This window comes from Pseudomonas sp. B10(2017) (assembly GCF_002113295.1).
Classification (GTDB): domain Bacteria; phylum Pseudomonadota; class Gammaproteobacteria; order Pseudomonadales; family Pseudomonadaceae; genus Aquipseudomonas; species Aquipseudomonas pudica.
Genome location: NZ_NEJU01000011.1, coordinates 1 through 57,078, shown reverse-complemented (window position 1 = coordinate 57,078; position 57,078 = coordinate 1). Strand labels below are relative to the sequence as shown.

Here is a 57,078-nt window from a genome sequence, read left to right as displayed (position 1 = left end):
AAAAGGCGAGTTCCTGTTCCGCCAGGGCGACAATTTCGGCTCGGTCTACGCGGTACGTTCCGGCGCGCTGAAAACCTTCAGCCTCAGCGACAGCGGCGAAGAGCAGATCACCGGCTTCCACCTGCCCAGTGAGCTGGTCGGCCTGTCGGGCATGGACACCGAAGCCTACCCGGTTTCGGCCCAGGCCCAGGAGACGACTTCGGTGTGTGAAATCCCGTTCGAACGCCTCGACGAGCTGTCGGTGCAGCTGCCGCAGCTACGCCGCCAGCTGATGCGGGTAATGAGCCGGGAAATCCGCGACGATCAGCAGATGATGCTGCTGCTGTCGAAAAAGACCGCTGACGAGCGCATTGCCACCTTCCTGGTCAACCTGTCGGCACGCTTCCGCGCCCGCGGCTATTCGGCCAACCAGTTCCGCCTGAGCATGTCGCGCAACGAAATCGGCAACTACCTGGGCCTGGCAGTGGAAACCGTGTCGCGGGTGTTCACCCGCTTCCAGCAGAATGGCCTGATCCGTGCCGAAGGCAAGGAAGTGCACATTCTCGACCCGATCCAGCTGTGCGCGCTGGCCGGTGGCGCAATGGAGGCCTGAGGCCGGCGTTTAGCGGGTATACTTGGGCATTCGTTTTCCCAGGATACCCGCAACAATGCACAGCGACGCCTTCGACCTCAAAGCCCTGATCCGCCCGGTAGTGGACTTCCCCAAACCGGGCGTGATCTTCCGCGATATCACCCCGCTGTTCCAGTCGCCGCGCGGGCTGCGCTATGTGGCCGACCAGTTCATCGAACGCTATGTCGAAGCCGAGTTCAGCCACATCGGCGCCATGGACGCCCGAGGCTTCCTGATCGGCTCGATCATCGCCCACCAGCTGAACAAGCCCCTGATCCTGTTCCGCAAGCAGGGCAAGCTGCCGGCTGACGTGCTGAGCGAGGGTTACCAGACCGAGTACGGCGAAGCCTTCCTGGAAGTGCATGCCGACAGCCTGTGCGAAGGGGATTCGGTGTTGATCTTCGATGACCTGATTGCTACTGGCGGTACGCTGCTGGCAGCGGCCAACCTGGTGCGCCGGACCGGTGCGCAGGTGTTCGAGGCGGCGGCGATCATCGATCTGCCGGAGCTGGACGGATCGCGCCGACTGCAGGCGGCCGGGGTACCGACTTTCTGCCTGACCGAGTTTTCGCTCAGCGAATATTGAGTTGGGTTTTGGGGCTGCTTTGCAGCCCCACCAATTCTCGATCAGAGCGAAATCGGCCGACGCCCCGCAAACGCATGGGCCAAGGTCCCACCATCCACCAGCTCCAGCTCGCCACCCAGCGGCACGCCATGGGCAATCCGCGACGCCACCAGGCCCTTCTCGCTCAGCAACTGGGCAATGTAATGCGCCGTCGCCTCCCCTTCCACCGTCGGGTTGGTCGCCAGGATCACCTCGGTGAAGGTGCCCTGCTCCTCGATCCGCGCCATCAGCTGCGGAATCCCGATCGCCTCCGGCCCCAGCCCGTCCAGCGGCGACAAGTGGCCCTTGAGCACGAAGTAGCGGCCACGATAGCCGGTCTGCTCCACTGCATACACATCGGTCGGCCCTTCGACCACACACAACTGGGTATCGTCACGGCGCGTGTCGGCGCATTGCGGGCACAGCTCCTGCTCGGTCAGGGTGCGGCACTGACGGCAATGCCCAACCCCCTCCATGGCCTGGGTCAAGGCCTGGGCCAGGCGCAGGCCGCCGCTGCGGTCACGTTCGAGCAGTTGCAGGGCCATGCGCTGGGCGGTTTTCTGGCCGACACCCGGCAGAATACGCAGGGCATCGATCAGTTGGCGGATGAGAGGGCTGAAGCTCATGGGAAAGGCCTGACAAACAAATAAGAGGCGGTTTATACCCAGCGGGGGCAGTGGCGTCAAATCAGCCATGCGACCTGCGCGGTCCGCTTTTTTGTGGGAGCGGCCTTGTGTCGCGAAAGGGGCGCGAAGCGGCCCCGGGATTTCAGCTTCGCAGCGTGAATTGCCGGGGCTGCTGCGCAGCCCTTTCGCGACACAAGGCCGCTCCCACAAAAAACAGACCGCGCCTGGGTTGAAATCTCTGTAAAAAAAACCGCCGCTGTCATCAGCGGCGGTTTTCGGTAACGCAAATGCCCTTAGAACGGCATCTTGAAGCCCGGCGGCAGCTGCATGCCGGCGGTCATGCTGCCCATCTTGTCCTGGCTGTTCTGCTCGACCTTGCGCACGGCGTCGTTCAGCGCGGCGGCGATCAGGTCTTCCAGCACTTCCTTGTCGTCTTCATCAGTCGACATCAGGCTCTGGTCGATGCTGACACGCTTGACGTCGTGACGACCGGTCATCACCACGCTAACCAGGCCACCACCGGACTGGCCGGTGACTTCGGCGTTGGCCAGCTCTTCCTGCATCTTCTGCATCTTTTCCTGCATCTGCTGGGCCTGCTTCATCAGGCCGGCCATGCCACCTTTCATCATGGGGGTATACCTCGATTGGGTCATGTGATGCGGCCCGGCACCGGGCCGGCCGCATGGTTATCCGTTACTGGCCCTGGTCAACCAGGGCTTCTACAGGCTCAATAGTATCCTGCCGCACCTTGGCGCCGAACAACTTGATCATCTGCTGGATCAACGGATCCTGCTCGATCGAGGTGACTGCGTCCTGCTGGCGCTCGGCGCGTTTGCGCGCCGCTGCCTGGGCCGGGGTTTCCTGCTCGGGCAGGATCAGTTCGATGCGCAGGTTCAGCGTGCGCCCCAGGTGCTGGTTGAGCGCTTCGTTAAGGCGCCGCTGCTGGGTGGCGTTGAACAGCGCACCCTGGCCAGGGTCCAGGTGCAGCAGCCAGTCGTCACCATCGGCTGCAATCAACGTACAGTTCGCCGCGATGTTGCCTGTCATACCGGACACAGGCAACTGTGGGAATAATTCCAGCCATTGCAGGGCCAGGCCGGTAGCCGGCTTGGCTGCGGGCAGCGGTTCGGCTGCCGGCTTGGGTGCTTCTTCCTGGACGTGTTCGGCCAGTTCGTCCAGGTAGCTGAAGCCGACCGGGTCGCTTTCGCCGCCGTAATAGTCTTCGTCCAGGGGCGGTTCATCGTCGCGGTCCATGCCCACGGCGGCATAGGCGGACGGGTCGAAGGGCGGCTCGTCGTCGTGTGCCGGGGCGGCAGGTGCCGGCGTGGGTGCAGCGGGCGGAGCTGGAGCAGGAACCGGCGCAGGTTTGGCCACTACCGGTGCAGGCGCTGGCGCGGGCTCTTCCCACGGCAGGTCAACCACCTCTGCCACGGGATCTGGCTCTGGTTCTGGTTCGGTGACCGGTGCAAGTGCAGCCGCCACCACTGGCTCGACAACCGGCTGCGGCGCTGGCTCGACCGCTGCGGGCGCCTGCACTTGTTGCGCGGCAACCGGTGCAACAGGCTCCACGACAGCAGTGGCCGGCGGCGCCACGGCAACCGCCGGCGCTGCCACCGGTGTTGCAGGATCAGCTGTGGCCTGGCTGATCCCCACTGGCTTTAGTACCGGTTTCGGCGCGTCGTCGGTGTCGGCCGGGCGGAACGCCAGCATGCGCAGCAGGACCATTTCGAAACCACCGCGCGGGTCCGGCGCCAAGGGCAGGTCACGGCGGCCGATCAGGCCCATCTGGTAATAGAACTGCACGTCCTCGGCTGGCAATGCCGAGGCCAGCGCCAGCACCCGCTCGCGGTCGCCCTGGCCGTTGTCCACCGCCTCCGGCAGCGCCTGGGCAATGGCCACGCGGTGCAGCACATTGAGCATCTCGGCCAGCACGCCAGCCCAGTCCGGCCCCTGCTCGGCCAGGTTGCGCACGGCCTCGAGCAAGGCCCGGGCATCGCCTTCGAGCAACGCCTGCAGCACCCCGTAGACCTGACCATGATCGAGGCTGCCGAGCATGGCCCGCACATCGGCGGCCAGCACCTTGCCTTCGCCAAAGGCGATGGCCTGGTCAGTCAGGCTCATGGCGTCGCGCATCGAACCATCGGCCGCGCGCCCCAGCAGCCACAGGGCATCCGGCTCGAATGGCACGTTTTCGGCGGACAGAACATGGCTGAGGTGCTCGACCACCCGCTCCGGGCTCATGTTCTTCAGCGAGAACTGCAGGCAGCGTGACAGGATGGTGGCCGGCAGTTTCTGCGGGTCGGTGGTGGCGAGGATGAACTTGACGTAGGGCGGCGGCTCTTCCAGCGTCTTGAGCAAGGCGTTGAACGAGTGGGTCGAGAGCATGTGCACTTCGTCGATCAGGTAGACCTTGAAGCGCCCACGGCTCGGGGCGTACTGCACGTTATCGAGCAGTTCGCGGGTGTCCTCGACCTTGGTGCGGCTGGCGGCGTCGATCTCGATCAGGTCGACGAAACGGCCTTCGTCGATCTCCCGGCATACCGAACAGGTGCCGCAGGGCGTGGAGGTGATGCCGGTTTCGCAGTTCAGGCACTTGGCGATGATACGGGCAATGGTGGTCTTGCCCACGCCCCGGGTACCGGTGAACAGATAGGCGTGGTGCAGGCGCTGGTTGTCCAAGGCATTGATCAAGGCCTTGAGCACATGGGTCTGGCCGACCATTTCGCGGAACGAGCGCGGACGCCATTTACGTGCAAGAACCTGATAACTCATCGAAAAACCATCGTAGCCTGATCGAGCGGAAGATCGCTAATGCTAGCGGAGCGGGGGCAAAATTGCACCCTGCGCAAGTCGGCTAAGCTTTGAAACTGGCGCGCCATCCAGGGAGGATTGCCTTTGCGAAGACTGCTGGCCCTGTTGCTGCTGTGGAACACCTACAGCCAGGCTGAACAGCCCGTGTTGCGTTTTTCTGTCGCCGAGAGCTGGAGCATGCCGCTGGTGCGCATCGAAAGCGACCAGCCGGTGGAAGGTTTGCTGTACGACCTGATGCAGGCCTTGGCCAAGGAGGTGGGCGTACGCCCCGAATACCATGTCATGGCCCGCCTGCGCCTGCAGGAGGCGATGAATAACGGTGACATAGATGTGCGCTGCTATGTCAGCACCCAGTGGTTCAACGACCGGCCGGGGAATTTTGTCTGGAGCATCCCGCTGCTGCACCAGCGAGACCTGCTGGTAGGCCGCGCGGGTGACAGTACCCCGCTGCCGCCGGAACAACTGCCTGCCCAGGCCATCGGCACAGTGCTTGGCTATACCTATTCGACCTTGCAACCGCTGCTGGACCAGGGCCGCCTGCACCGCGAGGACAGCCGCAGCCAGTTGCTGGTGCTGCAGAAGCTGCAAGCCGGGCGCTATCGGCATGCGGTAAGCAACCAGCTGTCGTTGCAGTGGTTCAATCAGGGGCTACCCGCCGAGCAGCAATTGCAGGCGCTGGCGGTGCTGGAGGACCAGGACCTGGGGTGCATGGTACGCAATGACCCGGCGATACCGACCCAAGGGCTGCTGCGGGCACTGGTGAAGATGAAGCAGTCGGGGGAGATCGAGCGGATTGTGCAGCGGTATGGGGGGATGGGCAACCAAGAACCCATGTCTGTGGCTCGCCCCTGAGCCACGCATACCTGATGAAAGGCCCCCCCCGCCCCTTGTACGCCCGCTGTGGGAGCGGGTTCACCCGCGAACACCGGCAAAGCCGGTGCCATCCACCGAGTTGCCCTCTTCGCGGGCATGCCCGCTCCCACAGGATTGTGCGGCGCATTCACAATCTATATTGCAAGCTCAAGCCTGGTGGTGCTGTCGGCAAGCATGCCGATTGTGCGCTCGCGTTAACCAAGCACCCTGCCCTCACGCCAAAGCCAGCAAACCCGCACTAAAGAACATCCCCACGCCAAACACAGAATGCGTGGCCAGGCTCTTCAGGCAGTTGCGCGCAGGCGTCGGCGTCCTCGACGCAAAGAACCCCGCGCCCATCGCCGGCTGCATGAAGCACAAAGGCGCCACGACCGTCACCACACCAACAACCAGCGCAGGCAACAATGTAGGTGCCAGCAACCAGCCCTCCCCCACGATCACGACCAGCAGCATCGCGAACAGCACGCCGATGGCGTAATGAATCCCCCACCCCAACGCCAGCTCATGCCGCACCGGTTCCGCCTTGGCAATCGCCTGGTGCCGCACACGCCCGTGCAGCAAATGCCCCGCCCAACGCCCGACCATGGCGAAGTTCAGCGTGGCGACACCCATTCGCCTGAGCAGCAGCCCCCACAAGTCCATCACCATCGTGGCCCCGATACCAATTGGCAAGGCGGCGGAAAACATCGCAGTAAACGTCATTGAACAAGCCCTCGAAGATTGACGGTCATCACCATGCCGCGCAGCATAGAAGTTGAAGTCAACTTCAAGTCAAGAGCCCGAAATGGACATTGCCGACGTCGCCAAACACACAGGCGTACCCGCCTCGACGCTGCGCTACTACGAGAAGAAAGGCCTGCTCAAGTCACTCGCCGGGCCTGGCAAGCGGCGGCAGTTCGCAGCCGATGTTGCAGACCGGCTGGCGCTGATCGCCCTGGGCCAGGCTGCGGGGTTTTCGCTGGAGGAAGTGGGGGCGATGCTGGTGGACCTGCAGGTCGACCGCCAGATGCTGATCGCCAAGGCCGACGAACTGGATGCACGAATCAGGCGCTTGCAGGCGATGAGCAAAGGCTTGCGGCATGCGGCGCAGTGCCCTGAGGAAGATCACCTGGCATGCCCGAAATTCCAGCGGCTGATGAAGCTGTCGGCGGCGGGGCATGGGAAAAAGAAGGGCAGTTCAACAGTTGCCTTTAAGTGACCAGGATAAAACCACCACCTGAATGCATCATCGCCTGAATAGAGTAGTGGCAATACGATATCAATAAGCCACTACTCAGTGTAGAGTTACGCGCCTCCGCGCCCAACCGTGCGCCGAGAACAGTACTCACACTCAGGAAATGTTGCATGTCCACAATTCGAAATCTCACCGGTGCCGCACTGATAGCGCTGACCACTGGTTGTGCTACCGGCCTAAATTCGGCCCAAGAGTCGGAACTTGCCAGCTATCGCGCCAGAAACCTCGCGGTTGAAGAGAAAAGCCCAGGGCTTGCTGCCGGCCTTGGCCTGCTTCCAGGTGGCGGTTCGTTCTACGGTCGCGCATATGGCTTTGGTGTGGTGAACCTGCTGTTCTGGCCGCTTTCCATTCTGTGGGACCCGGTGAGTGGGCATGACGCTGCAGAGATGATCAACTACCAAGCCACCAAAGCCCATGTTGCAACGCTGAAAAAGCACGACATGGACGAACTCGATGCCAAGCTGGAATCCGACTCGATCGATCTCAAGCGCTACACGCTCGACAAACGCAGAATCGATGAGAAGTACAACCTGTAAAGGCATCTGCCGCACAGCGCAACGATCGGCCTGAGGTCTGTACGTTCCCAACGATAACGCGGCGCGCCTTTCAATAGTTGAAGCCATACACGATGTAAGGCTTTCGTCTTGCTTTACCGGCATATCACTCAAGGATTATTCAAGTGACCTACTTCCGTGTGCTTCTAGTCTCGGTATTTATTGCCCTTTGCACAGGGTGCGCTTCGCCTGCTCAAATTTCCGGAATGTCCGTGGCATCCGACCAGACCGATGCGCAGTTTTATGATCAACGGCTGCATCGCAACATTCAGGTAACCGAAGTAAATGGCGGAGACGCCACCAACCCGCTCTGGACTTCGGAAATCGACGGCCCTGACTTCGGTGCCGCACTCAAACAATCACTTGCCAGTGCTGACCTGCTTGGCGAAGCACCTGCTGCCTACACTCTGCGCGCCAACCTGCTGCGCGTCGACCAACCCATTTTTGGCTTGGATTTCGAAGTTACCTGCGAGGCTGAATATACGTTGACCGAGTCTGCTTCAAATACCGTTATTTTCCGAGAGATCATTCGGACGCCCTTTACCGCTGGCGTTGGCGACTCCGTTATCGCGATCAAGCGCCTGCGGCTGGCCAATGAAGGTTCGGCACGCACAAATATCAGCACGCTGCTGAAGCGCCTCAAGGCGCTCAAACTTGAGGCCGGACAGGTTTCTCTAAAGTAACGGATACCTGATGATACCGGGCTTTCGATGCGGGTAGGACAACAGCGCCTACTCCGCTGCATCGGCGCGGTCGCGGCAGGAATGGAAGTCAGATGGCACCTACCGGCGCCGGGCACATGCCTGCGTCTTGCAGCCCCCGAAGGATTGCTTCCTGGAAGGTGCCGAGCCTGTTGCCCGTAGATCGAACACCAACACCTGCGACTCACCTTGTGAGAAGTTGCCCGCATAGATTTTCGTATCCTGGAGGATTTTCAGCGATCCGGCTTGCCCCGTTTTCGAGGCGATCAGCTGGAGCTTTCCATGCCGCTCTACCGCCAGAAAGTGCTTCTGTTGGTATGAAGGCTTGGTGGGAGACGAATGGGGGGGCAGCCAGAATGTAGCAGGTGCTCGGACGCTCGTTACTCATCAAGATCGATGATAGATAACATCGATATTTACTTGTTTTCTATCAACCGAATGAAATGGAGAATGGCGCCTGAACTCAAATCTGGAACTGTCTGATGCACTTTATGCCTCTTGCTGCTGCCTCCTTCACTCTCACGCTGCTGGTGGGGTGCGCATCCGCGCCTAGCCAGCCGACAAAGGAGCTGGTGACCGCTAAATCTCCGGAAGTTTTTTCCGCCTGCGTCATGCAGAAGCTGCAAGAGAATCAGCAATCGCCGAACGTTACCCATACGAGCCGAAGCTATCGCGTGATCCTGAGCAGCCCTGTTGCCGCGGACAATGTGATCGAGACGTTCAAAGGGGACACGGGCGGGAAAGTCTACGTTTATCAGCGAGGGCTCTTTTCTGAAAACCTCGTTCGCGTAGCTTCCCAATGCGCTTGAGGAGAGGGAGGCTCTCACCAGGCCGAAGTTGTCGAGCTGGGTAAAGCGAGAAATCCTCGAGAATTCAAGGACCTGAAATGGAGGCGGCCCCACCAGCCACACCCCGGCACTCGATGTTCCCGCTATGGCTGCTCCCTTCCGGGCCTGACCAGGTTAACGGGTAATCAATGCGGGGGGACCGATGGGGCCACCACTACAAGGCTCGCTGAACAGCGAGTGGCGCCATTGTACCGGTCTTGGGGGCAGATACAACCTCTGGAGGAGAAAAAGTCATCATTTCTCAATGACTTGTCCGGGCCGGGGTGGCCTGGAGCTGCCAATTCGCGGGTGAACCCGCTGCTACAGCGGTAGTGCTGACAGCAAGACCATCGCAGGACCTGTGGGAGCGGGCGTGCCCGCGAAGCAGGCGCCGCGGTGGATGGCACGGGCTTCGCCCGTGTTCGCGGGCATGCCCGCTCCCACAAGGACCGTGCAAGCAGCAAGATATGCCATTGGCCTGCTAGACAGCGATGCCCTGCTCACCCAGGAAGGTGACGAAGGCATCTTCATCAAGTACCTTCACGCCCAACTCGCTGGCCTTGGCCAGCTTGGACCCCGCCCCCGGCCCCGCCACCACGCAGTGGGTCTTGCCAGAAACCGAACCCGCCACCTTGGCCCCCAGGCTTTCCAGCTTTTCCTTGGCGATATCACGGCTCATGCGCTCCAAGGTGCCAGTCAGCACCCAGGTCTGGCCGGCCAGCGGCAGGCCTTCGGCGACTTTCTTCTCGCTGCTCCAGTGCATGCCGAACGCCAGCAACTGTGCCTCGATGTCCCGGGCCAGCTTCTGGTTGACTTCATCCTTGAAAAACTCGCGCACAGCTTCGGCCTGCTTGGCCGCCAGGGCCTGGCGCAGGTCGATGCCGTCGGCGGCGATGATCTTGTCCAGGCTGTCGAGCTTGGCCACCAGCTTCTCGGCACCGGTCGGGCCAACCGAGGCGATGTCGAGCTTGGCGATCATGCCGGCCAGGGTGGTGCTGGCGGCGAATTCGGCAGCCAGCTCGCCTTCGTCCTGCAGTTGCATGCCACTGTCGAGCAACTGTTTGATGACCTTGCGGTTATGCTCGTCCTCGAAGAAGTTGTGAATCTCGTAGGCCACCTCCAAGCCGATGTCCGGCAAGTAGGTGAGCACTTGCGGCAGCGCTTGCTGCACGCGCGCCAGGCTGCCCAGCGAGCGGGCCAGCACCTTGGCGGTCTCCTCGCCTACGTCCGGTATGCCCAGGGCGTAGATGAAGCGCGCCAGGCTCGGGCGCTTGCTGGCTTCGATGGCATCCAGCAGCTTCTTGCTGGACACTTCGGCAAAACCTTCCAGGCCAACGATCTGGTCAAATTCCAGCTTGTACAGGTCGGCCGGCGAGCCGATCAGGCCTTCGTCCACCAGTTGCTCGACGCTCTTCTCGCCCAGGCCGTCGATGTCCATGGCGCGGCGCGACACGTAGTGGATGATTGCCTGCTTGAGCTGGGCACCACAGGCCAGGCGACCGACGCAGCGGTACACCGCGCCCTCGCTGGTGGTTTCCTTGCCTTTGCTACGCTTGACCAGCTGGGTACGCTCGACCTGCGAGCCGCATACCGGGCATTCGCTCGGCACCTGCACCGGGCGCGCATCTTCCGGGCGACGCTCCAGTACCACCTGCATTACCTGAGGGATCACGTCACCGGCGCGGCGGATGATCACCGTGTCGCCAATGCGCAGGCCCAAGCGGGCGATTTCGTCCATGTTGTGCAGGGTGGCGTTGGATACGGTCACACCTGCGACCTTGACCGGCCTCAAGCGTGCCACGGGCGTTACCGCGCCGGTGCGGCCGACCTGGAACTCGACATCCAGCACCTCGGTCAGCTCTTCCATGGCCGGGAACTTGTGGGCAATCGCCCAGCGCGGCTCACGGGCGCGGAAGCCCAGTTCGCGCTGGGCGGCCAGGCTGTTGACCTTGAACACCACGCCGTCGATTTCGTATGGCAGGCTGTTGCGTCGCTCGCCGATGTCGCGGTAGTAGGCCAGGCATTCTTCGATGCCGGCGGCATGCTTGAGTTCGCGGCTGATCGGCAGCCCCCAGGCCTTGAGCTGCTCGAGGATACCGATGTGGCTGTCGCCAATGCTCGCGGACACCTGGCCGACGCCATAGCAGCAGAATTCCAGCGGGCGGCTGGCGGTGATTTTCGAATCCAGCTGACGCAGGCTGCCGGCGGCGGCGTTGCGCGGGTTGGCGAAGGTCTTGCCACCGGCTTCGGCCTGGGCGGCGTTGAGCCGATCGAAACCGGCCTTGCTCATGTACACCTCGCCGCGCACCTCCAGCACCGCCGGCCATCCCTCGCCTTGCAGCTTGAGCGGGATGTTGCGCACGGTACGCACGTTGGCACTGATGTCTTCGCCAGTGGTGCCGTCGCCACGGGTGGCGCCCTGCACCAGCTGGCCGTCGCGGTACAACAAGCTTACGGCCAGGCCGTCGAGCTTGGGCTCGCAGCTGTAGTCGACCGCACCGGGCTGGTCGAGGCCGTCTACCACGCGACGGCCGAACTCACGCAAGTCGGCTTCTTCGAAGGCGTTGCCCAGGCTGAGCATGGGCACTTCGTGGCGCACCTGGCTGAACGCGGCCAGGGCTTCGCCCCCAACGCGCTGGGTGGGCGAGTCGGGGGTTACCAGGTGCGGGTGTTCGGCTTCAAGCGCCTTGAGCTCGTTGAACAGGCGGTCGTATTCGGCATCGGGCACGCTTGGCTCATCGAGCACGTAGTAGCGGTAGTTGTGCTGGTCGAGCTCGGCACGCAGTTCGTGGATACGGGTTTCGGCGGTCATGGGATTTGTCTTCTCTTGCAAAGCAAAAGAGCAGCCTGAGGTGGTGCATGGGGCCTGGATTGGTGTTGCCTGCCCCGGCCCTATCGCCGGCAAGCCAGCTCCCACAGGTAAACCACAGGCCTGGAGGGCAGTGATACACCTGTGGGAGCTGGCTTGCCGGCGATAGGGCCAGTGCAGGCAACAGCATTACCCGAACCGACCAGCACGCCCTCAGGCTGCTCTTTCGTCTGGATCTGTCAGCGCTTCTGGGTCAGCGCACGGCGCTCGAACTCGACGATGCGCTGGCGATAGTGCTCGATGGTCTGGGCGGTCAGCACGCTGCGCTGGTCGTCCTTGAGCTCACCGTTCAGTTCGTGCGCCAGCTTGCGCGCCGCAGCCACCATCACATCGAAGGCCTGCTTCGGATGACGCGGGCCCGGCAGGCCGAGGAAGAAGCTCACCGCGCGGGTGCTGAAGTGGTCGATGTCGTCCAGGTCGAACACACCGGGCTTGACGGCGTTGGCCATGGAGAACAGCACCTCGCCGTGACCGGCCATGCTCTCGTGACGGTGGAATATGTCCATTTCGCCGAAGCGCAGGCCGCTTTCCAGAATGTTCTGCAGCAACGCCGGGCCCTTGAAGCCACCCTCGTCGCGGGAGATGACGCTGATCACCAGCACTTCCTCGGCCGGCGGCAGCTCCTTGACGCTGCTGCTGGCAGGTGCGGCACCGTTGCTGCGGGTATTTTCCGCGGCAAAGTCATCATCGCTGTCGGCAAACAGGTCAGGCTCGCGCGGCTCGGCGCTCAGGTTCAGGTCGCCCTGCTGCGCATCCGCAGCAGCGGTGGCGCGCTTGCCGCGCTTGGCAGCCTTGGCCGGCTTGGGTTCGCGCTCGCGATCACGCGCAGAAGCGCTGAGCGACGGCAGGTCGCTTTCGTCCAGCTCAGGCTCCTTGTGGGTATCCAGCACCCGCGACGGGCCAAGCACTTCGGCATTGCCCTCTTCGTCCGGCAGGTTGGAATAACTGCGATCCAGACGGAATTTCAACTTGCCTTTCCCGCCGCGCATGCGGCGCCAGCCGTCGAAAAGAATCCCGGCAATGACAATGATGCCGATGACGATCAGCCACTCGCGCAGACCGATTTCCATGTAATCCCGTGCCTCTATAAAAATATGCTTGAAAACAAAGGGTTCAAAGCCCTTTAACACGTGGCGCCAACTCTATGTTCTGACAGGCGTTTTACCCACGCAAAAAACGAGTGACATTAAGCTAGCACGACCAAAGACAACTTTACACCGTCTGTCGCACATGGCGGGGGCATTTCGCCACAGAATATGCCCTTATCGTCGAGCATCAGGCGTCGACCATGGCCATGGCCTCCTCCACATCGACGGCAACCAGACGTGAACAGCCCGGTTCATGCATGGTCACCCCCATCAATTGATCCGCCATCTCCATGGCAATCTTGTTATGGGTGATGTAGATGAACTGCACGCTTTCACTCATTTCCTTGACCAGGCGGGCGTAACGCCCGACGTTGGCATCGTCCAGCGGCGCATCGACTTCGTCGAGCATGCAGAACGGTGCGGGGTTCAACTTGAAGATGGCAAACACCAGCGCCAATGCGGTCAGTGCCTTCTCGCCCCCGGACAGCAGATGGATGGTGCTGTTCTTCTTGCCCGGTGGTCGCGCCATGATCGTTACCCCTGTATCGAGTAGATCTTCGCCCGTCAGTTCCAGATAAGCGCTGCCACCACCGAAAACTTTTGGGAAAAGTGCCTGTAATCCGGCATTTATCTGATCAAAGGTATCCTTGAAGCGGTTGCGGGTTTCCTTGTCGATCTTGCGGATGACGTTTTCCAAGGTCTCCAGGGCTTCGACCAGGTCGGCGTCCTGGGCGTCCAGGTAACGCTTGCGCTCGGACTGCTGCTCGTACTCTTCGATGGCCGCCAGGTTGATCGCCCCCAGGCGCTGGATACGCGCCTCGAGCTGCTCCAGCTCCTGTTCGGTGCCCTGCTCGCTGGCCTCGGCCTCCAGGGTGGCGAGCACGCCTTGCAGGTCGTAGCCATCGGCCAGCAACTGCTCCTGCAGGGTCTTGCGTCGCACATCCAGGCCCTGGCACTCCAGGCGCAACTGCTCCAGCTGGCCACGCAGCAACTGGGCCTGCTGCTCGGCCTGGGTACGGCGCTTTTCGGCGTCGCGCAGTTCGCGGTCGGCTTCGTCCATGTGCAGGCGGGCCTGGCGCATTTCTTCGTCGACGCTCATGCGCCGCTCCAGCAGCTCCTCCAGCTTCAGGCGCAGCTCTTCCTGTGGGGCCTCGCCCTCTTCCAGGTTCAGGCTCAGTTGCTCCTGGCGCTCGATCAGGCGGGCGGCCTGCTGCTCCAGGCGCTCCAGAGCCTGCCGGGTGGAATCATGCTGTGCGCGCAGCGAGCCCAGGCGGACAGCCAGCTGGTGGGCGTGATCCTTGTGCTGGCGGGCCTCCTGGCGCACGCGATCGAGGCTTTCGCGCAAAGTGTCGCGGCGGGCCATCAACTGCTCGCGCTGCTCGGTGTCCTGGGCCATCAGCTCCAGGGCCTCCTGCAGCAGCAGGCGGGCTTCGCCCAGCTGCTCATGTTCCAGGGCGCGCTGTTCTTCCAGCTCGGTCAGCTCGTCGTGCAGGCGCCGGCGGCGCAGCTCGACCTGCTCGGCACGTGCGCGGCCAGCCGACAGGTTGGCTTTCAGCTCGCCATGCAGGCGGTTTTCTTCCTGGGTGCGGCGGCGCAGTTGTTCACGCTGCTCTTCAAGGCCCAGCTGCTGCTCGCGCAGGGCCTGCAGTTGCTGCTCCAACTGCTCCAGCGCCGCTTCCTGCTCCAGTTGCTCCTGGCCCAGGCGCTCGATCTCCTGGCCGCGTGCCAGCACGCCGCCTTCGGCTTCGCCGCCACGGCGCACCCGCAGGAAGTGTCGGCCAACCCAGTAGCCATCGCGGCTGACCAGGCTCTGGCCTTCGCCGAGCGAGGCGCGCTGCGCCAGTGCCTGAGCAAGGTCTTCCACGGGCTTGACGTGGCCCAGCCAGGGCGCCAGGTCGACACAGCCTTCGACCTTTTCCAGCAGGCTGCCGGGCAGCGACGAGCCGGTACCGCTGGCCAGCAGCAAGCGTAACTCGCCCTGTTCCAGGCCGGCAAAATCCAGGTTACCGAGGTCGTCCACCAGCACAGCTTGCAGGTCGGCGCCGAGCACGGTCTCTACCGCAAGCTCCCAGCCCGATTCGACCCGCAACCCTTCAGCCAGCCGCGGTTGTTGCTCCAGGCCTTGGCCCTGCAGCCAGTCCGCAGCACCTGCACCCGGCTCCAGGGCGGCCTGTTGCAAGGCTTCGAGCGAGGCCAGGCGCCCGCCCAGGCGTTGCAGGTCGCCCTGCGCCTGCTGCTGGGCCTGGATGGCCTGTTGCAGCTGCTCACGTGCGCCTTCCAGCCGTTCGACCACCTGCTCTTCCGACAACTGCAACTCTTCCAGCAACATCTCGCTACTGGCCAGTTGCTCGGCCAGTTCGAGCAGGGCTGCATCCTGTGGGTCGCTGCCCAGCAGCTCGCGCTCTTCGCCCAACTTGCGCTGGCGCTCGGCGTGGCGTTCCAGGCTGGCTTCCAGCTGCTGCAGGCGGGCCTGCTGCACTTCGGCCTGGCGGCGCGGCTCAGCGGAACGGTTGTTGAAGCTGTCCCACTGTTCCTGCCAGCCGTGCATGCCCAGTTCGGCTTCTTCAAGGGCAGCGGCAGCTTGTTCGGCAGCGGCCAGGGTAATCTCCTGCTCGGGCTCGAGCATGGCCAGCTCTTCGCCCAAGGTCGCCAGCAGGGTGCGGTCGTGGCCCAGGTGCGACTCGGTCTCCAGGCGCGTACGCTCGGCCTCCTTGAAGTCATCCTGCAACTGGCGCAGGCGCTGCTGGCCGTGCTGGATGCTCTGCTCGACCCGGGCTATGTCACCAGCGACCGAGTAAAAGCGGCCCTGCACCTGGTTGAAGCGCTCGGACAATTCGTGATGGCCATCACGCAGGCGCTCGATGCTGGCATCGGCATTGCGCTGCTCGGCCACCAGCGCCTCATGGGACACATCCTGGTCGCCGATCACCGCCTCGCGCTGGCGCACCCGTTCGTCCAGGTCACGCCAGCGCAAGGCCGACAGGCGCGCCTTCAGCTGGCGTTCCTGGGCCTTGTATTCGCGGTACTTCTCGGCTGCCTGAGCCTGGCGGTGCAGGCGCTCCAGCTGGCGCTCCAGCTCTTCGCGCAGGTCGGTCAGACGCGCCAGGTTTTCCTGGGTGCGGCGGATGCGGCTCTCGGTTTCCCGGCGGCGTTCCTTGTACTTGGAAATGCCGGCGGCTTCCTCGATGAAGTTACGCAGCTCCTCGGGCTTGGCCTCGATCAGCTTGGAGATCATGCCCTGTTCGATGATCGAGTAGCTGCGTGGCCCCAGGCCGGTACCGAGAAAGATGTCGGTGATATCGCGCCGACGGCACTTGGTACCGTTGAGGTAGTAGCTGTTCTGCCCGTCGCGGGTGACCTTGCGGCGGATCGAGATCTCGGCATAGGCGGCATATTCGCCGACCAGGGTGGTTTCGCTGTTGTCGAACACCAGCTCGATGCTGGCCTGGCTGACCGGCTTGCGGCCACTGGAGCCGTTGAAGATGACATCGGTCATCGACTCGCCGCGCAGGTTCTTCGCCGAACTCTCGCCCATCACCCAGCGCACGGCGTCGATGATGTTGGACTTGCCACAGCCGTTCGGGCCGACCACGGCCGCCATGTTGCTGGGGAAGTTGACCGTGGTCGGGTCGACAAACGACTTGAACCCGGCCAGGCGAATGCACTTCAGGCGCATCGGTCAGCCTCGGGCCAACGCCGCCAGCACCAGTTCGCAACTGCGCTGGCCATAGGCGGTGAGTACCTCGCGAATGCGCGGCAGGTCACGGGCGATCACGGCGTCGAGCAGGCGGGCGAACAGGTCCAGGTAATCGATCATGTTGGCCTGGCGCTGGTCCAGCGACAGGTAGTACGCACGGCTCATCGCCGGCTGCAGGTTTTCCACGGTTTCCTGCAGGAACGGGTTGTCGGCGAACGGATAGGCCGCCCGCATGACCGCGAAGCTGTCGGCGACGAAGGTCTTGATGTCCAGCTGGTCATGGGCCCGCTGCAGGCGCTGCTGGATCTCCAGGAACGGGCGCAGGTCGGCATCGGTGCGCCATTTTTGCGCAACCGCGTTACCCAGCAGGATGTAGAACTCGCCCATCAGTGCGCACAGGCTGCGCACGCTGCGCTCGTCGAGCTCGGTCACGTGGGCACCCCGGCGCGGCAGGATCGCCACCAGGTGGCGACGTTCAAGGATCAGCAGCGCCTCGCGCACCGAGCCGCGGCTGACGTTGAGTGCCTGGGTGACCTTCTGCTCCTGGATACGCTCGCCTGGCGCCAGCTCGCCACGGATGATGCGTTCGGCCAGGTAATCGGCAATCTGCTCGGAGAGGCTGTCCGGGGCCTTGAACGTCATGGTTTTCCTTCAAAATCATTGAACTGGGCACAAGGAACCGATTGTAGCGTAATTGGCCGGTAATCGCGCAGAGGGGCCTGGCGGTTTATTTGAGCTGCAAGGCAACCCGATGCCCGGCGCGATCTATGCTTGGGATATGGGCAATGTGTGCGGCCGGGCCTGGACATGAGCAATTTCTTGACCTTTGAGTCAGAAAAATATTGACCAGCTGGACAGCTCTTGCTTAGAGTCCGCCCAACAACAATAAAACCATTGCGAGGCCATCCCCGTGATCCAGTTTCTCGTCAACCAGGAGCTGCGTAGTGAGCATGCCCTGGACCCAAACATGACGGTGCTGCAGTACCTGCGCGAGCACCTGGGCAAACCTGGCACCAAGGAGGGCTGCGCCAGTGGTGACTGCGGCGCCTGCACCGTGGTGGTAGGCGAACTGACCCAGGACGACCAGGGCAACGACAGCCTGCGCTACCGCAGCCTGAACTCGTGCCTGACCTTCGTTTCGTCGCTGCACGGCAAGCAACTGATCAGCGTCGAGGGTCTCAAGCACCAGGGCCAGCTGCACAGCGTGCAACAGGCAATGGCCGATTGCCATGGCTCGCAGTGCGGCTTCTGCACACCCGGCTTCGTCATGTCGCTGTTCGCCCTGCAGAAGAACAGCAGCGGCCCCGACCTGCACCAGGCCCAGGAGGCCCTGGCCGGCAACCTGTGCCGCTGCACCGGCTACCGGCCGATCCTCGATGCTGCCGAGCAGAGTTGCCGCCAACCCTGCCGCGACCAGTTCGATGCCCAGCAAGCGCAGACAATCAGCCGCCTCAAGGCCATCGCGCCAACCCAGACTGGCGAGCTGAACAGCGGCGACAAACGCTGCCTGGTGCCGCTGACCGTCGCCGACCTGGCCGACCTGTACAGCTCGCACCCCGAGGCGCGGCTGCTGGCCGGCGGTACCGACCTGGCCCTGGAAGTCACCCAGTTCCACAAGACCTTGCCGGTGATGATCTACGTCGGCCATGTGGCCGAGCTCAAGCGCATCGAGAAGACCGCCAGCCACCTGGAAATCGGCGCCGCCACCCCGCTCACCGACTGCTACGGCGCGCTGAACGAGGAATACCCGGACTTCGGCGCCCTGCTGCACCGGTTCGCTTCGCTGCAGATCCGCAACCAGGGCACCCTGGGCGGCAATATCGGCAACGCTTCGCCAATCGGCGACTCGCCACCCCTGCTGATTGCCCTGGATGCACAGATCGTCCTGCGCCAGGGCGAGCGCCAGCGGGTGATGCCACTGGAGGACTACTTCATCGACTACCGCATCACTGCCCGCCAGGACAGCGAGTTCATCGAGAAGATCATCGTGCCGCGCGCCACCACCGACTGGGCATTCCGCGCCTATAAAGTGTCCAAGCGCCTGGACGATGACATTTCCGCCGTGTGCGGCGCCTTCAACCTGAGCATCGAAGACGGCGTGGTCAGCGGTGTGCGCATCGCCTTCGGCGGCATGGCGGCGATCCCCAAACGGGCCCGTGCCTGCGAAGCGGCGCTACGTGGCAAGCCGTGGAACCAGGCCGCCATCGAGCGTGCGTGCCAGGCCCTGGCGGAAGATTTCACCCCGCTCAGCGACTTCCGCGCCAGCAAGGAATACCGCTTGCTGACCGCGCAGAACCTGCTGCGCAAGTACTTCATCGAACAGCAAACGCCGTACATCGAAACCCGGGTGACCGCTTATGTCTAACCATCACGTAGCCAAGAGCCAGGCCGAGATGGCCGAACTGTTCAGCCAGGACCTGACCACCGGGGTCGGCCGCAGCGTCAAGCATGACAGCGCCGACAAGCATGTGTCCGGCGAGGCGGTATATATCGACGACCGCCTGGAATTCCCCAACCAGTTGCACGTCTATGCACGCACCGCCGACCGCGCCCACGCGCGCATCCTGCGCATCGACACCACGCCGTGCTATGCCTTCGAGGGCGTGCGCATCGCCATCACCCACGAAGACATCCCCGGCCTCAAGGACATCGGCCCGGTGGTGGCCGGCGACCCGCTGCTGGCCATCGACAAGGTCGAGTTCTTCGGCCAGCCGGTGCTCGCCGTGGCCGCCCGCGACCTTGACACCGCACGCCGTGCGGCCATGGCCGCCATCGTCGAGTATGAAGACCTGGAGCCGGTGCTGGATGTGGTCGAAGCATTGCGCAAGAAACATTTCGTGCTCGACAGCCACACCCACCAGCGTGGCGATTCCGCTGCTGCCCTGGCCAGTGCCCCGCACCGCATCCAGGGCACCCTGCACATCGGTGGCCAGGAACACTTCTACCTGGAAACACAGATTTCCTCGGTGATGCCCACCGAAGACGGCGGCATGATCGTCTACTGCTCCACGCAAAACCCCACCGAAGTGCAAAAGCTGGTCGCCGAAGTACTCGACGTGCCAATGAACAAGGTGGTGCTGGACATGCGCCGCATGGGTGGCGGTTTTGGTGGCAAGGAAACCCAGGCCGCCAGCCCGGCGTGCCTGTGCGCCGTGGTGGCGCGCCTGACCGGCCAGCCGACCAAGATGCGCCTGCCACGGGTCGAAGACATGACCATGACCGGCAAACGCCACCCGTTCTACGTCGAGTATGACGTGGGCTTCGACGACGACGGGCGCCTGCACGGCATCAACTTCGACCTGGCCGGCAACTGCGGCTACTCGCCCGACCTGTCCGGTTCGATCGTCGATCGCGCCATGTTCCACTCCGACAACGCCTACTACCTGGGCGATGCCACCGTGCACGGCCACCGCTGCAAGACCAACACCGCCTCCAACACTGCTTACCGCGGCTTCGGCGGCCCGCAGGGGATGGTCGCCATCGAGCAGGTGATGGACCACATCGCCCGCCACCTGGGCCGTGACCCGCTGGCGGTGCGCAAGGCCAACTACTACGGCAAGACCGAGCGCAACGTCACCCACTACTACCAGACCGTCGAGCACAACATGCTCGAAGAGATGACCGCCGAACTGGAAGCCAGCAGTGACTACGCCGAGCGCCGCGAGTCTATCCGCCGCTTCAACGCCAACAGCCCGGTCCTGAAGAAGGGCCTGGCGCTGACCCCGGTCAAGTTCGGTATTTCGTTCACCGCCACCTTCCTCAACCAGGCCGGTGCGCTGATCCATATCTACACCGACGGCAGCATTCACCTGAACCACGGTGGCACCGAGATGGGCCAAGGCCTGAACACCAAGGTGGCACAGGTGGTGGCTCAGATCTTCCAGGTCGACTTCAGCCGCATCCAGATCACCGCCACCAATACCGACAAGGTGCCCAACACCTCGCCGACCGCTGCCTCCAGTGGTGCCGACCTGAACGGCAAGGCGGCGCAGAACGCTGCCGAAATCCTCAAGAAGCGCCTGACCGAGTTCGCCGCGCGGCACTACCAGGTGACCGAAGAAGACGTCGAGTTCCGCAACGGCCATGTACGCGTGCGTGACCAGATCGTCAGCTTCGAGCAACTGGTGCAGCAGGCCTACTTCGCCCAGGTGTCGCTGTCCAGCACCGGCTTCTACCGCACGCCGAAAATCTACTACGACCGCAGCCAGGCACGTGGCCGGCCGTTCTACTACTTCGCCTTCGGCGCCGCCTGCGTGGAGGTGGTGGTCGACACCCTGACCGGCGAATACAAGATGCTGCGCGCCGACATCCTGCACGATGTGGGTGACTCGCTGAACCCGGCCATCGACATCGGCCAGGTGGAAGGCGGCTTCATTCAGGGCATGGGCTGGCTGACCACCGAAGAACTGGTGTGGAACGCCAAGGGCAAGCTGATGACCAACGGCCCGGCCAGCTACAAGATCCCTGCAGTGGCCGACATGCCGCTGGATTTGCGGGTGAAGCTGGTGGAGAACCGCAAGAACCCGGAAGACACCGTGTTCCACTCCAAGGCCGTGGGCGAGCCGCCGTTCATGCTCGGCATCGCCGCCTGGTGCGCGATCAAGGACGCCGTGGCCAGCATCGCCGATTACCGCGTGCAGCCACAGGTGGATGCACCGGCGACGCCGGAGCGGGTGTTGTGGGGGTGCGAGCAGATGCGCAAGGCGGTGGCTGCAGCGCAACCTGCCGAGCCGGAGCTGGAAACCGTCACTCACTGAGGTTGGGTGGGCGCCTGTTCGGGCCCTATCGCCGGCAAGCCGGCTCCCACAGGTACTGCGCCGCTGGCAAGCCCTGTGTTGTACCTGTGGGAGCCCGGCTTGCCGGCGATAGGGCCAGTACAGGCCACCTGAAATGAGGATCTGCATCATGCACCAATGGATCAACGCCCTCGCCGACCACCAGTCCCGTGGCGAAGCCTGCGTGCTGGTCACCATCATCGAGGAGCGCGGCTCGACCCCGCGCAATGCCGGCTCGAAAATGGTCGTCAGCGCCAGCGCCCTGTTCGACACCATCGGCGGCGGCCACCTGGAATACAAAGCCCTGCACATCGCCCGGCAAATGCTCGAAGAGCACCGCACCACCCCGCACCTGGAGCGCTTCAGCCTCGGTGCCAGCCTTGGCCAGTGCTGCGGCGGCGTCACTGTGCTGCTGTTCGAACCCATGGCCGCGGTGCAGGCGCAGATCGCGGTGTTCGGCGCGGGCCATGTCGGCCGGGCTCTGGTACCCTTGCTCGCCGCGCTGCCCTGCCGGGTGCGCTGGATCGATTCGCGCGAGCAGGAATTCCCTGCCCTGATCCCCGACGGGGTGACCAAGGTGGTCAGCGAGGAGCCGGTCGACGAGGTAGCAGAGCTGCCGCCAGGCTGCTATTGCATCGTCATGACTCACAACCACCAGCTCGACCTGGAACTGACCGCCGCCATTCTCAAGCGCAACGACTTCACCTGGTTCGGCCTGATCGGCTCGAAGACCAAACGGGTCAAGTTCGAGCACCGCCTGCGCGAACGCGGCTACGACGATGCCGTGATGGCGCGCATGCGCTGCCCGATGGGCCTGGCCGAGGTCAAGGGCAAGCTGCCCATCGAGATCGCCGTGTCCATCGCCGGTGAAATCATCGCCACCTACAACGCCTGCTTCGGCCAGCACGATGCTGCCGCCAATGCCGGCCCCATTGCCCAGTTGCTGCCGCCTTCCCGGCGCAGCCAAGCCATTTGACGAGTGTGTTATGACCGTTACCCGCAAAGCCTACCGTGCCGCCATCCTGCACAGCATCGCCGACCCGGCCGAGGTGGGCCTGGAGGCTTCCCATGAATACTTCGAGGACGGCCTGCTGGTGGTCGACGATGGCCGTATCCGTGCCGTTGGCCACGCCGCCGAACTGCTGCCGACCCTGGATGCCGATATCCCGGTCGAGCACTACCAGGACGCGCTGATCACCCCGGGGTTCATCGACACCCATATCCACTTCCCGCAGACCGGCATGATCGGCTCCTACGGCGAACAGCTGCTGGACTGGCTGAACACCTACACCTTCCCTTGCGAAAAGCAGTTCGCCGACAAGGGCCACGCCGACCAGGTGGCGAAGATTTTCCTCAAGGAACTGCTGCGCAACGGCACCACCACCGCCCTGGTGTTCGGCAGCGTGCACCCGGAATCGGTCAATGCTTTGTTCGAGGAAGCCGAGCGCCTGGACCTGCGCCTGATTGCCGGCAAGGTGATGATGGACCGCAACGCTCCGGACTACCTGACCGACACCGCCGAGTCCGGCTATGCCGAAAGCAAGGCACTGATCGAGCGCTGGCACGGCAAGGGCCGCCTGCACTATGCAGTCACCCCGCGCTTCGCCCCGACCAGTACGCCTGAACAGCTGGCGCTGGCCGGCCAATTGCTGAAGGAGCACCCGGGCGTGTACATGCACACGCACCTGTCGGAAAACCTCAAGGAGATCGATTGGGTCAAGTCGCTGTTCCCCGAGCAGAAGGGTTATCTCGACGTATACGACCACTTCGAGCTGCTGGGCGAACGCTCGGTATTCGCCCATGGCGTGCACCTGTGCGATGACGAATGCCAGCGCCTGGCCGAAACCGGCTCGGCCGTGGCCTTCTGCCCCACCTCCAACCTGTTCCTGGGCAGCGGCCTGTTCAACCTGCCCCAGGCCGAGCGTTTCAAGGTCAATGTAGGCTTGGGCACCGACGTTGGCGCCGGCACCAGCTTCTCGCTGCTCAACACCCTGAACGAAGCGTACAAGGTGATGCAGCTGCAGGGCGCGCGCCTGCACCCCTACAAGTCACTGTACCTGGCCACCCTTGGCGGCGCCCGCGCGCTGCGCCTGGACGACCGCATCGGCAGCCTGCGCCCGGGCAACGATGCCGACTTTGTGGTACTGGACTACAAGGCCACGCCACTGCTGGACTACCGCATCCAACAGTCCAACAGCATCGAGGAAACCCTGTTCGTGCTAACCACCCTCGGCGACGACCGCACTGTGCGTGAAACCTACGCCGCCGGGCGTTGCGTGCACCAGCGCTAAGGTTCTTTTGCCAAGCCCCGGTACAGTGCGCCGCCGATCGCAGCACCGATCAGCGGCGCCACCCAGAACAGCCAAAGCTGTTGCAGGGCCCAGCCACCGACGAACAAGGCCGGCCCCGTGCTACGCGCGGGGTTGACCGAGGTATTGGTCACCGGGATCGAGATCAGGTGGATCAGGGTCAGGGCCAGGCCAATGGCGATCGGTGCAAAACCCGCAGGCGCCCGGGCATCGGTGGCACCCATGATCACCACCAGGAACATCGCCGTCATAACCACCTCACTAGCAAAGCCCGCCCCGAGCGTGTAGCCGCCGGGCGAGTGGTCGGCGTAGCCGTTCGAAGCCAATCCCGCAGACAGCTCGAAACCTGCCTTGCCGCTGGCGATGAGGTAGATCACACCTGCCGCCAGGGTGGCGCCGATCACCTGGGCGATCACGTAGGGCAACAGCTCTTTGGCCGGGAAGCGCCCGCCCACCACCAGCCCGAACGACACGGCGGGGTTGAGGTGACAGCCGGAGATATGACCGATGGCAAAGGCCATGGTCAGCACGGTAAGGCCGAAGGCGAAGGCGACGCCAAGTACACCGATGCCGATGGGGGAACTGGCGGCGAGTACCGCACTGCCACAGCCGCCAAGCACCAGCCAGAAGGTGCCGACCAGCTCGGCACCCATGCGTTTACCGAGGGACATGCTCATGAATCCTTTCCTCAAGAAGTTGAACGCAACGGACGCGCAAGCCCAACTGCTTGATGAAGGTTTGCTCACAAGAATTTAGCAGACGTTTGGTCAACTGCGAGAGATGGCCGTACTGCTTGTGGGAGCGGGTTTACCCGCGAACAAGGCGACACGGTGTATGGCACCGGCTGCGCCGGTGTTCGCGGGTGAACCCGCTCCCACAACGGCGCACTAATTTCACTTCAGCAAACGATCAACCCTTGGCAGAAACCTTGGGCTTTTTCAGCAGATGCGAGAACACCGCATGCAGATCGTCCGAGGCACTCTCCTCGTCCAGGTTCAGCTTGCTGTCGATGTGGTCCATGTGGTGCATCATCAGGCTCACCGCCTGCTCGGCATCGCGCGCCTCGATGGCATCGATCAGCTGCATGTGTTCGTCATACGAGCAATGCGAACGGTTGCCGCTTTCGTACTGGGCAATGATCAGCGAAGTCTGCGACACCAGGCTGCGCTGGAAGCTGACCAGCGGCGCATTACCCGCGGCCTCGGCCAGCTTGAGGTGGAATTCGCCGGAAAGACGAATGCCGGCACCGCGGTCACCACGGGAAAAGCTGTCGCGCTCCTCACGCACCATCTGCCGCAGCTCGTTGAGCTGCTCGAGGGTAGCGTGCTGCACGGCCAGTTCGGTAATGGCCCTTTCGACCATGCGCCGGGAGAAGAACACCTGGCGGGCCTCTTCCACCGTAGGGCTGGCAACCACCGCGCCGCGGTTCGGCCGCAACAGCACCACGCTTTCGTGGGCCAGACGCGACAAGGCGCGGCGGATGATGGTGCGGCTGACGCCGAATATCTCGCCCAGCGCTTCCTCGCTCAACTTGGTGCCCGGTGCCAGACGCTGCTCGAGGATCGCCTCGAAAATATGCGCGTAGACGATGTCGTCCTGGGTACCACTGCGGCCGGCCTTGCCGGTACGCGCAGGTTTCTTCAGAGGTTGCAGCTGTTCGTTCATGGGCTCTCGAGGCACGAAGGAAAGTATGGCGCCATTGTACACAGGCTGAGCCGTTTCTGCAGGTGGCCTTTTACCTATATAGCCGTTGTACGACGCATTGCGCACACAAAAGATAAAACATTATTTGCATTCTTTGTACACAAAAGGATAATCCACCGAGCAACTTCTTGACCCTAAAGTCAATAAACCGGTCAGACGTCTGCCTTCCCTCGCGGAGCCGCCAAGTGCATTGCGCAGGCCCCTGGCTCCATAACAACAAGAAAGACTTGAGGAGTACTCGCTGTGGAAAGCCGCAAATCCGAAGCCCCTACGCTGGATCTTGCCCCACCGCTCGAAACGAGCTGGCTGGAGCGGATTTTCAAACTCAAGCAACACGGCAGCACCGTCAGAACCGAAATGATCGCCGGGGTGACCACCTTCATCACCATGGCCTACATCATCTTCGTCAACCCCAACATCATGGCCGACGCCGGCATCGACCACGGTGCCGCTTTCGTCGCCACTTGCATCGCCGCCGCGCTGGGCTGCCTGCTGATGGGCCTGTACGCCAACTGGCCGGTAGGCCTGGCACCAGGCATGGGGCTTAACGCCTTCTTCACCTACACCGTGGTCGGCACCATGGGCTACAACTGGGAAACGGCACTGGGGGCGGTGTTCGTCTCGGGCGTGCTGTTCATGTTCCTGACCTTGTCGAAAGTGCGCGAATGGTTGCTCAACAGCATCCCGGTCAGCCTGCGCCATGCCATGGGGGCCGGCGTCGGATTGTTTCTCGGGCTGATCGGCCTGAAGACGGCAGGCATCATCGTCGACAGCCCCGCTACCCTGATCAAGCTGGGTTCGCTGCATGAGCCAGGGCCACTGCTGGCAGCCGTGTGCTTCCTGCTGATTGCCATCCTCAGCTACAAGCGGGTGTTTGGGGCGATCCTGATCAGCATCATTGGTGTCACCCTGGCGGGTTGGGGGCTGGGCCTGGTCAAGTTCGGCGGGGTAATGTCGATGCCGCCGAGCCTGGCACCGACCTGGATGGCGATGGATGTGGCTGGCGTGTTCAACGTCAGCATGATCAGCGTGGTGCTGGCGTTTCTGTTCGTGCATATGTTCGACACCGCCGGCACGCTGATGGGCGTGGCGCAGCGCGCCAACCTGGTGGCGCCGGACGGGCGCATCGAGAACCTGTCCAAAGCGCTGAAGGCAGACAGTGCTTCGAGCGTGTTCGGCGCCGTGGTCGGTGTGCCGCCGGTGACCAGCTATGTGGAGAGTGCTGCGGGTGTCGCAGCGGGTGGCCGCACTGGCCTGACCGCCGTGGTGGTCGGCCTGCTGTTCATTGCCGCAATGTTCTTCGCGCCGCTGGCCGGGATGATTCCCGCCTATGCCACTGCCGGCGCACTGATCTACGTGGCGATGCTGATGATGGGCAGCATGGCGCATATCCACTGGGACGAAGCTACCGACAGCATTCCAGCGATCGTCACGGTCATCATGATGCCGCTGACCTTCTCGGTCGCCGATGGTATTGCGTTGGGCTTCATCAGCTACGTCGCGTTGAAGGCGGGTACCGGCAAGTACAAGGAAATCTCGGCCAGCCTGTGGGTGCTGTGCGCAATCTTCATTGCCAAGTTCGTGTTCCTCTGAGCCCTGCTGCACCAACCAAGGGCGCCTCGGCGCCCTTTCTTTATTGCTACAGCCTGTACCGACCTCTTCGCGGGCTTGCCCGCTCCCACAGGATCACCACAGCCTTAAAACCCGGCTCCGTACCTGTGGGAGCGGGCAAGCCCGCGAAGAGGTCGGTGCAGGCGATACAAAAACAGCAGACGAAAAAAAGCCCGCCAGTGTGAGAGCGGGCCAAAGGACCTACGAAGATTCTTCTAGCGACCAACTAGCTTCCACGATAGGTCGAATAGCTGTACGGCGAGATCAGCAGCGGCACGTGGTAGTGCTCCTGCTGCTCGTCGATGCCAAAGCGCAGCACGACAACATCCAGGAACGCCTGGGCTGGCAGCTGTACACCGCGAGCGCGGTAGTAGTCGCCAGCGCTGAACTGCAGCTGGTAGACGCCGGTACGGTAGTCGTCACCCTGCAGCAGCGGCGCGTCGACGCGGCCATCGCTGTTGGTCAGGGCAGTGTTCACCAGCTCCAGCTGCTGGCCTTCGACACGGTAAAGCTCGACCTTGATCGAGCTGCCCGGGCAGCCATGCGCGGCATCCAGTACGTGTGTGGTCAAACGTCCCATTGCTTGTCGCCTCTTGTTCAATCTGTGGGCAAAAAATACACGGCCATCATCACGCCAAAGGGCCTGCGATGTGCGGGAATGACGCCATTAAGACATTCCATCGCAAAATTGTACACAATTTTTTGAGCCCATGCGTCGCACCCGCCGTTTCTTGCCCATTAACGACCCATCGGTCGCAAATACAGGCACGACAAAGTCGCCAACGTCATTAGCTGACCAATCAGGCAGGTTTCTTGCACTGTTTTTCCAGGTCGCTTCGAGGCGACAAAAGGGAAGAAATGCGGAAAAACAGGCTTACAAAAGATTTCAGAAGTTGTATACAATCAGCCCATCCGGTGGTGCGACATACCGACGCGGCCCGCCCACCACCCGCACTAACGCACAAGAAGGAAGACTGCAGTGAGCGCTGACTACCCTCGCGACCTGATCGGTTACGGCAACAACCCTCCTCACCCGCAATGGCCGGGCAACGCTCGCATCGCGCTGTCTTTCGTCCTCAACTACGAGGAAGGTGGCGAACGCAACATCCTGCACGGTGACAAGGAGTCCGAAGCTTTCCTCTCGGAAATGGTCGCCGCCCAGCCATTGCAGGGCGTGCGCAACATGAGCATGGAATCGCTGTACGAGTACGGCAGCCGTGCCGGCGTGTGGCGCCTGCTGAAACTGTTCAAGGACAGTGGCGTGCCGCTGACCATCTTCGCCGTGGCCATGGCCGCCCAGCGCCACCCCGACGTGATCCGCGCCATGGCCGAGGCCGGCCATGAAATCTGCAGCCACGGCTACCGCTGGATCGACTACCAGTACATGGACGAGGCCCAGGAGCGCGAGCACATGCTCGAAGCGATCCGCATCCTCACCGAAATCACCGGCGAGCGCCCGCTGGGCTGGTACACCGGCCGCACCGGCCCGAACACCCGCCGCCTGGTGATGGAAGAAGGTGGCTTCCTGTACGACAGCGACACCTATGACGACGACCTGCCCTACTGGGAGCCGAACAACCCTACCGGCAAGCCGCACCTGGTGATCCCCTACACCCTCGACACCAACGACATGCGCTTTACCCAGGTACAGGGCTTCAACTGCGGCGAGCAGTTCTTCCAGTACCTGAAGGACGCATTCGATGTGCTGTACGCCGAAGGCGCCGAGGCCCCGAAGATGCTGTCCATCGGCCTGCACTGCCGCCTGGTCGGCCGTCCGGCACGCCTGGCCGCACTGAAGCGCTTCGTCGATTACGCAAAAAGCCATGACCAGGTCTGGTTCGCCCGTCGCGTGGACATCGCCCGCCACTGGCACGCCACCCACCCGTACAAGAAAGAGAACGCCTGATGACAGCCTTCAAAACCCTCAAGCCATCCGCCCTGAGCCGTGACGCCTTCGTCGAGGCATTCGCCGACATCTACGAGCACTCGCCGTGGGTAGCCGAAAAAGCCTATGACCTGGGCCAACTGGGCGAGCTGGACGAGATCGAGGCGCTGCACCAGCGCATGAGCGACATCCTGCTCAGCGCCAACCACGCCGACCAGCTGGCGCTGATCAACGCTCACCCGGACCTGGCCGGCAAGGCCGCCATCCAGGGCGAGCTGACCGAATCGAGCACCAACGAGCAGGCCGGCGCCGGTATTCACCAGTGCACCGCCGAAGAGTTCGCCCGTTTCACCGAGCTGAACGACGCCTACAAGGCCAAGTTCCAGTTCCCGTTCATCATGGCGGTAAAAGGCAGCAACCGGCACCAGATCCTCGCCTCCTTCGAAAAACGCATTCACAACGATGCCGATGCCGAATTCAAGGAAGCCCTGGCGCAGATCAACCTGATCGCCCTGTTCCGCCTGCTGCAGCTGTAAAGCCGCCGCAACGCTTGAGCCTTATCCAGAACAACGAACATAGAAGAGATATCCGCATGCGCACCCTGATGATCGAGCCCCTGACCAAAGAAGCCTTCGCCCCCTTCGGAGACGTGATCGAAACCGACGGCAGCGACCACTTCATGATCAACAACGGCTCGACCATGCGCTTCCACAAGCTCGCCACGGTCGAAACCGCCGAGCCTGAAGACAAGGCGATCATCAGCATCTTCCGCGCCGACGCGCTGGACATGCCGCTGACCGTGCGCATGCTGGAACGCCATCCGCTGGGCAGCCAGGCTTTCATTCCGCTGCTCGGCAACCCCTTTCTGATCGTGGTCGCGCCAGTTGGCGATGCACCTGTATCAGGCTTGGTCCGAGCCTTCCGCAGTAATGGCAGGCAGGGCGTTAATTACCATCGCGGCGTCTGGCACCACCCGGTGCTGACGATCGAAAAGCGGGATGACTTCCTGGTGGTTGATCGCAGTGGTTCCGGCAACAACTGCGACGAGCATTACTTCACCGAGGAACAGATGCTGGTCCTCAATCCCCACCAATAAGAAAAGGTCGGTCATTCAAGGGCTTTGCCCGAGCGGGTGACCGGCAAGAGGTACATACTGTGGAAGCACACCTTCACGAATGGCTGAACCTGAGCATTCGCTGGGTTCACATGATCACCGGTGTCGCCTGGATCGGTGCATCGTTCTACTTCGTCTGGCTGGAGAACCACCTGAACCGAAGCAACCCGCGCGATGGGTTGTCGGGTGATCTCTGGGCAATTCACGGCGGTGGTATCTACCACCTGGAGAAATACAAGCTCGCCCCCCCGAAAATGCCCGAGAACCTGCACTGGTTCAAATGGGAAGCCTATTTCACCTGGATGTCCGGTATCGCCCTGTTGTGCGTGGTGTTCTACTGGAACCCGGCCCTGTACCTGCTGGCCCCTGGCAGCACCCTCAGCGGTGCCGAAGGCGTGGCCATCGGTATCGGCTCGCTGATCGCCGGCTGGTTCATCTACGACTTCCTGTGCGATTCGCCCCTGGGCAAGAAACCAGCGCTACTCGGTGCCGTACTGTTCGTGCTGATCATCGCCGCGTGCTGGGGCTTCAGCCTGGTGTTCAGCGGGCGTGGTGCATACCTGCACACCGGCGCGATCATCGGCACCATCATGGTCGGCAACGTGTTCCGCATCATCATGCCGGCCCAGCGCCAGCTGGTGGCTGCGATCGAGAACAACCAGACCCCGGACCCGGTACTGCCGGCCAAGGGCCTGCTGCGCTCGCGCCACAACAACTACTTCACCTTGCCGGTGCTGTTCATCATGATCAGCAACCACTTCCCGAGCACCTACGGTAGCCAGTACAACTGGCTGATCCTGGCCGGTATCGCAGTAGCCGCGGTCCTGATCCGCCACTACTTCAACACCCGCCACGACAGCAACAAGTACGCCTGGACCCTGCCGGTCGGCGCCCTGGCGATGATCTGCCTGGCCTACGTCACCGGTCCGAAACCGATGGCCGTCAGCCCTGAGCAAGCCGCGGCGAAGGTCGAGTACCAGCCACTGCCCGCGACCGCTGTAGGTGGCAAGACCGCTGCCGAGCAACGCGCCGAGGAGGCCGCCAAGGCTGCCGCAGCGCCTGCCGCACCGGCAGAAGCCCCTGCCCAGGCCACGGCCCAGGCTGGCGGCGAGAGCTTCGACAAGATCCACAATGTCATCCAGGAACGCTGCACCGTGTGCCACTCGTCCAAGCCGACCAGCCCACTGTTCAGCGCCGCCCCTGCCGGCGTGATGTTCGACACCCCGCAGCAGATCCAGGCCCAGGCCGCGCGCATCCAGGCGCAAGCGGTCGCCAGCCAGATCATGCCGCTGGGCAACATCACCCAGATGACCACCGAAGAGCGCAAGCTGGTCGGTGACTGGATCGCCAAAGGCGCCCCGGTCAACTGAAACACAATTGTCGGGATAACACCGCCCCTGTAGGAGCGGGTTCACCCGCGAAGAGGCCGGCACTCCCGGCCTCTGTTTCAAGACATACGCAACAAGCAAGCATCGAGCGTTCAGCCTCAAGCGGGAACCTCAGGCTTTCTTAACCGGAAGCCTGCCGCCTGAGGCCGGCGCTTGGATCCGAGAATAAAAACAAAACTCGAGGTGCTGCATGTCCGAGTCACGCAAGGCGTATATCCCTGTTGCGCCGCCGCGCGAGCCCTTGCCCCTGTTCCAACTGATCCTGGTTGGCCTGCAACACGTTCTGCTGATGTACGGCGGCGCCATCGCCGTGCCATTGATCATCGGCCAGGCCGCCGGGCTGTCCCGTGAAGAAGTCGCTTTTCTGATCAACGCCGACCTGCTGGTCGCTGGCGTCGCCACCATCATCCAGTCCTTCGGTATCGGCCCGGTGGGCATCCGCATGCCGGTGATGATGGGTGCCAGTTTCGCTGCCGTCGGCAGCATGGTGGCCATGGCCGGCATGCCCGGCGTAGGCCTGCAGGGGATCTTCGGTGCCACCATCGCCGCCGGGTTCTTCGGCATGCTGATCGCGCCGTTCATGTCCAAGGTCGTACGCTTCTTCCCGCCACTGGTCACCGGCACGGTGATCACCTCGATTGGCCTGTCGCTGTTCCCGGTGGCAGTCAACTGGGCCGGTGGCGGTCAGGAAGCAGGGACCTTCGGTTCGCCGATCTACCTGCTGGTGGCCGGCCTGGTGCTGGCGGTAATCCTGCTGATCAACCGTTTCATGCGCGGTTTCTGGGTCAACGTGTCGGTGCTGGTGGGAATGGGCCTGGGCTACATCCTGGCCGGCTCCATCGGCATGGTCGACCTGTCGGGCCTGAACGACGCACCGTGGCTGCAAGTGGTGACCCCACTGCACTTCGGCATGCCGACCTTCAGCCTGGCGCCGATCCTGTCGATGTGCCTGGTGGTGGTGATCATCTTCGTCGAGTCCACGGGCATGTTCCTGGCCCTGGGCAAGGTGACCGATCGTGAAGTTACCCCGGGGATGCTGCGCCGCGGCTTGCTGTGCGATGCTGGCGCGTCGTTCATCGCCGGCTTCTTCAACACCTTTACCCACTCCTCGTTCGCCCAGAACATCGGCCTGGTGCAGATGACCGGGGTGCGCTGCCGCTATGTCACCATCGTGGCCGGTGCCCTGCTGATCCTGCTCAGCCTGCTGCCCAAGGCGGCCTTCCTGATTGCCTCGATCCCGCCTGCAGTACTGGGCGGCGCGTCCATCGCCATGTTCGGCATGGTCACCGCCACCGGGATCAAGATTCTCCAGGAGGCGGACATCGGCGACCGTCGCAACCAGTTGCTGGTCGCGGTGAGCGTCGGCTTCGGGTTGATCCCCGTGGTACGTCCGGAGTTCTTCGCCCAGATGCCCCAGTGGATGGAACCCATCACCCACAGTGGTATCGCCATGGCCACGGTCAGTGCCCTGGTGTTGAACGTGCTGTTCAACATCCTGGGTGGTGCCGACCGTGCGGTGCAAAACGACGCCTGTCACCAGCATTGAGCACAGGGGGGCGGCGCACTGCCGCCCCACCTCGAATTCGCCGTAAACGCTACACCGTCGGCCCGCCGGAATGGGCCGTCCGGGGCGCCTGCGCGCCAAAAAAACCAAACAAAAACAATAAGTCCGGGAACCACAACATGAAACGCATCACCTCGTCCCTCTTGCTGGGCAGCAGCCTGCTGGCCACCGTCCCCGCCCACGCTGGCGAATGGCTGCAGTGGCATGGCGAAAGCCTGACCTACCTGTACGGCAAGGATTTCAAGGTCAACCCACGCATCCAGCAGACAGTGACCTTCGAGCACGCCAACAAATGGAAGTACGGCGATACCTTCATGTTCGTCGACAAGATCTTCTACAACGGCAAGCCCGACCCGGGCAAAGGCGTGACCACCTACTACGGTGAGTTCAGCCCGCGCCTGTCGTTCGGCAAGATCTTCGACCAGAAGCTGGCGTTCGGCCCGATCAAGGATGTACTGCTGGCCATGACCTACGAGCGTGGCGAGGGCGACAACGAGGCCTACCTGATCGGCCCCGGCTTCGACCTGGACATACCCGGCTTCAACTACTTCACCCTCAACTTCTACCTGCGCAACACCGAAGGTAGCCGCCCCGGTGACAATGTCTGGCAGATCACCCCAGCCTTCTCGTACACCATTCCGGTGGGCAAATCCGACATTCTGATCGACGGTTACATGGACTGGGTGGTCGACAACGACCAGACCCGCCGCGGTACCTACCATGCCAACCTGCAGTTCAACCCACAGGTCAAGTACGACCTGGGCAAAGCCCTGAACCTGGGCGCCAAGCAGCTGTACGTGGGCATCGAGTACAGCTACTGGAAGGACAAGTACGGCATCGACAGCCAAGGCAACATCGACAGCAACCAGAGCGTCACCAGTGCCCTGATCAAGGTGCACTTCTAGAAAACTGACCGAACGCACAAGTTTGATCCACCCTGCTCCAGGACGGAGCACTTGAGGCAAGGCGCGCAAGCCAGTAATCTGCGCGCCCCCTCGATCAGGGCAGAAGGGATTCTGTCTGCGTTTACTGACCGCTCAGTCAATGAATACGGGCGGTTGGCCAACGTGTTGCCAGCCTGAAAGACCCTTTTCATCCGTTCAGAACGAAGTCGAGCAGGAAGGTTTTGCCAGCCCAGGAAAGTTGGCTCAACCCTTGCCAAACAGCTGTGGCCTATCGAAAAAAGCTGACTCGCAAGACAAAAAAGCGCCAACAACAAGCGCTGACAATAGATCAATCAAGGGAGCGACACTCGCAATGCGTACCATCAACAGCCTGATCCTCGCCGGCGGCCTGCTGGCCTGTGGCACCACCTTCGGCGGCGACCTGCTGCAGTGGCAGAACAACAGCCTGACCTACCTGTGGGGCAAGAACTTCAAGGTCAACCCGTCGATCCAGCAAACCGTGACCTTCGAGCACGCTGATGGCTGGAAGTACGGCGACAACTTCATCTTTGTCGACAAGATCTTCTACCAGGGCCAGAAAGATGAGGGCAATGGCCCGAACACCTACTACGGCGAAATCAGCCCGCGCCTGTCGTTCGGCAAGATCTTCGACCAGAAGCTGGCCTTCGGCCCGGTCAAGGACGTGCTGCTGGCGATGACCTACGAGTTCGGCGAAGGTGATACCGAGTCGTACCTGATCGGCCCGGGCTTCGACCTGGACATCCCTGGCTTCGACTACTTCCAGTTGAACTTCTACAACCGCACCACCGACGGCAGCCGCGCTGGCGACAACGTATGGCAGATCACCCCGGTATGGTCGTACACCATTCCGGTCGGTTCGTCCGATGTGCTGATCGACGGTTTCATGGACTGGGTGGTGGACAACGACGAGAACCGCCGCGGCACCTATCAGGCCAACCTGCACTTCAATCCGCAGATCAAGTATGACCTGGGCAAGGCCCTGCACCTGGGCGAGAAGCAGCTGTATGTGGGTGTGGAATACGACTACTGGAAGAACAAGTACGGCATCAAGGACAGCGATGCCTTCACCACTGATCAGAACACCATGAGCTTCCTGGTCAAGGTTCACTTCTGATCTGAGTAAAGGGGCCGCCTTGCGGCCCATTCGCGGGTAAACCCGCTCCCACAGGGTCCGCACCGGGTTCATGGCAGACGTTATACATGTGGGAGCGGGTTCATCCGCGAACCGGGGCGAAGCCGCGGCCAGGCAGCATCAACTGGCCGGCCGAACCGCCCGCCACAGTTTCCCCGCAATGCCCACCACGGCCAGCACCACGGCACCGGCCACAACCCCGACACCGCCGTTCAGCAGCGCCACGGTAAACGCCCCACCACGTCCTTCACTGAATGCCTCGATGGCATGATGCAGAGGCTCGATGCCATGCACCAGGATCCCGCCACCGACCAGGAACATGGCCGCCGTGCCGATCACCGACAGGCTCTTCATCATGTACGGCGCGGCCCGCAGAATACCGCTCCCCACCGCCCTGGCCAGGCGTGAAGCCTTCTGGGTCATCCACAGCCCCAGGTCATCGAGCTTGACGATACCACCCACCAGCCCGTACACGCCGATGGTCATGACCACCGCGATGCCCGACAGCACGACGATCTGCTGGGTCAACGGCGAGTCGGCAACAATGCCCAGAGTGATGGCGATGATTTCCGCCGAAAGGATGAAGTCGGTACGTACCGCCCCCTTGATCTTGGCTTTCTCGAACGCCACCAGGTCGACGTTGGCATCGGCCACCGCCACCTTGCGCGCTTCATGCTCGGCGTCATCCTCGGCCTTGCTGTGCAGGAACTTGTGCGCCAGTTTCTCGAAGCCTTCGAAGCACAGGTATGCACCGCCCAGCATCAACAATGGCGTCACCGCCCACGGGATGAACGCACTGATCAGCAGCGCCGCCGGCACCAGGATGGCCTTGTTCACCAGCGACCCTTTGGCCACCGCCCACACCACAGGCAGCTCGCGCTCGGCACGCACCCCGGTGACCTGCTGGGCATTGAGCGCCAGGTCATCGCCCAGCACGCCTGCGGTCTTTTTCGCCGCCACCTTGGTCATCACCGAGACGTCATCGAGTACCGTGGCGATGTCGTCGATCAGTACCAGTAGACTGCTTCCTGCCATGTTTGCCTGCATCCAGAAGAATAAGTGTCGAGGATTCTAGCCCAAAGCCGCTGCCTTGAGCGCCCGTCGAGCCCGGTGCTACCATGCCCGATCCCTCTTAGAGGTGGCCAGACACGAGGAAGATCCCTGACCATGAGCACCATTCGCGAGCGCAACAAGGAACTGATCCTGCGCGCGGCCAGCGAGGAATTCGCCGACAAGGGCTTCGCCGCCACCAAGACCAGCGATATCGCGGCCAAGGCCGGCCTGCCCAAGCCGAACGTGTATTACTACTTCAAATCCAAGGACAACCTCTACCGCGAGGTCCTGGAAAGCATCATCGCGCCGATCATGCAGGCGTCGACCCCGTTCAATGCCGACGGTGACCCCAAGGAAGTGCTGAGCGCGTACATCCGTTCGAAGATCCGCATTTCCCGCGACCTGCCGCATGCGTCCAAGGTGTTCGCCAGCGAGATCATGCACGGCGCCCCGCACCTGTCGCCGAACCAGGTAGCGCAGCTGAACGAGCAGGCGCGGCATAACATCGAGTGCATCCAGCGCTGGATCGACCGCGGGCAGATCGCCCATGTGGATGCGCATCACCTGATGTTCAGCATCTGGGCTGCGACCCAGACCTACGCCGATTTCGACTGGCAGATCTCTGCGGTGACCGGCAAGGCCAAGCTGGCCGACAGCGATTATGACGCCGCGGCGGAGACCATCATCCGCATGGTGCTCAAGGGGTGTGAGCCTGAGCTAGCCTGACAGGGCCAGTGGGGCTGCCTTGCAGCCCTATCGCCGGCAAGCCAGCTCCCACAGGTACACCACAGTTTTCAAGGTCTGTGGCGGCTCTGTGGGAGCTGGCTTGCCGGCGATAGGGCCGGAACAGGCAATAGAGAATCAGGCTGCTACACCCGCATCCGCCTTCAACCCCACCTCCTCGATCGCACTGATCGCGCACTGCTCGTCGATATCCGACGTATCCCCGCTGATCCCTACCGCACCCAGCACCTTGCCGTCCTGATCACGCACCAGCACACCACCCGGCGCTGGCACAACCGGCCGCTCGCCCAACCCGTTCAGCGCAGCAAAAAACGCCGGCCGTTGCTGCGCGTCCAGCGCCAACAGGCGCGAGCCCTTGCCCAGGGCAATCGCACCCCAGGCCTTGCCAGTGGCCACCTCCGGCCGGATCAGGCTGGCGCCATCCTCGCGCTGCAGCGCCAGCAAGTGGCCGCCGGCATCCAGCACTGCCACGGTCAGTGGCGCGGCGTTGATCTTGCGGCCCGCCGCCAGCGCGGCATTCACCAGGCTGACCGCGACTTTCAGGTTCAAAGCGTTCATGGAAAGGTCCTCTTCTTGTTGTAGAAGCCCTGAGGGCAGGTGAAAAACCGGTAAGCCAATAGAACACAACTGAATCTATTTTTGTATACAATAAATTGAAACGATCGTATGCGAGATTGCAAACACCCGTTTTCACGGGCGCTTGAACGAAAGCGACCTTGTCCGACGAAAACCCGTTGACCTGAGCGGCCAGCCGTGAATACACTCTGGCACAAAGCAAGTTGTATACAATTACAAAATCGATGAGGCACAAACCATGAGCAAAATGAGAGCAATCGATGCAGCCGTTCTGGTCATGCGCCGTGAAGGTGTAGATACCGCGTTCGGCATCCCGGGGGCTGCCATCAACCCGTTGTACTCGGCCCTGAAGAAAGTCGGTGGCATCGATCACGTCCTCGCTCGTCACGTCGAAGGCGCCTCGCACATGGCCGAGGGTTACACCCGCGCCAACCCGGGCAACATCGGCGTGTGCATCGGCACCTCCGGCCCAGCCGGCACCGACATGGTCACCGGCCTGTACAGTGCCTCCGCCGACTCCATCCCGATTCTCTGCATCACCGGCCAGGCACCACGTGCCCGCCTGCACAAGGAAGACTTCCAGGCTGTCGACATCACCAACATCGTCAAGCCGGTCACCAAGTGGGCCACCACCGTCCTGGAACCAGGCCAGGTGCCTTACGCCTTCCAGAAGGCCTTCTATGAAATGCGCACCGGCCGCCCAGGCCCGGTACTGATCGACCTGCCGTTCGACGTGCAGATGGCGGAAATCGAATTCGACATCGACGCCTACGAACCGCTGCCAGTACACAAGCCATCCGCCACCCGCGTACAGGCCGAAAAAGCCCTGGCCCTGCTCAATGACGCCGAGCGCCCGCTGCTGGTAGCCGGTGGCGGCATCATCAACGCCGACGCCAGCGACAAACTGGTCGAGTTCGCCGAACTGACCGGTGTACCGGTAATCCCGACCCTGATGGGCTGGGGCACCATCCCGGATGACCACGCACAGATGGTCGGCATGGTCGGCCTGCAGACTTCGCACCGCTATGGCAACGCCACCCTGCTGAAATCCGACCTGGTGTTCGGTATCGGTAACCGCTGGGCCAACCGCCACACCGGCTCCGTCGACGTCTACACCGAAGGCCGCAAGTTCGTGCACGTGGACATCGAGCCGACCCAGATCGGCCGCGTGTTCACCCCGGACCTGGGTATCGTTTCCGACGCCGGCAAGGCACTGGACGTGTTCCTCGAAGTGGCCCGCGAGTGGAAAGCCGCCGGCAAGCTGAAATGCCGCAAGGCCTGGCTGCAAGACTGCCAGGAGCGCAAGGCCACCCTGCAGCGCAAGACCCACTTCGACAACGTGCCGGTCAAGCCGCAGCGCGTCTACGAAGAAATGAACCAGGTATTCGGCAAGGACACCTGCTACGTCAGCACCATCGGTCTGTCGCAGATCGCCGGCGCGCAGTTCCTGCACGTGTACAAGCCACGCCACTGGATCAACTGCGGCCAGGCCGGCCCGCTGGGCTGGACCATCCCTGCCGCCCTCGGTGTGGTCAAGGCCGATCCGAAGCGCAAGGTGGTCGCGCTGTCAGGTGACTACGACTTCCAGTTCATGATCGAAGAGCTGGCGGTGGGCGCACAGTTCAACCTGCCATACGTGCACGTACTGGTGAACAACGCCTACCTGGGCCTGATCCGTCAGGCGCAACGTGGCTTCGACATGGATTACTGTGTTCAACTGGCGTTCGAGAACATCAACTCGACCGACGCCGCCACGTACGGTGTCGACCATGTCGCCGTGGTCGAAGGCCTGGGCTGCAAGGCCATTCGTGTGTTCGAGCCGGCCGAGATCGCCCCTGCCCTGCTCAAGGCACAGAAGATGGCCGAAGAGTTCCGCGTACCGGTGGTGGTCGAAGTGATTCTCGAACGTGTGACCAACATTTCCATGGGCACCGAGATCAACGCGGTCAACGAGTTCGAAGACCTGGCCCTGGTCGGCAACGACGCGCCAACCGCCATCTCGCTGCTGGACTGATCGCCTGACGCCCCCGTGCCGGCCCCTACCTGAGGGCGCCGGGGGCCTTCATCGCAAGGAGACACAACATGCCTCGCTTCGCTGCCAACCTGTCCATGCTGTTCACCGAACAGGACTTCCTGGCCCGCTTCAAGGCTGCTGCCGATGCTGGTTTCAGCGGCGTCGAATACCTCTTCCCTTACGACTTCAGCGCTGCCGAGATCAAGCAGCAGCTGGACGCCAACGGCCTGACCCAGGTGCTGTTCAACCTGCCGGCGGGCGATTGGGCCAAGGGTGAGCGCGGTATCACCTGCCACCCTGACCGTGTCGAGGAATTCCGCGCCGGTGTCGACAAGGCCATCGAATACGCCAAGGTGCTGGGTAACACCCAGGTCAACGCCTTGGCCGGCATTCGCCCACAAGGCCCGGACTGCGCCACCGTGCGCAAGACCTTCGTGGAAAACCTGCGCTACGCCGCGGACAAGCTGAAAGCCGCCGGGATCCGTCTGGTCATGGAAATGATCAACACCCGCGACATCCCCGGCTTCTACCTGAACACCACCAAACAGGCCCTGGAAATCCAGGCCGAGGTTGGCAGCGACAACCTGTTCCTGCAGTACGACATCTACCACATGCAGATCATGGAAGGTGACCTGGCTCGTACCATGGAAGCCAACCTGAAACTGATCAACCACATCCAGCTGGCCGACAACCCCGGCCGCAACGAGCCAGGCACCGGCGAGATCAACTACCGCTTCCTGTTCGAGCACCTGGACCGCATCGGCTACCAGGGCTGGGTGGGCGCGGAGTACAAGCCGCTGACCACCACCGAAGCGGGCCTGGGCTGGCTGAAGACCCATAACGCAATCTGAACGGCTGAACGCTAGCCCCCTGTGAAACACGAAACCCTGTGGGAGCGGGCACGCCCGCGAACACCGGCATAGCCGGTGCCATCCACCGAGTCGCCTGTTTCGCGGGCATGCCCGCTCCCACAGGGATTGCGGTCTGCTTGAGACATCACAAATATAAAGAGGCACATTGTCATGGCTAAAATCGGTTTCATCGGCACCGGCATCATGGGCAAGCCCATGGCTCAGAACCTGCAGAAAGCAGGTCACAGCATCTTCGTTTCCACTCACCACGACGCTGCCCCGGCCGACCTGATCGCCGCCGGTGCCGTGGCCCTGGCCAACCCGAAGGAAGTTGCCCAGGAAGCCGAGTTCATCATTGTCATGGTCCCCGACACCCCGCAGGTCGAAAGCGTCCTGTTCGGTGACAACGGCGTGGCCGAAGGCGTGGGCCCGAACAAGGTCGTGATCGACATGAGCTCGATCTCCCCTACCGCTACCAAAGCCTTCGCCGAGAAGATCAAGGCCACTGGCGCTGCCTACCTGGACGCCCCGGTGTCCGGCGGCGAAGTCGGTGCCAAGGCCGCGACCCTGAGCATCATGGTCGGCGGCTGCCCGAAAGCCTTCGAACGCACCCTGCCGCTGTTCGAAGCCATGGGCAAGAACATCACCCGCGTCGGTGGCAATGGCGACGGCCAGACCGCCAAGGTGGCCAACCAGATCATCGTTGCCCTGAACATCCAGGCCGTTGCCGAAGCCCTGCTGTTCGCCGCAAAGAACGGCGCCGACCCGGCCAAGGTACGTGAAGCACTGATGGGCGGCTTCGCCTCGTCGAAGATCCTCGAAGTACACGCCGAGCGCATGATCAAGGGCACCTTCGACCCAGGCTTCCGCATCAACCTGCACCAGAAGGACCTGAACCTGGCCCTGCAGGGTGCCAAGGAACTGGGCATCAACCTGCCCAACACCTCCAATGCCCAGCAAGTGTTCAACACCTGCCAGGCCCTGGGCGGCGGCAACTGGGACCACTCGGCGCTGATCAAAGGCCTGGAGCACATGGCCAACTTCTCGATCCGCGACGACAAGTAATTCGAATTCGGGGGCTGCTGCGCAGCCCAATCGCCGGCAAGCCAGCTCCCACAGGGACCGCACAATCCCTCAATCCTGTGGTGTACCTGTGGGAGCTGGCTTGCCGGCGATGAATTCAACACCGCTGAACCTGCGACCACAGGTTCAAAGGTGGCACCGAGCAACACCCGCCCCTGGTTCAGCCTGCACGGAGGCAGTTCCAGGGGCGTTTTTGATTTTGCAGAACAACAATAATTGGGAGCCTGCCATGTCGGTCGATCCGCAAAAACTTCTCCGCGAGCTGTTCGACACAGCCATCGCCGCCGCCCACCCCCGTCAAGTCCTCGAACCCTACCTGCCCGCCGACCGCAGCGGCCGGGTCATCGTCATCGGTGCCGGCAAGGCCGCAGCCGCCATGGCCGAAGTGGTCGAGAAAAGCTGGCAGGGCGAAGTCTCCGGGCTTGTTGTCACACGGTACGGTCACGGCGCCAACTGCCAGAAGATCGAGGTGGTCGAAGCCGCCCACCCGGTCCCCGATGCCGCCGGCCTGGCCGTGGCCAAGCGCGTGCTGGAACTGGTCAGCAACCTCACTGAAGACGACCGCGTCATCTTCCTGTTGTCCGGCGGTGGCTCGGCGCTGCTGGCCCTGCCTGCCGAAGGCCTGACCCTGGCCGACAAGCAACAGATCAACAAGGCGCTGCTAAAATCCGGCGCCACCATCGGCGAGATGAACTGCGTGCGCAAGCACCTCTCGGCGATCAAGGGCGGCCGCCTGGCCAAGGCCTGCTGGCCGGCCACGGTGTACACCTATGCCATTTCCGATGTACCGGGCGACCTCGCCACGGTGATCGCCTCCGGCCCTACCGTGGCCGACCCAAGCACCTCGGCCGATGCCCTGGCCATCCTCAAGCGCTACGACATCGAAGCGCCCAAGGCCGTCATCGACTGGCTCAACAACCCAGCCTCGGAAACCGTCAAGGCCGATGACCCGGCCCTGGCCCGCAGCCATTTCCAGCTGATCGCCAAGCCCCAGCAGTCGCTCGAAGCCGCCGCGGTCAAAGCCCGCCAGGCCGGGTTCAGCCCGCTGATCCTCGGCGACCTGGAAGGCGAATCACGCGAAGTGGCCAAGGTGCACGCCGGTATCGCCCGGCAGATCGTCCTGCACGGCCAGCCGCTGAAGGCACCCTGCGTGATCCTGTCCGGCGGCGAAACCACAGTGACCGTGCGCGGCAATGGCCGCGGCGGGCGCAACGCCGAGTTTCTGCTCAGCCTCACCGAAAGCCTGAAAGGCCTGCCGGGCGTGTACGCCCTGGCCGGTGACACCGACGGTATCGATGGCTCGGAAGAAAACGCCGGCGCCTTCATGACCCCGGCCAGCTACGCCCGCGCCGAAGCCTTGGGCCTGTCGGCCAGCGACGAGCTGGACAACAACAACGGCTACGGCTATTTCGCCGCCCTGGATGCGCTGATCGTCACCGAGCCGACCCGCACCAACGTCAACGACTTCCGCGCCATCCTGATCCTCGAGACTGCCCAATCATGACGCCTGATAAAAAAGTAAAGATCCTCGCCACCCTCGGCCCTGCGATCAAAGGCATCGACGACATCCGCCAACTGGTAGAAGCCGGGGTGAACATCTTCCGCCTCAACTTCAGCCACGGCGAGCACGCCGATCACGCCCTGCGCTACCAGTGGATCCGCGAAGTCGAGCAGCAACTGAACTACCCGCTGGGTATCCTCATGGACCTGCAGGGGCCGAAGCTGCGCGTCGGCCGCTTTGCCGAAGGCAAGGTGCAGCTGCAACGCGGCCAGGCCCTGCGCCTGGACCTGGACAACACCCCGGGCGACAGCCGCCGGGTCAACCTGCCGCACCCCGAGATCATCGCCGCCCTCGAGCCGGGCATGGACCTGCTGCTGGACGACGGCAAGCTGCGCCTGCGCGTCACCGCCAAGCACAGCGACGCCATCGACACCGAAGTACTGGCCGGTGGCGAGCTGTCCGATCGCAAGGGTGTCAACGTGCCGCAAGCGGTGCTCGACCTCTCCCCGCTCACCGAGAAAGACCGCCGCGACCTGGCCTTCGGCCTTGAACTGGGCGTGGACTGGGTTGCCCTTTCGTTCGTGCAGCGCCCCGAAGACATCACCGAAGCACGCCAGCTGATCGGTGACCGTGCCTACCTGATGGCGAAGATCGAAAAACCATCGGCAGTCGAACAGCTGCAAGCCATCGCGCAGCTTGCGGATGCGATCATGGTGGCCCGCGGCGACCTGGGCGTGGAAGTACCGGCCGAAAGCGTGCCGCAGATTCAGAAACGCATCATCGGCACCTGCCGCCAACTGGGCAAGCCGGTGGTGGTGGCTACGCAGATGCTCGAATCCATGCGTTTCTCGCCAGCGCCGACCCGCGCCGAAGTCACCGACGTGGCCAACGCCGTGGCCGAAGGTGCCGATGCGGTGATGCTGTCGGCCGAGACTGCCTCGGGTGAGTACCCGCTGGAAGCCGTGCAGATGATGAGCAAGATCATCCGCCAGGTGGAGAACGGCCCGGATTACCAGGCCCAGCTCGACGTTGGCCGGCCGAAGGCCGAGGCCACCGTGTCGGACGCCATCAGCTGCGCCATCCGCCGTATCAGCGGCATTCTGCCGGTGGCGGTGCTGGTCAACTACAGCGAGTCGGGCGCCTCGACCCTGCGCGCGGCACGCGAGCGGCCACGGGCTCCGATCCTCAACCTGACCCCGAACCTGACCACTGCGCGCCGCCTGAGCGTGGCGTGGGGCGTGCACTCGGTGGTAAACGACCGCCTGCGCCAGGTGGACGAGGTGGTTTCCACTGCGCTGGAGATTGCCCAGGCACAAGGCATGGCCAGCCGTGGCGACACGTTGCTGATCACTGCCGGTGTGCCTTTCGGCAAGCCAGGGTCGACTAACACGCTGCGGATCGAGACCTTGATCTGACCGCATCGCCGGCAAGCCGGCTCCCACAGGGATCGCACCACTTCAAAGGCCTTTGCAATCCCTGTGGGAGCTGGCTTGCCGGCGATTGGAGGGCAAAGCCCTCCTTGTACACAGAAACACCAGAGCTGCGGAAAACCCGAGGCCCAAAGAGGCCCACCGCGCCCCATCAACCTCACTGACTGCCCCGATGTACACCAAAAATTTCGTCAACCCGTGCCCCGACTGGGCCACGGCGTTACTCAACGGCTTCAGCCAGGTGCTGCTGCTGCGTGCCCCCCTGTGCGGCCTGTGCTGCCTGCTGGCCATCCTGCTGACCGCCCCCGGCCTGGTCGGTGGTGCCCTGCTCGGCGCCCTGGCCGGCCTGCTCACCGCCCAGGCACGCGGCTACGACCGTGCCGACCGCCAAGCCGGGCTGTACAGCTACAACGGCGTCCTGATCGGCATCCTGATCAGCGTCGTACTGCCCTGGTCGGCCATCCTGCCGCCATTGATCATCGCCGCTGGCGGCCTGTCCAGCATCATCACCCGCCAATGGCGCAAGCGCGGTGGCAAGCTGTTGATCGCCTACACCGCCCCCTTCGTGCTGCTTGGCTGGGCAGTATTGCTGATAGCCACCCCCTCGCCCAGCGGCTTCGTCGAGGCCGACCCGCTTTACGCGTTGGCGCGTGGCGTGGGCCAGATCTTCCTGCTCGACCAGCCCCTGGCCGGTCTGCTGATCATCATCGGCATGTTCATCGCCAACCCTTATGCCGCAATGTGGGCAGTGATCGGTTCGGCCATCGGCGGCGGCGCGGCACTGCTCACCGACCAGGCGCAAGCCGCCTGGCTGGGCCTGTATGGTTTCAACGCTGCGCTGGCGGCACTGGCGTTCAGCAGGCAGGGTGAAAAGCCGTGGGTGACACTGCTGGCCATTGCCCTGGCCCTGCTGCTGCAACCACTGTTCAAGCTGCTACCGGTGCCCGGCCTGACCGCGCCCTTCGTCGCCGCCTGCTGGCTGATGCACCTGGGCAACCACCTGGCCCAGCCTCGGCAGCGTGACGCCAGCCGCTTGCACAGCTGAAATGCAGCCCCTAGGCTCAGCCCATCGCTTTTGTGGAACGAGCCAATGAACAATCCTGCGAGCCTGCGCGAGCAGCTCTACATCATCGTCTTCCAGACCGATACCGTGGCTGGAAGACGCTTCGACAAGATCCTCCTGCTGATCATCCTGGCCAGCCTGGTTACCGTCATCCTCGACAGCATCGACGAAGTACACCAGGGCTACGCCGGCCTGCTGGCCGGCATCGAGTGGGGCTTTACCGCGATCTTCCTGGCCGAGTACCTCACCCGCCTGTACTGCTCGCCCAAGCCTTTGCGCTATGCCTTCAGCTTCTATGGCCTGGTCGATCTGCTGGCGATCGTGCCGGGGATCATCGCGCTGTACTACAGCGACGCCCAGTACCTGCTGATCATCCGGGTGATCCGGATGCTGCGGATTTTCCGCGTGCTCAAGCTCAGCCCCTATCTGAAGCAAGCCCATTACCTGATGGAGGCGCTGCGCGGCAGCAAGCAGAAGATCATCGTGTTCCTGGTGACGGTATCGACCCTGGTGACGGTGTTCGGCACCTTGATGTATGTGATCGAAGGGCCTGAGCATGGCTTTACCAGCATTCCCAAGGGCATCTACTGGGCCATCGTTACCCTTACCACGGTAGGCTTTGGCGATATCGTGCCGAAAACCCCGCTTGGGCAGGTGCTGTCCTCGCTGGTGATGATTACCGGTTATTCGATCATCGCCGTACCGACCGGGATCTTTACCGCCGAGCTGGCCAATGCCATGCGCGGGGAACAGTTGCAGCACGACTGCCCGACCTGCAGCAAGAAGAGCCATGAGCATGGCGCGGCGTTCTGTTCGCGTTGCGGGAATGTGCTGTTTCCCAAGCAATGATGTCGCCTGTTCCGGCCCTATCGCCGGCAAGCCAGCTCCCACAGGTACTGCACAATGCCCAAGACCTGTGCAGTACCTGTGGGAGCTGGCTTGCCGGCGATAGGGCCAGTACAGTCAGCAGCATAACCAAAGTCGTTTTAGTTCTTTAGCCGTTACAAACCCACCCGCTATAGTCGCAGGCAAACTGCCAACACCTTCTCGATAACAAGGAAGCAACGTGAAAAAACTCTTCACCGCCTCGCTGCTCGCCGCAGGCCTTGCCTTGGGCAATTTCGCCCAGGCCGCCCCCACCCTGCTCAACGTTTCCTACGACGTGATGCGCGACTTCTACAAGGACTACAACCCGGCCTTCCAGAAGCACTGGGAAGCCGAGCACAACGAAAAGGTCAACGTGCAGATGTCCTTCGGCGGCTCGAGCAAGCAGGCGCGAGCGGTGATCGATGGCCTGCCGGCCGATGTCATCACCATGAACATGGCCACCGACATCAACGCCCTGGCCGACAATGGCAAGCTGGTGCCGGACAACTGGGTCAGCCGCCTGCCGAACAACAGCGCGCCGTTCACCTCGGCCACTGTGTTCATCGTGCGCAAGGGTAACCCCAAGGCGCTGAAAGACTGGCCCGACCTGCTCAAGGATGGCGTGCAGGTGATCGTGCCCAACCCCAAGACCTCGGGTAACGGCCGCTACACCTACCTGTCGGCCTGGGGCTATGTGCTCAAGCAAGGCGGTGATGAAAACAAGGCCAAGGACTTTGTCGGCAAGCTGTTCAAGCAGGCGCCGGTATTGGACACCGGTGGCCGTGCCGCCACCACCACCTTCATGACCAACCAGATCGGCGACGTGCTGGTAACTTTCGAGAACGAAGCCGAAATGATCGCCCGCGAGTTCGGCCGCGACCAGTTCGAAGTGGTCTACCCGAGCGTGTCGGCCGAAGCCGAGCCGCCGGTCAGCGTGGTCGACAAGGTAGTGGCGAAGAAAGGCACCCAGGCTGCGGCCGAGGAATACCTGAAGTACCTGTGGTCGCCTGCCGCTCAGGAAATTGCCGCACAGAACTACCTGCGCCCGCGTGATGCGACGGTACTGGCCAAGTACACCGACCGCTTCCCGAAAGTGGACTTCCTGTCGGTGGAGAAGACCTTCGGTGACTGGCGCACCGTGCAGAAGACCCACTTCAATGATGGTGGGGTGTTCGACCAGATCTACACCAACAATCAGTAATTGATGCAGGCAGGTCCGGCCCTGTCGCCGGCAAGCCAGCTCCCACAGGTACTGCACAGGTCTTGAGTACTGTGGAGTCCCTGTGGGAGCTGGCTTGCCGGCGATAGGGCCGGTACAGGCGACATCAGACCTGGCGGAATACCAGGGCCTTCAAGCCCCCCGCCGGGTCCACGTCAGGAAACTCCGGTGGGTTCTCCAGCCGTTCGACGAAATTCAGCGACGGCGCATGCTCCGCCATCCCCTCGATCAGGAACTCCGGCCCGATGCCCGGGTCGTTCACGCACGCCAGCACCGTCCCGCCCTCGCTCAACAACTCCGGCAAGCGCCGCAGGATCTTCGCGTAATCCTGGGTCAGTACAAAACTGCCACGCTGGAAGGTGGGCGGGTCGATGATGATCAGGTCGTACGGCCCGTACTTGCGCACCTTGCCCCACGACTTGAACAGCTCGTGCCCCAGGTACGCCACCCGCGACGCATCGTGACCATTGAGGCGGTGGTTGTCACGGCCCCGGGACAACGCCGACTTGGCCATGTCCAGGTTCACCACCTGCTCGGCGCCACCGGCAATCGCCGCCACCGAGAAACCGCAGGTGTAAGCGAACAGGTTCAGCACACGCTTGCCCGCCGCCTGCTCGCGAACCCAACGCCGACCATAGCGCATGTCGAGGAACAGGCCATTGTTCTGCCGCACGCCCAGGTCCAGCAGGTAGGTCAGCCCATCCTCGACCACCTCGCGCTGCTGGCACGGTTCGCCCAGCAGCCACTGGCCCGGGCTGTCGGGCAGGTAGCGATGCTGGAGAAGGATGGCCTGGCCAGTCCACTGCGGGCGCTCGGCGAGATTACGCAGCATGGCCTTTAGTTCGGCCAGCTGGCCTTCCGCTGGCTCGCGGAACAGGGCGACCGACAGCACGCCCTGCAGCCAGTCGACGGTAACCTGCTCCAGGCCCGCCCAGCAGCGACCGCGGCCGTGGAACAGGCGGCGGGTTTCCTGCGGGGCAGGGTCGAGGGCGGCGAGCAGGTGTTGCTCCAGAGTCTGGATCGGCGAAGTCATCATGGGTCGCAAGCTGGCAAAAGCGGCATTCTACCCCCTGAGGGCGCTTCGCGCCCTATCGCCGGCAAGCCAGCTCCCACAGGTCCTGCGCAAGCTTCGAGTCCATTGCAGTACCTGTAGGCAAGCCAGGCCCCTATAGGTACTGCGCTTGGCTTGAGCCCGATGCGGTCGAGGTGGGAGGTGGCTTGCCGACGATAGGCCGCAGAGCGGCCTCAATGGCCCTTGACCGCTATCGTCCTGGGCCTGAACCACCACCCCTGCTGCATTCCCGCCGCCGCCAGCAGGATCAACGCCACCCCTAGCCACTGCAACGGTGCCAGCCGGTGCCCGAACGCCACCCAGTCCACTAGAATCGCCGCAATCGGGTAGATGAACGACAGAGCCCCGGTCAGCGCCGTGGGCAAGCGCTGGATGGCGCTGTACAGCAACACATACATCAACCCGGTGTGCACCATGCCCAAGGTCAGCAGGCTGGCCAGCGCCGGCATTTCACCCGGCAAGCCGCCAAGCTTGACCCACGGCGCCAGCAACAGCACACCCGTGGCCACCTGGATCAGCGCGATCAGGTGCGGTGGCGTGCCACTCAGGCGCTTGATGATCAACGCCGCGATGGCGTACAGGAAGGCCGCCCCCAGCGCCAGCGCGATGCCCAGCAAATAGTCCTCGCCGCCACCCTGCCCCGCGCCATGGGCACTGACGATGGCCAGCATGCCGAGGAACGCCACACTCAGCCAGGTGACCTTGGCCAGGGTAATCTTCTCGCCCAGGAACACCGCCGCCAGCCCCACCAGCATGAACGGCTGCACGTTATATACCGCCGTGCCGATGGCAATCGACGCCCGCGAATAGGAGGCGAACAGCAGCACCCAGTTGCCAACGATGGCAACACCGCTGGCAATCGCCAGCAGGAACGCCGTGCGGCTGATCACGCCCGGCCGCAGGAAACCGAACCCCGCGCAGATTGCCAGCAAGGTCACGGCACCGAACACGCAGCGCCAGAACACCACCTCGAGCACCGGCTGGCCGGACACCAGCACGAACCAGCCGATGGTCCCGGAAATCAGCATGGCAGCAATCATTTCCAGCGAGCCACGACGCAATGAACTGTCCATCTCATACCTCCTGTTGAAGATGGCAACAGTATGCAAAGGTTGCTGGCCGGCCTTCCAGCGGATAACGAAGGAAGATTGGAATGTTTGCCTTTACTATCAAGGCAAATCAATCGAACAACCTTATCGAGGTAACCATGACCGATGCCATCGACCAACTGCTGATCAACGCGCTCATGGAAGACTCGCGCCGCTCGCTCAAGGCCCTGGCGCAAATCAGCGGGCTTTCGGCGCCCAGCGTCAGCGAACGCCTGCGCCGCCTGGAGGAGCGCGGCGTGTTGCGCGGTTACACCGTAGAGGTCGACCCGCGTGCCTTTGGCTACCAGTTGCAGGCCATCGTGCGCATCCGCCCGCTCCCCGGGCAGTTGCAGGAGGTGGAACGGCAGATTGTCGCCATTGCGGAGTTCACCGAGTGCGACAAGGTAACTGGCGAGGACTGCTTCATTGCCCGGCTGCATGTGCGCTCGATGGAGCAGCTGGATACCCTGCTCGACCGCATCAATGTGCTGGCCGAGACCAACACCGCCATCATCAAGAAAAGCCCGGTGAAGCGGCGGTTGCCGCCGATGGATTGATTTCTTCCTGTTCTGGCCTCTTCGCGGGCACGCCCGCTCCCACAGGATCTCCACAGTCCAGGATGCTGTGCGGCCCCTGTGGGAGCGGGCGCGCCCGCGAAGAGGCCAGCACAGGAAAAAGCTGACTAAATTTTGTACACAGGAATGTCACCTTAAGTGCCGTTTTTGTGTGCACTTTCCCAGATCACGCCCCAATACGTTACACACTTCCCACAACTTATTCTGACCAAATGATCAACTAAATCATCTTCGAAAAATTTAAAACTGTTCATTTGGTCAACTTATATTCCCTTCATTTCATAAACTTATATTTCAGAATGATAGATTCAAAATGATGGCCAACTGAAAGTTGCTACTTGCTTGGCATGGAACTCGCTTTTGTGTGTTCGTGTTTTGTATACAAATCAAGCAAAACATAAATACACAAGAACCCGCGACGCCGCCCAAACATCGGCCGCCGCGCCCCAAACCCTGAGATGCCAACGCTGCACCGACGAGATTGGCGAGCCCGTGCGCATGCCCGCTCATCGCAGTCCACGTGCATCAGGAGCCCGCCGGAATGAGTACCAGCCTCGACCTTGCCCCTGAACTATCCGTCGCCAGCACCCACCCCGCGTCCCCTCTAGCCGGCAGCCAGCCGGAACTTGCCTTGAGCCCGCGCCTGCATAACCGCGACCTTGCCCCGACGCGCATAGAAGGCCGCCGCTGGGGCGGCTACAGCATCTTCGCGCTGTGGACCAACGATGTGCACAACATCGCCAACTACTCGTTCGCCATGGGCTTGTTCGCCCTTGGCCTGGGTGGCTGGCAGATCCTGCTGTCGCTGGCCATCGGCGCGGCGCTGGTGTACTTCTTCATGAACCTGTCCGGCTACATGGGGCAGAAGACCGGCGTGCCGTTCCCGGTCATTAGCCGCATCGCCTTCGGTATCCACGGCGCACAGATCCCGGCGCTCATCCGCGCGGTCATCGCCATCGCCTGGTTCGGCATCCAGACCTACCTGGCTTCGGTGGTGCTGCGCGTGCTGCTCACCGCCGTATGGCCACAAATGGCAGCCTACGACCATGACAGCATCCTGGGCCTGTCGAGCCTGGGCTGGGTATGCTTCGTGTCGATCTGGATGGTACAGCTGGTGATCCTGGCCTACGGCATGGAGATGGTGCGCCGCTACGAGGCCTTTGCCGGCCCGGTGATCCTGCTGACCGTCGCCGCCCTGGCGGTGTTCATGTACTTCAAGGCCGACGCCCGCATCGCCTGGTCGGTGGCCGAACCGCTGACCGGCTACGAGATGTGGCGCAACATCTTTGCCGGCGGCGCGCTGTGGCTGGCGATCTACGGCACCCTGGTACTGAACTTCTGTGACTTCGCCCGCTCCTCGCCATGCCGCAAGACCATCCGCGTCGGCAACTTCTGGGGCCTGCCGGTAAACATCCTGGTGTTCGCCATGATCACCGTGGTGCTGTGCGGCGCGCAGTTCCAGATCAACGGCCAGATCATCGACAGCCCGACCCAGATCGTTGCCGCCATACCCAGCACAGCATTCCTGGTACTGGGCTGCCTGGCCTTCCTGATCGTCACCGTGGCGGTGAACATCATGGCCAACTTCGTCGCCCCGGCCTTCGTCCTCAGCAACCTGGCACCGCGTCACCTGAACTTCCGTCGCGCCGGGCTGATCAGCGCCACCCTGGCGGTGCTGATACTGCCTTGGAACCTGTACAACAGCCCGCTGGTGATCGTGTATTTCCTGTCCGGCCTGGGTGCCCTGCTCGGCCCGCTGTACGGGGTGATCATGTCCGACTACTGGTTGCTGCGCAAAGGCTGCATCAACGTGCCGCAGCTGTACAGCGAAGACCCGGCCGGCGCCTACCACTACACCAAGGGCATCAACCTGCGCGCGGTGGCCGCCTTCGTACCGGCTGCACTGCTGGCCATCGTCCTGGCCCTGGTACCCAACTTCCACGGCATCGCGCCGTTCTCCTGGCTGATCGGTGCCGGTATCGCCGCCGCCCTGTACCTGCTGATCGCACCACGCAAATGTCATTACCACGACGTCAGCGGTGAATGCATCGCCGTTGACCACAGCAGCCATTGACCAGGGACGACTACCCATGCGCATTCTCATCGCTAACGTCAACACCACCGAAGCCATCACCGAAGCCATTGCCGAACAGGCCCGTGCGGTGGCCGCGCCCGGCACCGAAATCATCGGCCTCACCCCATGGTTCGGTGCCGAGTCGGTAGAAGGCAACTTCGAAAGTTACCTGGCCGCCATTGCGGTGATGGATCGAGTGCTGGCCTACGAAGGCCCTTACGACGCCGTGATCCAGGCGGGTTACGGCGAACATGGCCGCGAAGGCCTGCAGGAACTGCTGAACGTGCCAGTGGTGGATATCACCGATGCCGCCGCCAGCACGGCGATGTACCTGGGCCATGCCTACTCGGTGGTGACCACCCTGGACCGCACCGTGCCGCTGATCGAGGACCGGCTGAAGCTCTCCGGCCTGTATGACCGCTGTGCATCGGTACGCGCCAGCGGGCTGGCGGTGCTGGAGCTGGAAGCCGACCCACAGCGCGCCGTGGAGGCGATTGTCGAGCAGGCGGAACGCGCCGTGCGTGACGACAAGGCCGAGGTGATCTGCCTGGGTTGCGGCGGCATGGCTGGTTTGGACGAGCAGATCCGCCAGCGCACCGGCGTGCCGGTTGTGGATGGCGTGAGCGCGGCGGTGACCATAGCCGAATCGCTGGTGCGCATGGGCTTGAGTACTTCCAAGGTACGCACCTATGCCACGCCACGGGCGAAGAACGTGGTGGGTTGGCCGATGCGGTTCGGGCGCTAACCCTCTATTTGCCTGTGCCGACCTCTTCGCGGGCTTGCCCGCTCCCACAGGCCCCCACCGCTCTCAAGGGCTGTGCTGTACCTGTGGGAGCGGGCAAGCCCGCGAAGAGGCCGGTACAGGCAAACCATCAACAGCGGATCAGGTCGGGCAGCTATGCGCACCATCATTCAGGCCCTGACGCACGTTGCGGCTGAGCAGGCTGGCCTTGCCGTCATGCCAGGTCAGGGTCAGGACGTACAGGGTGTCGAAGTCGTCGCCGCTCCAGTCCTCGGTGATCACCCGCTCTTCACCGAGGGCCTTGCCAGCCACGGCATTGATCAGGTCGGGGAGGTAGCCATGCGACCAGGCGGTGTACACGGTCGCGTTACGGTACTTGTCACGCAGCAACTCTTCGGCCAGCGCGTCGGTGTCGTTGGCGCCGTAATCGATGTTTACCGGCAGGCCCAGGCGAATGGCGCTGGGGCTGATGGTCATCAATGGGCGAATGTAGCTGTAGCTTTCGTCCTTGCTGCCTTCCTCAACATGCCGCGAGGGGTTGGCAGCGAACACGTAGTCGGCCTTGCCAAAGCGCTCGGGCAACACGGTAGCCAGGTCCAGCGCACGGTTGAGGCCCTGGCAGTTCAACTGCCCCAGCCCCTCGCCCGGCTTCTCGGCGTGACGCAGGAACACCAGGGTCTGTGTGCCATCCACCGGTTGCGCCCGGCTTTCGACAGCTTCCAGCGCCAGCGGTACGGCTATGGCTGTAAGCGTCAGGCTCAGCAACCAGTGACGACGGCGGCGGAAGAACGTTGGCAACTTCATCAAGACGGGCCCATGTGGCAGAAAGAATCGGGTAGACCCGCCACATCGCCCCGCCAACAGCACCGCGGGGCATCCTTGTAGTGAATGCCGTCCCTGGCAACGAGTGTGGGTGAGAGTGCCCTGAACCCGTTTGGTTCCTCCCTGGAGGTGATGCCGTTCCCTAGGCAAGGCTTAGATTAGAGGATGGGTGTTGCTGAAATGTGCAGGGCCCAAGAACATCAGGTTGCAATGAGGCCACTCAATCATCCCGCGTCAGCACTTCCAGCAATTCGATCTCGAAGGTCAAATCCGAATTCGGCGGGATCGCCCCCACGCTGCGTTCGCCATAGCCCAGGTGCGCCGGTACCAGCAGTTTGCGCTTGCCGCCAACGCGCATCCCCATCAGGCCTTGATCCCACCCCTTGATTACCCGACCAGTGCCGATCACGCACTGGAACGGCTTGCCGCGCGACCAGGACGAATCGAACTCGCTGCCGTCGGCCAACCAGCCGGTGTACTGGGTGGTGATCAGGGCGCCTTTGACGGCGGCTTTGCCATCTCCCTGCACAAGGTCGATGATCTGCAGTTCTTGGCTCACGGGGCATACTCCAACACTGGAAACAAAGCCGCCCTTTTCGCAGGAATGCACCGGTTTGGCAAGTTCGCGTGCCCGTCAACCGAGCTGCTCGAAGGCTTCCTGGCCGGTCAGTTCCTTGGTCTGGTTGGCGAAGCAATACCAGGCGGGCTTCTCTTCGACGAAAATCTGCAGGTCGAAATCCCATTCCTGGTCGCCGTCGAGCAGGCCGACCGGCACGGCATGGAAGTCATTGGCTTTCAGGCGGTAGTACAGGTGCGTGCCGCACTGGCCGCAGAATCCACGCTGGGCCCAGTCGGAAGATTCAAAGACGCTGGGGGCGCGCCCTTCGATTACTGGTGGCTGGCTGCAATGCACCACCAGCAATGGGCCTCCGGTCCACTTGCGGCACATGCTGCAGTGGCAGGCGCTGATTTGGGTGTTGTCGACGGTGACCTTGAGGCGGGTGGCGCCGCACAGGCAGGTGCCGTGTTTTTCCAGGGCCATGACTGGCTCCTTGAGCGGAAGATGGGCCAGCAAGTATAGATGCCTGTACCGGCCTCATCGCCGGCAAGCCGGCTCCCACCACGACCGCGCCGCTCTCAGGCCAGTGCAGTACCTGTGGGAGCTGGCTTGCCGGCGATGGGGCCGGTACAGGCAGCACAAGGCAGTTGCCCAAGGTCAGATGTACACGGTACCGCGCAGGTACAACGCCGCCCGCCCGCTGATGATCACCCGGCCGTTACCCGGCACTTCGCACTGCAGCTGCCCTTTGCGCCCCCCTCCCTGCTCGCAGCTCAGCACGTTCCTTCCCAGACGCTCGGCCCATATCGGTGCCAGTGAGGTGTGCGCCGAGCCCGTAACCGGGTCTTCGTTCACGCCGACCCGCGGGCCGAACCAGCGGGTGACGAAATCAAAGCCACGCCCTGCCGCGGTAACGGCGATGCCGCGCACATCGAAGGCCGATAGCGCAACGAAGTCCGGCTGCAGGGTGTCGAGCAGCAAGGCGTCATCGATCACCACCACGTAGTCGTCACTGCGGTACAGCGCCTGTGCCTGGCCAAGGCCCAGCGCCTGCAACAGGCCCGGCAGCATATCCACGGCGACCGGCTGCTTGGCCGGAAAGTCCATGGCCAGCAGCCCGTCGGCGTTGCGGCTGACGCGCAGCTCGCCACTGCGGGTGTTGAAACGCAGTACCTGCGCCTGCTCGCCCAGCTGTTCGAACAGCACATAGGCCGAGGCCAAGGTGGCATGGCCGCACAGGTCGACTTCCACGGTCGGGGTGAACCAGCGCAGGTCAAAGGTTTCGCCGTTGCGCACGAAGTAGGCGGTTTCCGACAGGTTGTTCTCTTCGGCGATGCGCTGCAGCACATCGTCCGGCAGCCAGCTTTGCAGCGGGATCACTGCCGCCGGGTTGCCCCCGAATGGTTCGGCGGAAAACGCATCGACCTGGAAGATTTCAAGTTGCATGCACACACTCCTTGTTGCCCGATCGCTGCCAGGCAGATGTATGAAAAGGGTTACTGGCGTACCGGGGTCAACACGGCTTCGCCGGCAAAGAACGCCTGCAGATTGCGCAGCACCAGGGTCACCGTGTCGCGCGCCGCCTCCGGCGACTGGCCGGCCACGTGGGGGGTGAGCACGGTGTTGCCAAGGGCCTTGAGGGCATCGGGTACAGCCGGCTCGTCGTCGAACACGTCCAGTGCCGCACCGGCAAGCTGGCCATGCTGCAACGCGGCCACCAGGGCCTGGGTGTCGACCACGCTGGCACGGGCGATATTCACCAGGTAGCCCTCGGCCCCCAGGGCCTCGAGCACCTGCGCATCGACCAGATGGCGAGTATTGGCACCGCCGGGGGTTGCCACAACCAGGATGTCGACGGCATCGGCCAGGTGCTGCGGGCTGTCGTACCAGGTGTACGGCACATCCTGGCGCGGCGTGCGGCTGTGGTAGCTGACGGGCATGGCGAAGCCCAGATGGGCGCGCCTGGCGATTGCCAGGCCCACCGCACCAAGGCCGAGAATGCCCAGGCGCTTGCCGCTCACCGAAGGGCTGATCACCCGGTTCCATTCACCCCGGCGGGTGCTGGCATCGGCGCGGGGTATGTCGCGCAACAGCGCCAGCAGCAGGGCGAGGGTGTGGTCGGCGACCGCCTCTGCATTGGCCCCGGCGCCGTTGGTGACGGTGATGCCGCGCGCAGCGGCGGCGGCCAGGTCCACCTGCTCATAGCCAGCACCGATCACACAGATGATCTGCAGGTTGGACAGCGTGTCGATTTCGCTGGCAGTCAGGCCCAGCGGGCCGCGGGTGAGCACGGCATCGATTTCATGGGCATGGCGCTGGATGGCCTCGGCCCGCAGTTGCGGCGAAGGAGCACGGATCAAACGGTAACCGGCCTGCTCCAGCAGGGGCAGGTAATCGTCTACGGTTTCCACCAGCACCAGGACTGTCTTGTGCATGCCACCTCCGGGTCAGTTCGAAGCGACATTATGTGGAGTCACCGGCCAGTACAGTCAACCGAAATAAAGAGGTGAAACTGCACTGTTCTGCTTAGCTCTGCTCTTGCTCTTGCTCTTGCTCTTGCTCTTGCTCTTGCTCTTGCTCTTGCTCTTGCTCTTGATCTTGCTCTTGATCTTGATCTTGATCTTGATCTTGATCTTGATCTTGATCTTGATCTTCGCGACTTCAGGAGGCCGAGCAGAGGTCTTGCGAAGGGAGGTGACGGGCATGGATGCCCGTCAAGCGCTGAGGCCCCATGGATGGGGCCTGCAGCGCGTACTCCCGGGAGCAAGACCGGCGCGAGGGAACCCCGGAGCGCAGCGGAGGGGCCGGATGATGGGAGCGCAGCGTTTTTTGGTTACTTTTTG

Annotated in this window: 53 protein-coding genes and 1 other RNA gene (1 of these 54 only partly in view); 31 read left to right on the top strand and 23 right to left on the bottom strand. The window is 62.8% G+C overall.

The features are described 5' to 3' along the window. Window positions 1–592: the 3' portion of a Crp/Fnr family transcriptional regulator FnrA gene (gene fnrA / locus CAF92_RS15035; protein WP_015271145.1), read on the top strand. 143 nt of this gene lie to the left of the window's left edge; the window shows 592 of its 735 coding nt (coding positions 144–735); its start codon lies off the left edge, out of view; it ends in the stop codon at window positions 590–592. Window positions 593–647: 55 nt separating this feature from the next. Further along, entirely contained in the window at window positions 648–1,196 is a 549-nt protein-coding gene (locus tag CAF92_RS15030) for an adenine phosphoribosyltransferase (protein WP_009683910.1), read from the top strand. Between the two features lie 41 nt (window positions 1,197–1,237). Here the strand turns inward: CAF92_RS15030 and recR are convergent, their stop codons facing one another. The 3 genes from recR to dnaX form a co-directional block, all read right to left on the bottom strand. Beyond that, window positions 1,238–1,840, bottom strand: a complete 603-nt coding sequence (gene recR / locus CAF92_RS15025; protein ID WP_003259670.1) for a recombination mediator RecR — start codon at window positions 1,838–1,840, stop codon at window positions 1,238–1,240. A 293-nt stretch (window positions 1,841–2,133) separates the two neighbouring features. After that, on the bottom strand, window positions 2,134–2,469 hold the full coding sequence (locus CAF92_RS15015; RefSeq protein WP_003259671.1) for a YbaB/EbfC family nucleoid-associated protein: 336 nt from the start codon (window positions 2,467–2,469) through the stop codon (window positions 2,134–2,136). Between the two features lie 64 nt (window positions 2,470–2,533). Next, window positions 2,534–4,612, bottom strand: coding sequence for a DNA polymerase III subunit gamma/tau (gene dnaX / locus CAF92_RS15010; protein WP_085601247.1), 2,079 nt, complete (start codon window positions 4,610–4,612; stop codon window positions 2,534–2,536). 123 nt (window positions 4,613–4,735) lie between these two features. Between dnaX and CAF92_RS15005 the strand changes: the two genes are divergently transcribed. Then, window positions 4,736–5,503, top strand: a complete 768-nt coding sequence (locus CAF92_RS15005) for an ABC transporter substrate-binding protein (protein ID WP_085601246.1) — start codon at window positions 4,736–4,738, stop codon at window positions 5,501–5,503. Window positions 5,504–5,737: 234 nt separating this feature from the next. On the opposite strand, the gene CAF92_RS15000 is transcribed toward CAF92_RS15005, so the two are convergent. Then, on the bottom strand, window positions 5,738–6,226 hold the full coding sequence (locus tag CAF92_RS15000; RefSeq protein ID WP_085601245.1) for a DUF2938 domain-containing protein: 489 nt from the start codon (window positions 6,224–6,226) through the stop codon (window positions 5,738–5,740). An 82-nt stretch (window positions 6,227–6,308) separates the two neighbouring features. Between CAF92_RS15000 and CAF92_RS14995 the strand changes: the two genes are divergently transcribed. The 3 genes from CAF92_RS14995 (at window position 6,309) to CAF92_RS14985 (ending at window position 7,995) form a co-directional block, all read left to right on the top strand. Further along, window positions 6,309–6,722 (top strand): helix-turn-helix domain-containing protein, encoded by a 414-nt coding sequence (locus CAF92_RS14995; RefSeq protein ID WP_085601244.1) that lies wholly within the window; start codon window positions 6,309–6,311, stop codon window positions 6,720–6,722. A 146-nt stretch (window positions 6,723–6,868) separates the two neighbouring features. After that, window positions 6,869–7,294, top strand: a complete 426-nt coding sequence (locus tag CAF92_RS14990; protein ID WP_085601243.1) for a hypothetical protein — start codon at window positions 6,869–6,871, stop codon at window positions 7,292–7,294. Window positions 7,295–7,437: 143 nt separating this feature from the next. Next, window positions 7,438–7,995, top strand: coding sequence for a hypothetical protein (locus CAF92_RS14985; RefSeq protein WP_256573755.1), 558 nt, complete (start codon window positions 7,438–7,440; stop codon window positions 7,993–7,995). 99 nt (window positions 7,996–8,094) lie between these two features. Here CAF92_RS14985 and CAF92_RS27875 read toward each other — a convergent pair whose 3' ends face one another. Next, on the bottom strand, window positions 8,095–8,280 hold the full coding sequence (locus tag CAF92_RS27875) for a hypothetical protein (protein WP_371916243.1): 186 nt from the start codon (window positions 8,278–8,280) through the stop codon (window positions 8,095–8,097). A gap of 215 nt (window positions 8,281–8,495) precedes the next feature. On the opposite strand from CAF92_RS27875, the gene CAF92_RS14980 reads away from it, so the two are divergent. Next, the gene (locus CAF92_RS14980; RefSeq protein ID WP_085601242.1) at window positions 8,496–8,822 is read left to right on the top strand and encodes a hypothetical protein; all 327 of its coding nucleotides are present in this window, start codon (window positions 8,496–8,498) and stop codon (window positions 8,820–8,822) included. An 87-nt stretch (window positions 8,823–8,909) separates the two neighbouring features. Here CAF92_RS14980 and ffs read toward each other — a convergent pair. The 5 genes from ffs to CAF92_RS14955 form a co-directional block, all read right to left on the bottom strand. Continuing rightward, window positions 8,910–9,006: signal recognition particle sRNA small type (gene ffs / locus CAF92_RS14975), an RNA gene on the bottom strand. A gap of 315 nt (window positions 9,007–9,321) precedes the next feature. Beyond that, window positions 9,322–11,652, bottom strand: coding sequence for an NAD-dependent DNA ligase LigA (gene ligA / locus CAF92_RS14970; RefSeq protein WP_085601241.1), 2,331 nt, complete (start codon window positions 11,650–11,652; stop codon window positions 9,322–9,324). A gap of 236 nt (window positions 11,653–11,888) precedes the next feature. Further along, window positions 11,889–12,779, bottom strand: coding sequence for a cell division protein ZipA (gene zipA / locus CAF92_RS14965; RefSeq protein WP_015271153.1), 891 nt, complete (start codon window positions 12,777–12,779; stop codon window positions 11,889–11,891). Between the two features lie 205 nt (window positions 12,780–12,984). Further along, complete coding sequence (gene smc, locus CAF92_RS14960) at window positions 12,985–16,473, bottom strand: chromosome segregation protein SMC (RefSeq protein ID WP_085601240.1); 3,489 nt, start codon at window positions 16,471–16,473, stop codon at window positions 12,985–12,987. Between the two features lie 3 nt (window positions 16,474–16,476). Then, window positions 16,477–17,136, bottom strand: coding sequence for a GntR family transcriptional regulator (locus CAF92_RS14955; protein WP_046615036.1), 660 nt, complete (start codon window positions 17,134–17,136; stop codon window positions 16,477–16,479). Between the two features lie 268 nt (window positions 17,137–17,404). Between CAF92_RS14955 and xdhA the strand changes: the two genes are divergently transcribed. From xdhA to guaD, 4 genes are all read left to right on the top strand, one after another. Next, window positions 17,405–18,859, top strand: coding sequence for a xanthine dehydrogenase small subunit (gene xdhA / locus CAF92_RS14950; RefSeq protein WP_085601239.1), 1,455 nt, complete (start codon window positions 17,405–17,407; stop codon window positions 18,857–18,859). After that, entirely contained in the window at window positions 18,852–21,251 is a 2,400-nt protein-coding gene (gene xdhB / locus CAF92_RS14945) for a xanthine dehydrogenase molybdopterin binding subunit (protein WP_046615035.1), read from the top strand. Before xdhA ends, xdhB begins: the two co-directional genes overlap by 8 nt. Window positions 21,252–21,399: 148 nt before the next feature. Beyond that, complete coding sequence (gene xdhC, locus CAF92_RS14940; protein WP_085601238.1) at window positions 21,400–22,245, top strand: xanthine dehydrogenase accessory protein XdhC; 846 nt, start codon at window positions 21,400–21,402, stop codon at window positions 22,243–22,245. 10 nt (window positions 22,246–22,255) lie between these two features. Then, window positions 22,256–23,560: a guanine deaminase gene (guaD, locus tag CAF92_RS14935; RefSeq protein ID WP_025340027.1), complete on the top strand. Its 1,305-nt coding sequence runs from the start codon at window positions 22,256–22,258 to the stop codon at window positions 23,558–23,560. On the opposite strand, the gene aqpZ is transcribed toward guaD, so the two are convergent. Beyond that, window positions 23,557–24,255 (bottom strand): aquaporin Z, encoded by a 699-nt coding sequence (gene aqpZ, locus CAF92_RS14930; protein WP_085601237.1) that lies wholly within the window; start codon window positions 24,253–24,255, stop codon window positions 23,557–23,559. The two genes, guaD and aqpZ, sit on opposite strands and share 4 nt — an antisense overlap. 232 nt (window positions 24,256–24,487) lie before the next feature. Next, window positions 24,488–25,243 (bottom strand): GntR family transcriptional regulator, encoded by a 756-nt coding sequence (locus tag CAF92_RS14920; protein WP_015271161.1) that lies wholly within the window; start codon window positions 25,241–25,243, stop codon window positions 24,488–24,490. Between the two features lie 282 nt (window positions 25,244–25,525). On the opposite strand from CAF92_RS14920, the gene CAF92_RS14915 reads away from it, so the two are divergent. Next, window positions 25,526–26,875, top strand: a complete 1,350-nt coding sequence (locus CAF92_RS14915; RefSeq protein ID WP_013973528.1) for an NCS2 family permease — start codon at window positions 25,526–25,528, stop codon at window positions 26,873–26,875. Window positions 26,876–27,119: 244 nt separating this feature from the next. Here CAF92_RS14915 and uraH read toward each other — a convergent pair whose 3' ends face one another. After that, window positions 27,120–27,473: a hydroxyisourate hydrolase gene (gene uraH, locus CAF92_RS14910; RefSeq protein WP_003259496.1), complete on the bottom strand. Its 354-nt coding sequence runs from the start codon at window positions 27,471–27,473 to the stop codon at window positions 27,120–27,122. Between the two features lie 399 nt (window positions 27,474–27,872). Between uraH and puuE the strand changes: the two genes are divergently transcribed. The 7 genes from puuE to CAF92_RS14875 all read left to right on the top strand — a co-directional run bounded on the left by puuE (window position 27,873) and on the right by CAF92_RS14875 (window position 34,884). After that, a complete protein-coding gene (gene puuE / locus CAF92_RS14905; RefSeq protein ID WP_013973531.1) occupies window positions 27,873–28,799 on the top strand; it encodes an allantoinase PuuE in 927 nt (308 codons plus the stop codon). After that, on the top strand, window positions 28,799–29,314 hold the full coding sequence (gene uraD, locus CAF92_RS14900; RefSeq protein WP_046615032.1) for a 2-oxo-4-hydroxy-4-carboxy-5-ureidoimidazoline decarboxylase: 516 nt from the start codon (window positions 28,799–28,801) through the stop codon (window positions 29,312–29,314). Before puuE ends, uraD begins: the two co-directional genes overlap by 1 nt. Window positions 29,315–29,370: 56 nt before the next feature. Beyond that, a complete protein-coding gene (locus CAF92_RS14895; protein ID WP_003259500.1) occupies window positions 29,371–29,874 on the top strand; it encodes an ureidoglycolate lyase in 504 nt (167 codons plus the stop codon). A 59-nt stretch (window positions 29,875–29,933) separates the two neighbouring features. After that, window positions 29,934–31,262 carry a urate hydroxylase PuuD gene (locus tag CAF92_RS14890; protein ID WP_046615031.1) on the top strand — a complete coding sequence of 443 codons (1,329 nt, stop codon included), beginning with the start codon at window positions 29,934–29,936 and terminating at the stop codon, window positions 31,260–31,262. A 208-nt stretch (window positions 31,263–31,470) separates the two neighbouring features. Then, window positions 31,471–32,826, top strand: coding sequence for a nucleobase:cation symporter-2 family protein (locus tag CAF92_RS14885; protein WP_085601236.1), 1,356 nt, complete (start codon window positions 31,471–31,473; stop codon window positions 32,824–32,826). 137 nt (window positions 32,827–32,963) lie between these two features. Then, entirely contained in the window at window positions 32,964–33,749 is a 786-nt protein-coding gene (locus CAF92_RS14880) for an outer membrane protein OmpK (RefSeq protein ID WP_046615029.1), read from the top strand. A 352-nt stretch (window positions 33,750–34,101) separates the two neighbouring features. Then, window positions 34,102–34,884: an outer membrane protein OmpK gene (locus tag CAF92_RS14875; protein WP_046615028.1), complete on the top strand. Its 783-nt coding sequence runs from the start codon at window positions 34,102–34,104 to the stop codon at window positions 34,882–34,884. 138 nt (window positions 34,885–35,022) lie between these two features. Here the strand turns inward: CAF92_RS14875 and CAF92_RS14870 are convergent, their stop codons facing one another. Beyond that, on the bottom strand, window positions 35,023–35,937 hold the full coding sequence (locus CAF92_RS14870) for a DUF808 domain-containing protein (RefSeq protein ID WP_046615027.1): 915 nt from the start codon (window positions 35,935–35,937) through the stop codon (window positions 35,023–35,025). 132 nt (window positions 35,938–36,069) lie between these two features. On the opposite strand from CAF92_RS14870, the gene CAF92_RS14865 reads away from it, so the two are divergent. Then, window positions 36,070–36,681 (top strand): TetR/AcrR family transcriptional regulator, encoded by a 612-nt coding sequence (locus tag CAF92_RS14865; RefSeq protein WP_015271167.1) that lies wholly within the window; start codon window positions 36,070–36,072, stop codon window positions 36,679–36,681. Window positions 36,682–36,816: 135 nt separating this feature from the next. On the opposite strand, the gene CAF92_RS14860 is transcribed toward CAF92_RS14865, so the two are convergent. Further along, on the bottom strand, window positions 36,817–37,257 hold the full coding sequence (locus tag CAF92_RS14860; protein WP_013973539.1) for a heme-binding protein: 441 nt from the start codon (window positions 37,255–37,257) through the stop codon (window positions 36,817–36,819). Window positions 37,258–37,513: 256 nt separating this feature from the next. Between CAF92_RS14860 and gcl the strand changes: the two genes are divergently transcribed. The 8 genes from gcl to CAF92_RS14820 all read left to right on the top strand — a co-directional run bounded on the left by gcl (window position 37,514) and on the right by CAF92_RS14820 (window position 47,285). Continuing rightward, window positions 37,514–39,289 carry a glyoxylate carboligase gene (gene gcl, locus CAF92_RS14855; protein WP_085601235.1) on the top strand — a complete coding sequence of 592 codons (1,776 nt, stop codon included), beginning with the start codon at window positions 37,514–37,516 and terminating at the stop codon, window positions 39,287–39,289. A gap of 68 nt (window positions 39,290–39,357) precedes the next feature. Next, window positions 39,358–40,140: a hydroxypyruvate isomerase gene (gene hyi, locus CAF92_RS14850; protein ID WP_003259508.1), complete on the top strand. Its 783-nt coding sequence runs from the start codon at window positions 39,358–39,360 to the stop codon at window positions 40,138–40,140. Window positions 40,141–40,311: 171 nt separating this feature from the next. Then, window positions 40,312–41,205, top strand: a complete 894-nt coding sequence (locus CAF92_RS14845; RefSeq protein ID WP_025340037.1) for a 2-hydroxy-3-oxopropionate reductase — start codon at window positions 40,312–40,314, stop codon at window positions 41,203–41,205. Between the two features lie 247 nt (window positions 41,206–41,452). Beyond that, the gene (locus CAF92_RS14840; protein ID WP_046615024.1) at window positions 41,453–42,727 is read left to right on the top strand and encodes a glycerate kinase; all 1,275 of its coding nucleotides are present in this window, start codon (window positions 41,453–41,455) and stop codon (window positions 42,725–42,727) included. Next, window positions 42,724–44,139 (top strand): pyruvate kinase, encoded by a 1,416-nt coding sequence (gene pyk, locus CAF92_RS14835; RefSeq protein WP_085601234.1) that lies wholly within the window; start codon window positions 42,724–42,726, stop codon window positions 44,137–44,139. Before CAF92_RS14840 ends, pyk begins: the two co-directional genes overlap by 4 nt. Window positions 44,140–44,326: 187 nt before the next feature. Beyond that, window positions 44,327–45,199, top strand: a complete 873-nt coding sequence (locus CAF92_RS14830; RefSeq protein ID WP_085601233.1) for an urea transporter — start codon at window positions 44,327–44,329, stop codon at window positions 45,197–45,199. Between the two features lie 45 nt (window positions 45,200–45,244). Continuing rightward, a complete protein-coding gene (locus CAF92_RS14825) occupies window positions 45,245–46,066 on the top strand; it encodes an ion transporter (protein WP_013973544.1) in 822 nt (273 codons plus the stop codon). Between the two features lie 217 nt (window positions 46,067–46,283). Next, window positions 46,284–47,285 (top strand): sulfate ABC transporter substrate-binding protein, encoded by a 1,002-nt coding sequence (locus CAF92_RS14820; RefSeq protein WP_046615020.1) that lies wholly within the window; start codon window positions 46,284–46,286, stop codon window positions 47,283–47,285. Between the two features lie 124 nt (window positions 47,286–47,409). Here the strand turns inward: CAF92_RS14820 and CAF92_RS14815 are convergent, their stop codons facing one another. Continuing rightward, window positions 47,410–48,336: a class I SAM-dependent methyltransferase gene (locus CAF92_RS14815; protein WP_085601232.1), complete on the bottom strand. Its 927-nt coding sequence runs from the start codon at window positions 48,334–48,336 to the stop codon at window positions 47,410–47,412. 212 nt (window positions 48,337–48,548) lie between these two features. Next, window positions 48,549–49,448 carry a DMT family transporter gene (locus CAF92_RS14810; protein ID WP_085601231.1) on the bottom strand — a complete coding sequence of 300 codons (900 nt, stop codon included), beginning with the start codon at window positions 49,446–49,448 and terminating at the stop codon, window positions 48,549–48,551. Window positions 49,449–49,582: 134 nt separating this feature from the next. Between CAF92_RS14810 and CAF92_RS14800 the strand changes: the two genes are divergently transcribed. The 3 genes from CAF92_RS14800 to CAF92_RS14790 all read left to right on the top strand — a co-directional run bounded on the left by CAF92_RS14800 (window position 49,583) and on the right by CAF92_RS14790 (window position 52,857). Then, window positions 49,583–50,020, top strand: a complete 438-nt coding sequence (locus CAF92_RS14800; protein ID WP_025340043.1) for an Lrp/AsnC family transcriptional regulator — start codon at window positions 49,583–49,585, stop codon at window positions 50,018–50,020. A gap of 559 nt (window positions 50,021–50,579) precedes the next feature. Then, window positions 50,580–52,112 carry an NCS1 family nucleobase:cation symporter-1 gene (locus CAF92_RS14795; protein ID WP_046615017.1) on the top strand — a complete coding sequence of 511 codons (1,533 nt, stop codon included), beginning with the start codon at window positions 50,580–50,582 and terminating at the stop codon, window positions 52,110–52,112. Window positions 52,113–52,128: 16 nt separating this feature from the next. Continuing rightward, complete coding sequence (locus CAF92_RS14790; protein WP_085601230.1) at window positions 52,129–52,857, top strand: aspartate/glutamate racemase family protein; 729 nt, start codon at window positions 52,129–52,131, stop codon at window positions 52,855–52,857. 138 nt (window positions 52,858–52,995) lie between these two features. Here the strand turns inward: CAF92_RS14790 and CAF92_RS14785 are convergent, their stop codons facing one another. From CAF92_RS14785 to CAF92_RS27460, 6 genes are all read right to left on the bottom strand, one after another. Next, a complete protein-coding gene (locus tag CAF92_RS14785; protein WP_025340046.1) occupies window positions 52,996–53,658 on the bottom strand; it encodes a hypothetical protein in 663 nt (220 codons plus the stop codon). Between the two features lie 238 nt (window positions 53,659–53,896). Next, on the bottom strand, window positions 53,897–54,235 hold the full coding sequence (locus CAF92_RS14780) for an FKBP-type peptidyl-prolyl cis-trans isomerase (RefSeq protein WP_046615015.1): 339 nt from the start codon (window positions 54,233–54,235) through the stop codon (window positions 53,897–53,899). A 75-nt stretch (window positions 54,236–54,310) separates the two neighbouring features. Continuing rightward, window positions 54,311–54,718, bottom strand: coding sequence for a GFA family protein (locus tag CAF92_RS14775; RefSeq protein ID WP_085601229.1), 408 nt, complete (start codon window positions 54,716–54,718; stop codon window positions 54,311–54,313). Window positions 54,719–54,892: 174 nt separating this feature from the next. Continuing rightward, window positions 54,893–55,681: a PhzF family phenazine biosynthesis protein gene (locus CAF92_RS14770; RefSeq protein ID WP_085601228.1), complete on the bottom strand. Its 789-nt coding sequence runs from the start codon at window positions 55,679–55,681 to the stop codon at window positions 54,893–54,895. A gap of 50 nt (window positions 55,682–55,731) precedes the next feature. Continuing rightward, window positions 55,732–56,670, bottom strand: a complete 939-nt coding sequence (locus CAF92_RS14765) for a 2-hydroxyacid dehydrogenase (protein WP_085601227.1) — start codon at window positions 56,668–56,670, stop codon at window positions 55,732–55,734. 54 nt (window positions 56,671–56,724) lie between these two features. Next, window positions 56,725–56,940 carry a hypothetical protein gene (locus tag CAF92_RS27460; protein WP_178081797.1) on the bottom strand — a complete coding sequence of 72 codons (216 nt, stop codon included), beginning with the start codon at window positions 56,938–56,940 and terminating at the stop codon, window positions 56,725–56,727. Window positions 56,941–57,078: the final 138 nt, after the last annotated feature.

Bases quoted from the DNA above. Each gene is read 5' to 3' on its own strand.
- CAF92_RS15030 (WP_009683910.1), top strand. From the start codon at position 648: ATGCACAGCGACGCCTTCGACCTCAAAGCCCTGATCCGCCCGGTAGTG.
- recR (WP_003259670.1), bottom strand. From the start codon at position 1,840: ATGAGCTTCAGCCCTCTCATCCGCCAACTGATCGATGCCCTGCGTATT.
- CAF92_RS15015 (WP_003259671.1), bottom strand. From the start codon at position 2,469: ATGATGAAAGGTGGCATGGCCGGCCTGATGAAGCAGGCCCAGCAGATG.
- dnaX (WP_085601247.1), bottom strand. From the start codon at position 4,612: ATGAGTTATCAGGTTCTTGCACGTAAATGGCGTCCGCGCTCGTTCCGC.
- CAF92_RS15000 (WP_085601245.1), bottom strand. From the start codon at position 6,226: ATGACGTTTACTGCGATGTTTTCCGCCGCCTTGCCAATTGGTATCGGG.
- CAF92_RS14995 (WP_085601244.1), top strand. From the start codon at position 6,309: ATGGACATTGCCGACGTCGCCAAACACACAGGCGTACCCGCCTCGACG.
- CAF92_RS14990 (WP_085601243.1), top strand. From the start codon at position 6,869: ATGTCCACAATTCGAAATCTCACCGGTGCCGCACTGATAGCGCTGACC.
- CAF92_RS14980 (WP_085601242.1), top strand. From the start codon at position 8,496: ATGCACTTTATGCCTCTTGCTGCTGCCTCCTTCACTCTCACGCTGCTG.
- ligA (WP_085601241.1), bottom strand. From the start codon at position 11,652: ATGACCGCCGAAACCCGTATCCACGAACTGCGTGCCGAGCTCGACCAG.
- zipA (WP_015271153.1), bottom strand. From the start codon at position 12,779: ATGGAAATCGGTCTGCGCGAGTGGCTGATCGTCATCGGCATCATTGTC.
- smc (WP_085601240.1), bottom strand. From the start codon at position 16,473: ATGCGCCTGAAGTGCATTCGCCTGGCCGGGTTCAAGTCGTTTGTCGAC.
- CAF92_RS14955 (WP_046615036.1), bottom strand. From the start codon at position 17,136: ATGACGTTCAAGGCCCCGGACAGCCTCTCCGAGCAGATTGCCGATTAC.
- xdhB (WP_046615035.1), top strand. From the start codon at position 18,852: ATGTCTAACCATCACGTAGCCAAGAGCCAGGCCGAGATGGCCGAACTG.
- xdhC (WP_085601238.1), top strand. From the start codon at position 21,400: ATGCACCAATGGATCAACGCCCTCGCCGACCACCAGTCCCGTGGCGAA.
- guaD (WP_025340027.1), top strand. From the start codon at position 22,256: ATGACCGTTACCCGCAAAGCCTACCGTGCCGCCATCCTGCACAGCATC.
- aqpZ (WP_085601237.1), bottom strand. From the start codon at position 24,255: ATGAGCATGTCCCTCGGTAAACGCATGGGTGCCGAGCTGGTCGGCACC.
- CAF92_RS14920 (WP_015271161.1), bottom strand. From the start codon at position 25,243: ATGAACGAACAGCTGCAACCTCTGAAGAAACCTGCGCGTACCGGCAAG.
- uraH (WP_003259496.1), bottom strand. From the start codon at position 27,473: ATGGGACGTTTGACCACACACGTACTGGATGCCGCGCATGGCTGCCCG.
- uraD (WP_046615032.1), top strand. From the start codon at position 28,799: ATGACAGCCTTCAAAACCCTCAAGCCATCCGCCCTGAGCCGTGACGCC.
- CAF92_RS14895 (WP_003259500.1), top strand. From the start codon at position 29,371: ATGCGCACCCTGATGATCGAGCCCCTGACCAAAGAAGCCTTCGCCCCC.
- CAF92_RS14885 (WP_085601236.1), top strand. From the start codon at position 31,471: ATGTCCGAGTCACGCAAGGCGTATATCCCTGTTGCGCCGCCGCGCGAG.
- CAF92_RS14880 (WP_046615029.1), top strand. From the start codon at position 32,964: ATGAAACGCATCACCTCGTCCCTCTTGCTGGGCAGCAGCCTGCTGGCC.
- CAF92_RS14875 (WP_046615028.1), top strand. From the start codon at position 34,102: ATGCGTACCATCAACAGCCTGATCCTCGCCGGCGGCCTGCTGGCCTGT.
- CAF92_RS14870 (WP_046615027.1), bottom strand. From the start codon at position 35,937: ATGGCAGGAAGCAGTCTACTGGTACTGATCGACGACATCGCCACGGTA.
- CAF92_RS14865 (WP_015271167.1), top strand. From the start codon at position 36,070: ATGAGCACCATTCGCGAGCGCAACAAGGAACTGATCCTGCGCGCGGCC.
- CAF92_RS14860 (WP_013973539.1), bottom strand. From the start codon at position 37,257: ATGAACGCTTTGAACCTGAAAGTCGCGGTCAGCCTGGTGAATGCCGCG.
- gcl (WP_085601235.1), top strand. From the start codon at position 37,514: ATGAGCAAAATGAGAGCAATCGATGCAGCCGTTCTGGTCATGCGCCGT.
- hyi (WP_003259508.1), top strand. From the start codon at position 39,358: ATGCCTCGCTTCGCTGCCAACCTGTCCATGCTGTTCACCGAACAGGAC.
- CAF92_RS14845 (WP_025340037.1), top strand. From the start codon at position 40,312: ATGGCTAAAATCGGTTTCATCGGCACCGGCATCATGGGCAAGCCCATG.
- CAF92_RS14840 (WP_046615024.1), top strand. From the start codon at position 41,453: ATGTCGGTCGATCCGCAAAAACTTCTCCGCGAGCTGTTCGACACAGCC.
- pyk (WP_085601234.1), top strand. From the start codon at position 42,724: ATGACGCCTGATAAAAAAGTAAAGATCCTCGCCACCCTCGGCCCTGCG.
- CAF92_RS14830 (WP_085601233.1), top strand. From the start codon at position 44,327: ATGTACACCAAAAATTTCGTCAACCCGTGCCCCGACTGGGCCACGGCG.
- CAF92_RS14825 (WP_013973544.1), top strand. From the start codon at position 45,245: ATGAACAATCCTGCGAGCCTGCGCGAGCAGCTCTACATCATCGTCTTC.
- CAF92_RS14815 (WP_085601232.1), bottom strand. From the start codon at position 48,336: ATGACTTCGCCGATCCAGACTCTGGAGCAACACCTGCTCGCCGCCCTC.
- CAF92_RS14810 (WP_085601231.1), bottom strand. From the start codon at position 49,448: ATGGACAGTTCATTGCGTCGTGGCTCGCTGGAAATGATTGCTGCCATG.
- CAF92_RS14800 (WP_025340043.1), top strand. From the start codon at position 49,583: ATGACCGATGCCATCGACCAACTGCTGATCAACGCGCTCATGGAAGAC.
- CAF92_RS14795 (WP_046615017.1), top strand. From the start codon at position 50,580: ATGAGTACCAGCCTCGACCTTGCCCCTGAACTATCCGTCGCCAGCACC.
- CAF92_RS14790 (WP_085601230.1), top strand. From the start codon at position 52,129: ATGCGCATTCTCATCGCTAACGTCAACACCACCGAAGCCATCACCGAA.
- CAF92_RS14785 (WP_025340046.1), bottom strand. From the start codon at position 53,658: ATGAAGTTGCCAACGTTCTTCCGCCGCCGTCGTCACTGGTTGCTGAGC.
- CAF92_RS14775 (WP_085601229.1), bottom strand. From the start codon at position 54,718: ATGGCCCTGGAAAAACACGGCACCTGCCTGTGCGGCGCCACCCGCCTC.
- CAF92_RS14770 (WP_085601228.1), bottom strand. From the start codon at position 55,681: ATGCAACTTGAAATCTTCCAGGTCGATGCGTTTTCCGCCGAACCATTC.
- CAF92_RS14765 (WP_085601227.1), bottom strand. From the start codon at position 56,670: ATGCACAAGACAGTCCTGGTGCTGGTGGAAACCGTAGACGATTACCTG.
- CAF92_RS27460 (WP_178081797.1), bottom strand. From the start codon at position 56,940: ATGCCCGTCACCTCCCTTCGCAAGACCTCTGCTCGGCCTCCTGAAGTC.